Raw genomic sequence first — 54920 nt, 5'->3', positions numbered from 1 at the left:
AAGAAGGGCAAAGGTGCGCATGGATCAAATTCCTGGGTTTAACGATGCATTGATTTAGTGGTGTAAATAATACACCAATTTGCTTGCCGCGCAAGGACAAAGGTGTATAAACAACACTTATGCGGCCATCCCACTGAGGAATATGGCTTTATTCCGTGGATTGCTGCACGATCCCGGCCAAGGCAAGGTAGATCGAGGTCAGCGTCAGCCCCCAATTCGCCAGGCTTTGCGGATGAAAATCGACCCAAGCCGCCCAAGCGGCGAATCCCGTCCACGCGATGGCAATCGGCAATGACACGGCGCGCCAGCGTTCTGTGCGCACCGGGTGGATGAACTTGAGGTTGAAGAACATCGAGACCGACAGCACCGCCACAAGCCCGAGGATCACGTAAAAATTCGGCTCCAGCGCGAACATCACCAGCACCATCATGTTCCAGCAGCCCGGAAAGCCCGAGAACGAGTTGTCCTTGGTCTTCATTCGCGTGTCCGCGAAATAGACAACGCTGGCGAAGGTGATGACGATAATGGCCAGCCACCCTGTCCAGCCCGGCAACAGGTCGGATTTGAACAGCGCATAGGCCGGGATGAAAACATAAGTCAGGTAGTCGATGATCAGGTCCATCAGGACGCCATCGAACTCTGGCGCATTGTTCTTAACCTGGTAGCGGCGGGCCAGCGGGCCGTCGATGCCATCCACCACGAAGGCCACCACCAGCCACAGGAACATCAGCGACCATTTTTCATCTACCGCAGCCAGCATTGCCAGCATGGCAAAAACGGCGCCGGTGGCGGTGAAGAAATGGACCGAAAGGGCTTTCATACGCAAAGTCATCGGACTGACATGACTGATTTGCCCGGTGCTGACAACCCGAACCAAGCGGCCACCGGCCTGCCAGCCGCCGCGTCAGGCCTTGGGGTGGGTCTTGTTGTAGACCTCCAGCAGGCGGGCGGTATCGACTGCCGTATAGGCCTGCGTGGTGGACAGGGACTCATGTCCCAACAATTCCTGGATCGCGCGCAGGTCGCCGCCCGCATCCAGCAGGTGGGTGGCAAAGCTGTGGCGCATGGCGTGCGGCGTGGCCGTGGCGGGCAGGCCCAGTTGCAGCCGTGCGGCCTCGACCACCTTGGCCACCTGGCGTGGGTTCAGCGCGCCGCCCCGGATGCCCCGGAACAGCGGCCCCGCGCGCGTCAGCTCATGCGGGCACAGCGCGGCATAGCGTGCAACCGCGTTGCGCGCGGCGGGAATGACCGGCACGTCACGGTCCTTGTTGCCCTTGCCGGTGATCCGCAGCCCCTCGCCAAGCGGCAGCACCGCCCCGGTCAGGCCAAGGGCTTCGGAAATCCGCAGGCCGCAGCCATATAGCAATGTCACCACGGCAACGTCCCGCGCCGCGACCCAATCGCGGGCGTCCTGCATCTCGATCCGGTCGAGCATGTCCCGCGCGGCCGGAACCGACAGGGGGCGTGGCAGCTTGCGCTCGAACTTGGGCGAGCGAATCGACAGAACCGGCGTGGCGTCGAACCCGTCGCGCTCGGCCCACCAGCGGTAGAAGCTTTTGACAGCCGACAGTTTGCGCGCCAGCGACCGTGGCCCGACGCCGGAATTGCGTTCCGCCGCCATCCACGCCCGCATGTCGCGGGGGGTCACGTCCTGCAACGGGCCGGGGCCCATCGGCCCGCCCATGTGACCGGCCTGAAAGCCCAGAAACCCGGCCAGGTCGGCGCCATAGGCTGTCACCGTAGCCTCGGACCGCGCCTTGAGGCTGCGAATGTCAGCCAGCCACGCGGCCATCAGGTCGCGCGCGGCGGGGCTGAGGGCGAGGTTCATCGCCTTACCCCAGATACCGGGTCATGGAGCGTTCGAACACGCCGGTGAAGAAGGTCAGCAGGTCGGTGCCCTGACTGGGGCGGAACTGGTGCGGATCCTCCGACCCCATGACCAGAAGCGCGGGCAAGCGGCCGTCGCCAAGGTCAAGCTTCAACAACGCCTCGGACGCGATCCACGCGGCCGCCTCGCCATAAATCCGCTCTGCCCCCTGACCCACTTGCCGAAGAGTCACGGTGCGGTGCGGCATGTTTCGCCCTGCCGTGAGGTAATGGTCGACGAAGCCCGGTGCGACCACGGTCAGCACGTCTTCCAGCTTTTGCACCTTGGGCGCACTGGTCTCGGTCGCCTCGGGGCTTTCCAGAACCAGCCGGATGCGATCCACCCGCAAGATCGCGGCCACATCGGTGCCAAGGATCTTCAGGAAATCCTCGAAATCGCTCTGGTCCAGCAGTTTCAGGATCGCGCGGTGAATCTGGTTGGTGCCGGCCAGATTTTCATAGGCCGCCGCAATCACCGAACGATGCGTGTCTTCCAGCCGCTCCAGCCGGTTTTCCAGCCGTTCCATCGCTATGCCGCGCATATCCACGATATTTCCGCCCATCTGGCGGTCATTCGCGGTTATCAGCGCGCGCATCACGTCACGGTCGTCGAGAATAAGATCGGGGTCCTGCAACACCCGTTCGCGCCAGTCTTGCAACGCGTCTGCCCTTTCGCCCATCAGCGGTCTGCCCCATGTTCTTTTTTGTTGGGGCAGACCTTACACGATGTTTACAGGATTTTCTGCCCTGTTTTTGCCCAGTCCTTCATGAAGCCATCAAGGCCCTTGTCCGTCAGCACATGGTTGGCCATCGCCTTGATGACGGCGGGCGGCGCGGTGGCCACGTCGGCACCGATCAGGGCGGCCTCTTTCATGTGGTTTGCCGACCGGATCGAGGCAGCAAGAATCTGCGTCTCGAAATCGTAGTTGTCGTAAATCGTGCGGATGTCGGCGATCAGCTCCATCCCGTCGATGTTCTGATCGTCGAGGCGACCGATGAAGGGCGAGATATAGGTTGCCCCCGCTTTCGCCGCCAAAAGTGCCTGGTTGGCGGAAAAGCACAGCGTGACGTTCAGCTTGTGCCCCTCGCCCGACAGCACCCGGCAGGCCTTGAGCCCATCGAGGGTCAGCGGCACTTTGATGCAGATGTTTTCGGCGATGTCGGCCAGCTTGCGGCCCTCGGCGATCATCGCGTCGGCCTCCAGCGCCACGACCTCTGCCGAGACCGGGCCATCGACCATGTCGCAGATTTCCTTGGTCACTTCGAGGATATCGCGGCCTGATTTCAGGATCAGAGACGGGTTTGTCGTGACGCCATCGACCAGCCCCAGATCGTTGAGTTCGGCAATGGCATCCACTTCGGCGGAGTCGACAAAGAATTTCATTGGTTTATCCCTTGGGTTCGTGAGACGGCTCGCGCGTCTCTTACCTCAGGACCAGCATGCCGGAAACCCCGTAGTTGTTACCGCTAACATCAGATGACTGAATCGACACAGGAATTTTTCGAGGAAGATACGCTCGTGGGCGTGCTGACGGCGGAACCGCTGGACCGGGTGCTGGATTACAAGGCGCCCGAGGGCGGCTGCTGGTTGGGCGCCTATGTGCAGGTGCCGCTGGGGCCGCGCAAGGTTCTGGGTGTCGTCTGGGCGCCGGGGCGGGGCGATTGGAACCCGGCGAAAATCCGGCAGGTGCTGAAGGTGCTGGATGTCGCGCCGATGCGCGCCGAGATGCGAGAGTTCCTTGGCCGGGTCGGGTCTTACACGCTGACGCCGATGTCGCAGATGCTGCGGCTGGCCACCCGCGCGCCGGGGCTGGCCGATCCGCCCTCGATGCGCAAACTCTATCGCATCGGGTATGACACGCCCGATCGCATGACCGATGCCCGCACCCGCGTGATCGCGGTGCTGGAGGAATATGGCGGGCAGAGCTTTACCCTTGGAGAGCTGTCGGACATGGCGGGGGTCAGTTCCTCGGTCATCAAGGGGCTGGTCAAGCAGGGTGCGGTGGACGAGATCGACACGCCGCGCGATGCGCCTTACCTGACGCTCGACCCGCAGCGACCGGGAAAAGAGCTGACCGCGGCGCAGGCGGCGGCCTCTGCCCGCATCTGCGAGGGGATTTCGGAGCGGGTCTATGGCACCACGCTGCTGAAAGGCGTGACCGGATCGGGCAAGACCGAGGTCTATCTGGAGGCCGTCGCGGAAACCCTGCGCAAGGGGCGGCAGGCCCTGGTGCTGCTGCCCGAGATCGCGCTGACGTCAGAGTTCCTGACCCGTGTGAAACAGCGCTTCGGCGCGGAGCCGGCGGAATGGCATTCCGGCGTCACCATGACCGAACGCCGCCGCTGCTGGCGCATGGTCGGGCAGGGGGGCGCGCAGTTGGTGGTGGGCGCGCGCTCGGCGCTCTACCTGCCCTTCCGCGACCTTGGGCTGATCGTGGTCGATGAAGAGCATGACACGTCATACAAGCAAGAGGATGGCGCGCTTTACAACGCGCGGGACATGTCGGTTCTGCGGGCGTCGCTGACTGACGCGCAGGTGGTTCTGGCCTCGGCCACGCCCTCGCTTGAAAGCTGGTGGAACGCCGAGTCGGGGAAATATACCCGGATCGACCTGACCGATCGGTTCGGCCCAGCCGTCATGCCCGATATGCGTGCCATCGACATGCGGGCCGAAGACCTGCCGGGCAGCCGCTGGATATCGCCGTCGCTGCACCGCGCGGTCGAGTCGCGGATGGAGAAAGGCGAACAGGCGCTCTTGTTCCTCAACCGGCGCGGCTATGCGCCGGTGACGATCTGCCGGGCCTGCGGCGAACAGGTGGGCTGCGATTTCTGCGACGCGCGGATGGTGGAACACCGGTTCCTGAAACGGTTGATGTGCCACCAATGCGGCGAAACCAAGCCGATGCCCGAGGCCTGCCCGAGCTGCGGTGTCGAGGGCAAGATGGCCCCGGTGGGGCCGGGGGTGGAACGGCTGGCGGAAGAGGCGGCGGCGCTGTTTCCGAACGCGACACAGGCGGTGCTGTCGTCGGACCTGTTCGGGTCAGCCCGCGCCCTAAAGGCACGGATCGCCGAGATCGCCGAGGGCGAGACCGACATCATCATCGGCACGCAGCTGGTGGCCAAGGGGCACAACTTCCCCCGGTTGACGCTGGTCGGTGTGATCGACGCGGATCTGGGCCTGCAAGGGTCTGACCTGCGCGCGGCGGAGCGGACCTTTCAACTGATGCGGCAGGTGGCGGGGCGCGCGGGTCGGGCGGAAAGGCCGGGAACCGCGCTGTTGCAGACCTTTCAGCCCGAACACCCGGTGATCCGCGCGATCCTGTCGGGGGACGAGGAAGGGTTCTGGAAGGCCGAGGCCGAGGAACGCAGGGCGACGGGAATGCCCCCCTTTGGGCGGCTGGCCGGAATCGTGATTTCCGCGCCCGAGGCGGCGGCGGCCTTTGACCTTGGCACGCATCTGGCGCGCGCCGACGCGCCGATCCGGGCGATTGACGGACAGGTCTTTGGCCCGGCCCCGGCCCCGATCGCGCGCATTCGGGGGCGCCACCGGGTGCGGCTGTTGGTGAAAGCGCCAAAGGGGGCGCCCATCCAAGGCGCGTTGCGGCAGTGGCTGGGCGGGGTGAAACTGCCGGGCAATCTGCGGCTGAGCGTCGATATCGACCCGCAGAGCTTTTATTGAAAGTGGGATCGTCGCCTGACGGCGCCGACCAAGGCGAGGGGGCCTCGGGCCCCCTCGCGCTCCCCCGAGAGTATTTTTGCCAAGAAGAAGGCCGACGAGGGGTTGCGGACAGGTCAAGCCCGACCCGGACATCGGGCAAGGGCGTCGGGCGGTGGCGGGGGTCTCGCAGCCGGGGGGACGGGGCACGCATTTGGCTGGGTGGACCCGCATCGGCGAAAAGGGGCGGCGCCGCCCGGACGTGGGCGTGGCCATGTGGTCATTTGCAAGCGCTGTCGGAGCCATGTCGTCCTGCACCCTCATCGGGTGGTCTTTGGGGACAGGGCAGACCGGAGCCACGTTGGAGAGTCGGTATACCTGCGGCCAAGCATGGCAGGGAGGGGTTAAGACGGGGTTAAGCCTGGCGGCCCGCCAGGCAGCTTTTCCGGTGGGCAGGCGGCAGACAGCCGCCGGAAAGCGTGCCATCCCGGCCGGGCGCGGCAATGCGGTGGTTCCCAAGGGCGGGCCGGGCGGCTACAAGGCGCGGGTAATTTTCCAGAAGGTCGAGGACCATGACCCAGATCCGCCCGCAACCCGGCATCATGGAGATCGCGCTCTATCAGGGGGGCAGCGCCTCTATCGCGGGGCAGGACACACCGCTGAAGCTTTCGTCGAACGAGAACCCGTTTGGGCCCAGTCCCAAGGCGGTCGAAGCTGTTCAGGCGGCGGCGGGCGACATGCATAAATACCCCTCGACCGACCACGCCGCCCTGCGCGCGGCGATCGCCGACGTGCACGGGCTGGACGCGGATCGGATCATTTGTGGCGTGGGATCGGATGAGATCATCACGTTCCTGTGCCAGGCCTATGCCGGGCCGGGGGACGAGGTGCTGTATACCGAACACGGCTTCCTGATGTACAAGATTTCGGCCCTGGCGGCCGGGGCGACGCCCGTCGTCGCGCCGGAGCGGGAACGGTGCGTGGACGTGGATGCGATCCTGGACAAGGTCACGAGCCGCACGCGGCTTGTTTTTATCGCCAATCCCAACAACCCTACCGGCACCATGATCGGCGGCAACGAGGTGGCACGGCTGGCCGATGGGCTGCCGGAAAACTGCTTGCTGATCCTCGACGGGGCCTACGCGGAATATGTGGATAGGTTCGATGGCGGCGCGGCCTTGGTCGATGCGCGGGATACCGTGGTGATGACCCGGACCTTTTCCAAGATCTACGGGCTTGGCGGGCTGCGGGTCGGGTGGGGCTATGCACCGCGCGAGGTCATCGACGTGCTTAACCGCGTGCGCGGGCCGTTCAACCTGTCGACGTTGGCGCTGGCGGGGGCCGAGGCGGCGATCCGCGACACCGATTACGTGGACCATTGCCGCGCGGTGAACACGACGCAGCGCAAGCGACTGGCCGAGGGACTGGCGGCGCTTGGGTTCCCGTCCGATCCGTCCGAGGGGAATTTCATCCTGTGCCGGATGGGCGATGTCGAAACGGCCAAGGCCGCCGATGCGCATCTGAAGGCCAAGGGGATCATCGTGCGGCTGGTGGCGGGCTATGGTCTGCCCGACTGTATCCGCATCACCGTCGGGTCCGAGGGTGACGTGACCCGCGTGCTGGATGCAATGGCCGATTTCGGAGGCGTGGCATGAGCGTGATCTACCAACGTGTGGCCCTGATCGGGCTTGGGCTGATTGCCGGGTCGATGGCCCATGCCATGCGTCGTGGCGGGCTGGCCGGAGAGATCGTTGGCACCGCCCGCTCGTCCGGGACGCGGGCCGTGGCGGAAGAGATCGGGCTGTGCGACCGGGTGGTTGCCACGGCGGCCGAGGCGGTCGAGGGTGCCGATCTGGTCGTGTTGGCCGTTCCCGTTGGGGCCATGGGGCGCGTGGCCGAAGAGATCGGCCCGCACCTGGCCCCCGGCGCAACGGTCACGGATGTGGGCTCGGTCAAGAAGGACGTGGTCGATCAGGTCGGCCCGCATCTGCCCGAGGGCGTGCATTTCATCCCCGGCCACCCGCTGGCGGGAACGGAACATTCCGGGCCGCGCTCGGGTTTCGCCGCGTTGTTCGAGAACCGCTACACCCTGCTGACCCCGGTCGAGGGCAGCACGCCCGAGGCGGTGGCGCGGTTGCGCGCGCTGTGGGAAGGCATGGGCGCCCTGGTCGAAGAGATGGAGGCCGAGCATCATGATCTGGTGCTGGCCGTGACGTCGCACACGCCGCACCTGATTGCCTACACGATGGTGGGCGTGGCCGATCACCTGCGCCGCGTGACCGAAAGCGAGGTCATCAAGTATTCCGCCGCCGGGTTCCGCGATTTCACCCGGATTGCCGCCAGCGACCCGACCATGTGGCGCGACGTGTTCCTGACCAACAAGGAGGCGACGCTGGATATCCTCGGGCGTTTCACCGAAGAGCTGTTCGTGCTGCAACGGGCGATCCGCATGGGCGATGGCGATGCACTGTTCGACTATTTCACACGGACGCGGGCGATCCGGCGCGGGATTATCGAGGCGGGGCAGGATACCGACGCGCCGGACTTTGGCCGCGTGAAGACGCGCAAGGAGGAGGGCGAGGGATGAGGCGGGCGCGGGCGGCGCTGCTGGTCTGTCTGCTTGCGACCTGCCCGGCCCTGGCCGACGCGCCGGCCACGTCCGTGCGGCCCGATCCGCGCCCCGGTGTCGGGACAGAGCCGGACGCGCCCGAAGACGGTGTGACCACGCCCTCTGGCCCTGTCGTGATCACGGTGCGCGCAACCCGTCTGGCACCGGCGCAATCGCAACGGCCCGTCTTGCGCCCCGGCATCGGTGCGCAGGTGACGCCGCTGCGGTCGGGGGGGGAACCCTTGCCGCCGGACTTGCCTGCAACCGCCCCATCCCGCCCGCCTCAGGGGCTGCTGGCGTTGCTTGGCGGGCCACCCGGGCGCAATTATTCGTCGGGGGCGGCGGTCGCGGTTTCCCCGCGGCCCCTGCCTCGGCCCGATGCGATCATCCAAGCGGCACGGGTCAGCGCCACGCGGGCCACACCGGGGCGGGTGACGCAGCCGGGGCAGCGCGGGGCGCTTTGCGGACAACGCGGCATGGTGGGCGATGTGCTGGAGCCGATCCCCGGCCGCATCAACGGCTGCGGGATTTCCGCGCCGGTGCGGGTGCGCGAGATCGACGGCATCCCCCTGACGCAGCCTGCGACGATCAATTGCGATGCGGCGCTTGCGCTACGGGACTGGCTGAACGACACGGTTATTCCGACGGTCGGACGGCACGGGGGTGGCGTCGCCTCGTTGCGGGTGATCGCCTCCTATTCCTGCCGGACGCGGAACAACCAGCCCGGTGCGCGGCTGTCGGAACATGCGACCGGAAACGCCGTGGATATCGCGGCGGTCGGGTTGGTCAATGGCAGCGAGATTTCGGTTCTGGACGACTGGGGGTCCGGGACGGAAGGGCGTATTCTGCGGCAATTGCATTCGGGGGCCTGCGGCACGTTCGGCACGGTTCTGGGGCCCAATTCAGACCGCTATCACCGCAACCACTTTCACCTCGACGCGGCGTCATATCGTGGCGGCGCGTATTGCAGGTAAAGCGAAGCCCCCGGCGCCAAGGGCACCGGGAGCGCGAGGGCAAGGGAGCGGGATGCCCCGTCTTGTGGTCAGGATTTGTGATGGCGGCCGAGAAGCTGGAAGGCCACGTCGCGTGCATGGGCGCTTGACTGTGCCGAGACCGGTTCGTGGATCTCGTTGCGCAGGTACGAGACCTCGGCCCTGTTGCCATTTTCCGCCGCGTTCCGCAGTTCGATCAGTTGCGACAGGCTGTAATCGGCGGGGCTGACACCAAGCGAGGCGGCGAGGTCGTCCACCGTGGTCGTCGTCGCGGTGTTTGCGTGGCCGTGTTCGATGAAGGCGATGCGCTGCTGGTCGCCGTTCTGGACAGCTTCGCGCAACTGGATCAGTTGGGCGTTGGTGTAGGCGCCGGGCGCGACGTCCAGCCCTTGGGACAGCGTGTTGGACGCGAACACCGGGGCCGCGAGGGTCATGACGAGGGTGGTTGCGAGGATGACGGTTTTCATTTGGGATCTCCTTGGGATCATGTGGATCTGCGAAAGACGCTGCGGTGCGTCTTGTGAGACAGGAGATAAGGCCCTGCAGAAATCGCTAAAAGGCAGAAGAGAACCCTGACATCTGTGCGTCAGGGCGCAAGTTTGTAAGGTTTTGAGCGACGGTTTGTAAGAACTGGACACGGGGCGGCGCAGAGAGACGAAAAATACCCCGGTGCGCAGGCACCGGGGTATCTTGTCGGTCGGGTTTCGACACTCGACACTCGGCCCGAAGGCCGATGATCAGACGATCACAGGTCGCCGTCGGCCAGAATGGCACGGGCAGTCTCGTAGGTGCTGGACCGGCCTTGGGTCGAGATCACTTCGCTGCCGCCATTGAGCAGGAAGTTCACGCGGTTGGTGTCGTTGGCCTCAAGCGCCGTGCGCAGCTCGATCAGTTGCGGCAGCGAGTAGTTGGAGGCGTTCACGCCAAGCGATGCGGCCAAAGCCTGCCCGGCCCCCGGCGTCACCGGGTTGGCACCTTGCTGGAGGAAGGCGATACGCTGTTGATCGCCGTTCTGGACGGCCTCGCGCAGTTGGATCAGCTCGGCGGTGGTGTAGGCGTTGGAAGTGACATCCAGACCTTGGGCCAGCGTGTCTTGGGCAAAGGCCGGTGCGGTCAGTGCCAGAGCGAAAGCGGTGGTGAGTGCGATGGTTTTCATAACCAGTCTCCTTTTAACTTCAAAGTGTTATGCCTGAGACGCTGTGCGGTGCGCCTTCTGATACAGGAGATAGGTCTCTGCGGTTGTGCATGAAACTGGCATGTTTGACCGAAGATTTGTGCGTATGTGCACAGTTTTGAAATTTTCTGGCCCTTGATCCGGTGGCGCGGAAGATTATCGCAGCACGAGCCGCGGCACCGGGCCGAGCGGGATCGGTCCGAAATAGACTTGCCCCTCGGCAAATCGCAGGGTCGCGTCGAGGTCTTCGGGCCGGCCTGACAGCCCCGCCATCAGGGACAGGCCGGTTTCCAGCGTGCCGCGAAAACCATCGGGGATCGCGCCGGCATTGGCGCCAAGCGTCACCATTTCGCGCCAGTTCTGCGCGCGGACCGACAGGTTGCCGGTCGGCAGGCCCTGGGGGTCGACATCCAGCGTGCCCGAGACGCGCAAAGCCAGATCACCCCATTCGGCGCGCATTTCTTCCAGCTCCAGCCGGGTGACGTTCGGACGCGACACCTCTAGCGCGGTCAAATCCCATGGTCGGTCAAAGGCGGTCACGGCAGACAGGCGAAAGCGATCGACCTGCTGCGGCAGCAGCCCCGCGGGGTCGAGCAGGGCCAAAAGCTGCCCGGTCGGCACAAATCCCTCGGCGTCGAAGCGCAGGTCGTAGCGGTGGCCCGGCTCATCGCGCAGGGAAAAGCGCAGGGTGGCGCTGTCAATGGCGCTGGACCAGCCGAGATCGGAGCGCATGGCGACACGGTTGAAGATCGTCTCGGACCTGTTGAGCGCCAGATCGGAGCGCGCTTGCACATGCAACAGGGATTCCATCCGGTCGGCGGTGATCGTGATCGTCTCGAACGGCGTGGCGAAGCTCTGCGCCGAGGGCCAGATCGCCCGGATGGCAAGAGGGCGGGCGCTGAATTGGTCGAGGTGCAATTCGGGCGCGGTCCACGCCCATCCGGTTGCGGGGTCGGCCAGACGCAGGTCTGTCAGGCGGGTGTCAAAACGCAGGGGATAGCCCGAGGTGCCAAGCGTTTCGTACCCCACGACCCACCCGGCACGGCCCTGCTGGTCAAGCCAGCCCGCCACCAGCCGTTCAACGGTGACAGAACCCGCAATCCAGAGCAGGGACCAGAGCAGCGCAAGCGCGGCCATCAGGCGAACGAGGTGTTTCACGCGCGGGTCTCCTGCTTTCCCTTGGCCCTTTCCCTGCATATACGGGGGGCGACAACGCTGACCAGAGGACATGAAGGCAGGCACATGGCGCAAGACGAATTGTGGGTATTCGGCTACGGATCGCTGATCTGGAATCCCGGCTTCGACGTGGCCGAGACGCGCATTGCGCGGTTGCCGGGCTGGCACAGGTCGTTCTGCATGAGGTCGATCCACCATCGCGGCACCGAGGACCAGCCGGGGCTGGTGTTGGCGCTGGACGCGGCTGACGGCGCCCACTGCGACGGCGTGGCCTTTCGCGTCACGCCGGGACTGGAAGAGCCGACCATCGCCTACCTGCGCGAGCGGGAACTGATCTCTTCGGCCTATCTGGAACGCAACGTGCCGATCACCTTTCACGCGGGCGGCGAGGCGACGGCCCTGACCTATGTGATCGACCCGCATCATGTGCAGTATGTTGCCGGAATGGCGCTTGAGGATCAGGCACAGATCATTGCCCATGCGGTTGGCGGGCGTGGACCCAATGACGAGTATCTGCACAACACCGCCAGCCATCTGGCCGAGCTGAACCTTGCCGATGACGACCTGAACTGGCTGGTGGAGCGGGTGCGGGCGATCAAATCCGCGTGACGGGCCGGTTCGTCATGCTGCGCGGCGGCACAACGCTTGGCAGAGCAGGGTTTGCCGGGTAGGGTGCCGACATAGAAACGGCAATGGCCAGAGACCGTGACGAGCAGACCAGACGCGCCGCGCTTTACCCAACCGATCCGACAGATCCTCATCATGCTGATGGTCTGCGGACTTGTAGGTGTGGGCACCTTTTTCGTCTTCCCCAGCGTTGCGCCTGTGTTCCTGGCCAACAAGTTCCTTAACGGCATCATCGGGGTGGTCTTCGTCTTCGGCGTGCTGGCCTGTTTCTGGCAGGTGATCCAGCTTTTCTCGTCGATCTCGTGGATCGAGGGGATCGCCTCGGGCACCGGGACCGAAGATCGCAAGCCGCCGCGCCTTTTGGCAGCGTTGAGCGGAATTTTTCAGCAACGCGGATCACGCCTGCAACTGACCTCCAGTTCGGCGCGCTCGTCGCTCGACTCGGTCGGTGCGCGGATGGAAGAGGCGCGCGATATCACGCGCTACCTGACCAGCCTGCTGATCTTTCTGGGCCTGCTTGGCACATTCTACGGGCTGGCCACCACGGTGCCGGCCGTCGTGGATACGATCCGCTCGTTGCAACCTAGCGCCGACGATTCCGGGGTCGAGGTGTTTTCGCGCCTGATGGGCGGGCTGGAAAACCAGTTGGGCGGCATGGGCACGGCCTTTGCCTCGTCGCTTCTTGGTCTTGCTGGGTCGTTGGTTGTTGGCCTGCTGGAGCTGTTTGCCGGACATGGGCAGAACCGGTTTTACCGCGAGATGGAAGAGTGGTTGTCGACGATCACGCGGGTCAGTTTTTCCTCGGGCGACGGCGAAGGCGGCGGGCTGGACCGCGCCGCGATTGCCACGGTGCTGGACCACATGGTCGACCAGATCGACACGTTACAGGGGCTGTTCACGCAATCCGAGGCGCGCCATGCGGATACCGAAGCCCGGCTTGGCGAATTGACCGGGGTGCTTGGCTCGCTGGCCGAACGGCTGGGGCCGGGGCAGGTTGCCGCGACAGAGCGGTTGTCGGCGTCGCAGGAACGGTTGGCGGAAGTGATTTCCGAAAGCTCGGGCGAACAGGGGCTGGATGCCGAAAGCCGGATGCGGCTGCGCTCTATCGACGTGCAACTGCTGAAGATATTCGAGGAAATGGGCAGCGCCCGGCAAGCGGAAATCGGCGCGCTGCGCGAAGACCTCGGGTCGCTGACAGAGGCGTTGCGCGAGTTGACGCGCTCGGCCTCGCAACCGCGCCGGGCCCAACGTGCCCAACAGCAACCCGCCGCCCGTCCAGCTTCGACCCCGCCGCAAGAGGGCTGATCCATGGCCTTCCACCGCCGCAGCGGGAGCCGATTTGCCGCCTCGATCTGGCCGGGCTTCGTGGATGCCATCACCGCGCTTCTGATGGTGATGATCTTCGTGCTGACGATCTTCATGATCGTGCAGTTCGTGCTGTCGGAAACCATCAATAACCAAGATGACGAGTTGAACGCGCTCAACGCGCAACTCAACCAGTTGGCGGATTCCCTGGGCCTGGAACAACAGCGCACGGCGCAGTTGGAGCAGCGGGTGGCGACGCTTGGCTCTAGCCTGTCAGAGTCGCAGGACGAGGTGGAACGGCAGGCTTCCTTGATCCTGTCGCTCAACACGCAGAATGATGCGCAGGCCACCCAGATCGCCAATTTCGAGGATCGGGTGGCTGCGCTGTTGTCGGCCAATGCCGACCTGACCGATCAGCGAGACTCGTTGCGGGCCGACCTGACCGACAGCCTGTCGGAAGCGGACGCGCTGAACCTTGCGTTGGCCACGGCGCGGGATGAGATTGATGCCGCCGCCGAGCAGGCCCGGCTGGCGGCTGCGGAACGCGAGGCGCTGGACGCACTGGTCGAGGATTTGCGCGCCCGCAACGCCGAGCAGCAGGCCAGCCTTGCCGATACGCTGGCCGCGCTGGACGATCAGCGGACGACCGCGGGCACCTTGCAGGACAACCTGACGGCGGCGCTGGCGGCGCTGTCGGACGAAGAGGATCGAAGCGCCGCGCTGCAGGGGCAGATTGCGGGCCTTGAGCAATCTCTGAGCGACGAAGAAGCCGCGCGGCTGGCCCGCGAGGCCACCATTGCCGCGCTGCGCGAACGGATCTCGGTTCTGGAAACCAATCTCGACAGCGAAGAGGCCACGCGGTTGGCCGAAGCGGCCGCCGCTGCCGCCCTGCGCGACCGGCTGGCCGATACGCAAGACCAGTTGTCGGACGAAGAGGCCGCGCGTCTGGCCGAAGCCGCCGCGGCCGAGGCGCTGCGGGCGCGGTTGCAGGAATCGGATGCGGAACTGAGCGCGATGGCGCTGGCGCTGGAACAGCGTCGCCGCGAGGCCGAAGAGACGCTGACATTGCTGGCCGCCGCCGATCAGGCGCGCGAGGATTTCGCCGCGCGGCTGGCCTCGGCCCTGGCCGAAACAACGGCGCAGTCAGAGCAACTGGCCACGCAGGGCGAGCAGATGGCCGCGCAGCAGGACCGGATCGCCACGCTGGAAACACAGGTGCAGGCGGCCTCGGAACAGGCCGGGCGATTGTCGGACCTCGAGGGGCAATTGGCCCTCGCCCTTGCGGCGCGCGCGCGTGACGCGACCCTGATCGACCAGACGCAAGAGGATCTGGCCGCGACGCAGGCCGCATTGGACGAGGCGCGGGCGACGGCCGAGGACCGGGCCTCGGACATGTCATCGCTGGAACAGGAACTGGCGCGTGCGCTGGCCCGCCTGACCGCGCAGGAGCAGCGGAGCCAGACCCGGATTGCCGCACTGGAAGAAGACTTGGCCACCGCACAGGCGCAATCCAGCGCCCGCACGGCCGAGCTTGAGGCCGCGCAGAACAGCCTGTCGGAATTGGAGATCCAGCTTGCCGCCGCCCTGGCCGACACAGCGGATCGAGATCAGGCGGTGGCCGACCTTCAGCAACAGTTGGCGGCCATTCGGGCCGACCGGGACGACACGGCGGCGGAGTTGCGCGACAGCCGAACGGCGCTGTCGGATCTGGAGGCGCAACTTGCCGCCGCGCTTGCCGCGACACAGGACACCGATCAAGCGGTGACCGACTTGCAGGCCCAACTGACCGCCGTGCAGGCCGCCCGCGATGCCACGGCAGAGGAATTGGACAGCGTCCAGACCAGCCTGTCGGAGACGGAATTGCGGTTGGCGGCGGCGGTGGCGCAGGCGGCGGACCGGGATCAGATCGTCGTGGACTTGCGCCAGCAACTGGCGGCGGCCCGGGCCGAGGCGGCGGCGCGGCAGGAAGATCTGGTGGCCAGCCAGAGCAGCCTGAGTTCGCTGGAACAGGACTTGGCGCAGGCCCTGCTGGAACGTGATCGTGCCGCGCAAGAGGCCGAGGACCGGATCGCGGCCCTGCAACAGCAATTGGACGCGTCCGAGGCAGCCCGCGCGGCCAATGACGACGTGGCCAGCCAGCTATCGGACCTGGAACAGCAATTGGCCGCCGCGCTGAGCGCACAGATGCTGGCCGAACAGCAGGCCGAGGACCGGTTGAGCGAGGCCGACCAGCGGGCCGCGCTGTTGGCGCAAGCCAATATAGAGCTTCAGCAGGCCGAGGCGGCCTCGGCGGAAAGCCAAAGGCGGATAACCGCGCTGAACGAGCAGGTGACAGCCCTGCGCACCCAATTGCGGCAATTGCAGGGGATGCTCGATGCCTCGCAGGCCAGCGATGCCGAGGCGCAGGTTCAGGTCGAGGCGCTTGGTGCCAACCTGAATTCGGCACTGGCCCGGTTGGCATCGGAACGGGATGCCCGCGCTGCAGCGGAAACCGCACGGGCCGAAGCCGAGGCGGAAGCCCGCCGTCTGGCCGAGGCGGAAGCGGAACGTCTGGCGCAGGAAGCGCAGGAATTGTCACGCTACCGGTCGGAATTCTTCGGACGTCTGCGCGATCTGCTGGAAGGCCGCGACGGGGTGCGGATCGACGGTGACCGCTTTGTCTTTGCCTCGGAAGTGCTGTTCGATCTGGGGTCGGCTGAACTGTCGCCGGCGGGTGAGGAACAGATCGCCAACGTGGCCGATCTGTTGTTCGAGGTGGCCGATGAAATCCCGTTGTCCATCGACTGGATCGTGCGGGTCGATGGCCATACCGACAACCAGCAACTGCGCCCGACGGCGGATTACGCCAATAACTGGGAATTGAGCCAGGCCCGCGCGCTGTCGGTGGTGCTGTATATGAGCGAAGAGCTTGGCTTTCCGCCCGCTCGGCTGGCGGCAACCGGGTTCGGAGAGTTTCGCCCCATCGCCTCGAATGACACCGAAGAGGGCCGCGCGCAGAACCGGCGGATCGAGTTGAAACTGACGGAACGCTGATGGCTGAAGAGGCGTTGCCAGGCCAAATCCTGACCTGCGAGCGGCGCGTATGGGACGCGCTGGTCGCGGGCGATGCCGAGGCCGATGCGGTGACCTTGGCCGAGGAGTTTCTGGGCGTCTATCCCGACGGTTTTGCGGGCAAGAACAGCCATACCGGCCAGCTTGACGGCGGCCCGACTGTTGCGCGCTATGTGCTTTCCGAGACGCGGTTGATGCGGCTGGGGCCGGACCATGTGCTGCTGGCCTATCTGGCGGCCTACCTGCGCACCGGGCAAAACGTGCCGGAAGAGATGTATGTCAGTTCGATCTGGCGGCGTGCCGGGGCGGGGTGGATCAACGTCTTTAGCCAAGACACGCCAGCAACCGGCGATCCGGTGCCCTGACAGGAAAAAGGCGCCCCGCAAGGCGCCTTTCCTGTTGATCAGTCCGCCGTCAGGAGTGGCGGTTTTTTCGAGGTGAGCCGACGCGCGCCGGGCTCTTCGATGCGCAGCTCGATCTCGCCATCCTTGACGCCGACCTGAACGTTGCCGCCCTTGGACAGTTTGCCGAAGAGCAGTTCTTCTGCCAGCGGCTTCTTGATATGCTCCTGGATCACGCGGCCAAGCGGACGGGCGCCCATCTTGTCGTCGTAGCCCTTGTCGGCCAGCCATTCGGCGGCGGGCTTGGTCAACTCGATGGTCACGTTGCGATCCATCAACTGCGCTTCCAGTTGCAGCACGAATTTCTCGACCACTTGCAGGATCACCTCTTTCGGCAGCGGGCCGAAGGAAATGACCGCGTCCAGACGGTTGCGGAATTCGGGCGTGAAGGTGCGTTCGATCGCGGCGGTATCTTCGCCCTCGCGCCGGTCGCGGCCAAAGCCGATGGCCGCCTTGGCCTGTTCGGTGGCGCCCGCGTTCGACGTCATGATCAGCACCACGTTGCGGAAATCGACCGAGCGACCGTTATGGTCGGTCAGGGTGCCGTGGTCCATCACCTGAAGCAGGATGTTGAACACGTCCGGGTGCGCCTTTTCGATCTCGTCCAGCAGCAGCACGCAATGCGGATGCTGGTCGACGCCATCGGTCAAGAGGCCGCCCTGATCAAAGCCGACATAGCCCGGAGGCGCGCCGATCAGACGGCTGACCGCGTGCTTTTCCATGTATTCCGACATGTCGAAGCGCATCAGTTCCACCCCGAGCGTATCGGCCAGTTGCTTGGCCACCTCGGTCTTGCCGACACCGGTCGGACCCGCGAACAGGTAGTTGCCGATGGGCTTTTCCGGTTCGCGCAGGCCAGCGCGGGCCAGTTTGATGGCCGAGGACAGCGCGGTGATGGCGGCATCTTGTCCGAAGACCACGCGCTTGAGGCTGGCCTCCAGATCCTTGAGCACCTCGGCATCGTCCTTGGACACGTTCTTGGGCGGGATGCGGGCGATCTTGGCCACAACGGCCTCGATCTCTTTCGGACTGATGGTCTTGCGGCGCTTGGATTCCGCGACCAGATGCTGCGCCGCTCCGGCCTCGTCGATCACGTCGATGGCCTTGTCGGGCAGTTTGCGGTCGTTGATGTAGCGCGCCGACAGTTCCACCGCCGTCTTGATCGCGTCGTTGGTATACTTGATGTCGTGATGCTCTTCGAAATAGGGCTTCAGGCCCTTGAGGATCTTGATCGTGTCCTCGACAGAAGGCTCGTTCACGTCGATCTTCTGGAACCGGCGGCTCAGCGCGCGGTCCTTTTCGAAATGCTGGCGGAATTCCTTGTAGGTGGTGGAGCCCATGCAGCGCAGCTTGCCGCCCTGAAGCGCGGGCTTGAGCAGGTTGGAGGCATCCATCGCCCCACCAGAGGTGGCGCCCGCGCCGATCACGGTGTGAATTTCGTCGATGAAGAGGATCGCGTCGGGGTGATCCTCCAACTCGGTCACGACCGCCTTGAGCCGTTCCTCGAAGTCGCCGCGATAACGGGTGCCAGCCAGCAGCGCGCCCATGTCGAGCGAATAGATCGTCGCCTCGCTCAGCACCTCGGGGGTCTGGCCCTCGACGATCTTCTTGGCCAACCCCTCGGCGATGGCGGTCTTGCCAACTCCGGGGTCGCCCACCAGCAGCGGGTTGTTCTTGCGGCGGCGGCAGAGCACCTGAACGCAACGCTCAACCTCGGATTCGCGGCCAATCAGCGGGTCCACGTCGCCCTTGCGGGATTTCGCGTTCAGATCGACGCAGTATTTGGCCAGCGCCGAATCCTTGGCGTCGCCATCGACGGTCGCCTCGGACGTGGCTTCGGACAGGTCGTCTTCATCCTCGGCCCCTGTGATCGGGCGGGCTTCGCCATACGAGGGGTCTTTGGCCACGCCATGGGCGATGAAATTCACCGCGTCATACCGGGTCATGTCCTGTTCTTGCAGGAAATAGGCGGCGTTGGATTCACGCTCGGCGAAGATGGCGACCAGCACGTTGGCACCGGTCACTTCGGTGCGGCCCGAGCTTTGGACATGGATTGCGGCGCGCTGGATCACGCGCTGGAAGGCGGCGGTCGGCACCGCCTCGGAACCTTCGATATCGGTCACCAGCGTCGAGAGTTCCTCGTCGATGAAGGTGACAAGAGTTTGGCGCAACTCCTCGATATCGACGCTACAGGCCTTCATGACCTTTATGGCATCGGGTTCCTCGGTCAGGGACAGAAGGAGATGTTCGAGAGTTGCGAGTTCATGGCGCCGGGTGTTGGCATTCGCCAGCGCGGCGTGAATGGCCTGCTCAAGAGTGTTCGAAAAAGACGGCACTGCCTGTGCTCCTTTCGTTGCGCCGGAGGGGGCGAGGGGGCGCGCGCCGCTCCGACTGTGGCCTCATACTGTTAAGGTTCGGTTTTTGTCCGCACAGTTCAAGGCATTTCTCTTCAAATTTTCTTCGCACTCCCGACAGAACGCGTGATGCGCAGGATTTGGGCGGCTTCGTGCGTCCATGGGTGCTCACCTTATCAGAAGCTGTCCTTGCGGGCGCGGATTTCTGCGAAAACGGCCACGTCATCGGCCGTTTCCATGCCAAGCTGCGCGCGGATCTTCGCATCATGGGCGCGCAGGAATGGGTTTGTGTCGAGTTCTTCGCGAAGGGTCGATGGCACGGTCGGGCGGCCTTCTGCACGGGCCGCGTCGATCGCCTCGGAACGAGAGATAAGTGCGGGATTGTCCGGATCAATGGTGCGCGCGAATTTTGCGTTGGCAGCGGTGTATTCGTGGCCTGAGCAGACCAAGGTTTCGGGCGGCAGGGCGGCAAGGCGCGACAGGCTGGCATGCATCATCTCTGGCGTGCCCTCGAACAGGCGCCCACAGCCAAGCGCCATCAGGCTGTCGGCGGTGAAGACAGCGTGGCTGTCGGGGAAGTGAAAGGCGATGTGGCCGACGGTGTGGCCCGAAACCTCGATCACGGTGCCGGACTCGCTGCCGATGGTCACGGCCTCGCCCGGATGGACAGCGTGATCGAGCGGCGGCAGGCGGCCCGCGTCGGCGGCATTGCCCCACGTCCTGGCCCCGGTGGCCGCGACCAGCGGCGCCACCCCATCGATATGGTCCCAGTGGTGATGGGTGATCAGGATATCGCTGAGCCGCCATCCCCGGCGCGCCAGTTCCTCCTGAATCGGTGCAGGATCGGGCACATCGACCACCGCCGTGGCCCCGGTGGCGGCGTCATGCAGCAAAAAAGCGTAGTTGTCGGACAAACAAGGGAGGGTCACGATCTCAAGGGGCATGGCAAATTCCTTCTTCGCGGTTAAGCTGCGCCCGAACCGTCGCCCAAACCCGAGGGGGTTGCAATGCATCTCGACGTGCTGGACCTGCGCCAATTCTATTACCGCACCCGGCTGGGGCGGATCGCGCAGAAATCGGTGCGGGACCAAGTGGTCAGTTTCTGGCCAGAGATGACCGGCAAGACGATTGTGGGGTTTGGCTTTGCCGTGCCCCTGCTGCGGCCTTATCTGGGCAAGGCCGAGCGGGTAATCGGCCTGATGCCGGGCGCACAAGGGGTGATGCCGTGGCCTGCCGGGATGAACAACGTGTCGGTGCTGTGCCACGAAACCCGTTGGCCGCTGTCGGCGGGTATGGTCGATCGGCTGGTGGTGATGCATGGGCTGGAAACCTCGGAACAGCCGTCGGCGGTGCTGGAAGAATGCTACCGGGTGCTGGCGCCCGAGGGACGGGCGCTGTTCATCGTGCCCAACCGGGGCGGGTTGTGGGCCCGGCGGGATGGCACGCCCTTCGGCTTTGGGCGGCCCTATTCGTTGACCCAGCTTGAGCAGCAATTGCGCACGCACGGGTTCGAGGCAGAGCGCCACCGCGCCGCGCTGTTCGCGCCACCGAGCCACGCGCGGTTCTGGCTGAAAAGCTCTGACCTGATCGAGAAAATGGGCCGCAAGCTGTCCAGCTATTATGCGGGCGGGGTGATCATGGTCGAGGCCAGCAAACACACCTATGCGCCGACCCGGCCGGGGCTGGCCGAACGGGTGAAACGACCGCTGCGAATCCTCGATGCACCGCCGCAACCGGCGCGTGCCCGGCATCGGCCTTGACCGGTTTTTCCGTCGCCCGGCGGCGCCCGAGCAACGGGCGTCAAAAGGCCCGAACGGCATGCAATGGTGTGCAGTTGTATGCGGTTGGGGCGTCGACTCGGGGCTTATCCACAGAAAAAGGGGGTAAAAAAGCTAGCTTCAAAGCGTCGCAGTCAGGCTAAATGCGTGAAAACCCGTGATAAAACAGCGTTATCGGCCATTTCTCGCCGATGGCCGTGACTGTTGCAGCGTGCATGTACCTCTGCTACATCCGGCGCGATTTCAAGTGGGCGGGGACAGTCAACCGCTCTAACACAGAACCGCCGGGCACGCCGCAGCGCGTGATCCCGGCCACTGTATCGGAAGGGTGGACGTGTCGGAAACAGCTTCGATCTCGACCGGCATTGCCTCGCGCTACGCGACGGCCGTGTTTGAACTTGCCACGGAAGATAATGCGATCGGCGCCCTCGAAGGCGATATCGATGCGCTGGACGCGGCGCTGGCAGACAGCGCCGACCTGCGCGACCTGATCGCGTCTCCGATCTATTCGCGCGATGACATGCAGGCCGGCATCGCCGCCGTGGCCAAAGCCATGGAGCTGGGCAGCATCCTGTCCAACACCTTGGCCCTCATGGCTGCCAAGCGCCGCCTCTTTGTCGTGCCCCAGATGGTACGCGCGCTGCGCGAGATGATCGCCGAGCAAAAGGGCGAAGTCACCGCCGACGTGGTTTCCGCCAAGGCGATGACCAAGACTCAATCCGACAAGCTGGCCAAGGCACTTGCCGCTGTGTTCGGAAAAGACGTGAAATTGAATGCGACCGTCGATGACTCCCTCATTGGCGGTCTTGTTGTTAAGGTGGGCTCGAAGATGGTCGATACCTCGATCCGCTCCAAGCTCAACACCCTCCAGAACACCATGAAAGAGGTCGGATAAATGACTATCCAAGCAGCCGAGATCTCTGCGATCCTGAAGGACCAGATCAAGAGCTTTGGCCAGGAAGCCGAAGTTGCCGAAGTGGGCCGAGTGCTCTCTGTCGGCGACGGTATTGCCCGCGTGTACGGGCTGGACAACGTTCAGGCCGGTGAGATGGTCGAATTCCCCGGTGGCATCATGGGGATGGCACTGAACCTCGAAGCCGACAACGTCGGTGTCGTGATCTTCGGGTCCGACCGTGACATCAAGGAAGGCGACACCGTCAAGCGCACCAACTCGATCGTTGACGTGCCCGCCGGTGAAGCCCTGCTCGGCCGCGTGGTCGACGGTCTGGGCAACCCGATCGACGGCAAGGGCCCGATCGAAGGGTCTGAGCGTCGCGTTGCCGACGTCAAGGCGCCGGGCATCATCCCGCGTAAATCGGTGCACGAGCCGATGGCGACCGGCCTGAAATCCGTGGACGCCATGATCCCGATCGGCCGTGGCCAGCGGGAACTGATCATCGGCGACCGTCAGACCGGCAAGACCGCCGTGGCGCTCGACGCGATCCTGAACCAGAAAGTCTATAACGAGGCCGCCGGCGACGACGAGAGCAAGAAGCTCTACTGCGTCTACGTTGCCATCGGCCAGAAGCGGTCGACCGTGGCACAGCTGGTGAAGAAGCTGGAAGAAACCGGTGCCATCGACTACTCGATCGTCGTTGCGGCCACCGCATCCGACCCGGCCCCGATGCAGTTCCTCGCGCCCTACGCCGCGACCGCAATGGCAGAATACTTCCGTGACAACGGCAAACACGCGCTGATCATCTATGATGACCTGTCCAAGCAGGCCGTGTCCTATCGTCAGATGTCGCTGCTGCTGCGCCGTCCGCCGGGGCGTGAAGCTTATCCGGGTGACGTTTTCTACCTCCACTCTCGCCTGCTGGAACGCTCGGCCAAGCTGAACGAAGATCACGGCGCTGGCTCGCTGACCGCTCTGCCGATCATCGAAACCCAGGGCGGTGACGTTTCGGCCTTTATTCCGACCAACGTGATCTCGATCACCGACGGCCAGATCTTCCTTGAAACCGAGCTGTTCTATCAGGGCATCCGCCCCGCCGTGAACACCGGTCTGTCGGTGTCTCGTGTGGGTTCGTCCGCTCAGACCGACGCGATGAAGTCGGTCGCAGGCCCGGTGAAGCTGGAACTCGCGCAGTATCGTGAAATGGCCGCCTTCGCCCAGTTCGGCTCCGACCTCGACGCCGCAACTCAGCGCCTGCTGAACCGTGGTGCCCGTTTGACCGAGCTGATGAAGCAGCCCCAGTATTCGCCGCTGACCAACGCCGAGATCGTCTGCGTGATCTACGCGGGCACCCACGGTTACCTCGACAGCATCTCGGTCGGCAATGTGGGCCGGTTCGAGGCTGGAATGCTGGCGCATCTGCGTGGCAAGCACCAGGACCTGCTGGACGACATCACCAACAACGACCGCAAGGTCAAAGGTGAGCTCGAGGACAAGATCAAGGCTGCTCTCGACGAATTCGCCGCCGATTTCGCATAAGGAGGTCAGGCAATGCCAAACCTCAAGGACCTGAAAAACCGGATCGAGTCGGTCAAATCGACCCGCAAGATCACCAAGGCGATGCAGATGGTCGCTGCCGCAAAACTGCGCCGGGCGCAGGATGCGGCAGAGGCCGGTCGTCCCTATGCCGAACGGATGCAGGCCGTCATGGGCGGCCTTGCCACCTCGGTTGGCGGGTCGGACAGCGCGCCGCGCCTGTTGGCTGGCACCGGTTCCGACCAGACCCACCTGCTGGTGGTGCTGACGGCGGAACGGGGGCTGTGCGGGGGCTTCAACTCGACGATCGTCCGTCTCGTGCGGACCCGCATCCAGGAGCTGATCGGCCAAGGCAAGACCGTCAAACTGCTGACGGTGGGCAAGAAGGGCCGCGAACAGCTGCGCCGGGACTATGCCGATCTGATGGTGGGTCACGTTGACCTGTCAGAGGTGAAGCGTGTCGGCTATGCCAACGCGGCCGAGATCGCGGGCGATATCCTCAAGCGTTTCGACGCCGGGGAATTCGACGTCGCCTCGATTTACTTCAACACCTTCCAATCGGTGATCAGCCAGATTCCGACGGAAACCCAGATCATCCCGGCCAAGTTCGACGCCCCCGAGGCTGACGACGCTTCGACGCTCTATGACTACGAGCCGTCGGAAGAGGCCATCCTTGCGGATCTGCTGCCGCGCGGTGTCGCCACGCAGATCTTCTCGGCGCTTCTGGAAAACGGCGCGTCCGAACAGGGCGCCCGGATGTCGGCGATGGACAACGCTACGCGCAACGCGGGCGACATGATCGACAAGCTGACCATCGAATACAACCGTTCGCGTCAGGCCGTCATCACCAACGAGCTGATCGAAATCATTTCGGGCGCCGAGGCGCTCTGACGAACTCTGGAGACACGACATGGCACAAGCAGTCGGCAAAATCACGCAGGTCATCGGCGCTGTCGTTGACGTGCAGTTCGAGGGCGCTCTGCCCGAGATCCTCAACGCGCTGAACACCGAGAACAACGGCAAGAAGCTGGTTCTCGAAGTGGCGCAGCACCTTGGCGAAAACACCGTCCGGACCATCGCGATGGACGCCACCGAAGGCTTGGTGCGCGGTCAGACCGTGACCGACACCGGCGCACCGATCTCGGTTCCGGTTGGCAACGCCACCCTCGGTCGCATCCTGAACGTCATCGGCGAGCCGGTGGACGAACAGGGTCCGGTGGACGCAGAAGAAACCCGCGCCATCCACCAACCCGCACCGACCTTCGACGAACAGTCGACCTCGTCCGACATCCTCGTCACCGGCATCAAGGTGATCGACCTTCTCGCGCCCTACTCGAAGGGTGGTAAGATTGGCCTCTTCGGTGGTGCCGGCGTGGGCAAGACGGTTCTCATCATGGAACTGATCAACAACATCGCAAAGGTGCACTCGGGCTACTCCGTGTTCGCCGGTGTTGGCGAGCGGACCCGTGAAGGCAACGACCTCTACCACGAGATGATCGAATCCAACGTCATCAAGCCCGACAACCTGTCGGAAAGCCAAGTGGCGCTTGTTTACGGTCAGATGAACGAGCCTCCGGGGGCGCGTGCCCGTGTGGCGCTGACCGGCCTGACCCTGGCCGAGCAGTTCCGCGACCAGTCCGGGACCGACGTTCTGTTCTTCGTCGACAACATCTTCCGCTTCACGCAGGCAGGGTCCGAGGTGTCGGCACTTCTGGGTCGTATCCCGTCCGCTGTGGGTTACCAGCCGACGCTGGCCACCGACATGGGCGCGATGCAGGAACGCATTACCTCGACCAAGGCAGGCTCGATTACGTCGATCCAGGCCGTCTACGTTCCCGCGGACGACCTGACCGACCCGGCCCCGGCCACGACCTTTGCCCACCTCGACGCAACGACCGTTCTGTCGCGCGCCATCTCGGAACTCGGCATCTATCCCGCCGTGGACCCGCTCGACAGCTCCAGCCGGATCCTCGATCCGCAGGTTGTGGGCGAAGAGCACTACCAGGTTGCCCGTGACGTGCAGGGTATTCTTCAGCGCTACAAGTCGCTGCAGGACATCATCGCCATTCTCGGGATGGACGAACTGTCGGAAGAGGACAAGCTGACCGTGGCCCGTGCCCGGAAGATCCAGCGTTTCCTCAGCCAGCCCTTCGACGTGGCGAAAGTGTTCACCGGCTCTGACGGTGTGCAGGTTCCGCTGGAAGACACCATCGCGTCCTTCAAGGCTGTGGTTGCTGGCGAATACGACCACCTTCCCGAAGCGGCCTTCTACATGGTTGGCGGCATCGACGAAGTGAAAGCCAAAGCCGAACGCCTGGCCGCAGAAGCCGCCTAAGGAGGAGCCGTAATGGCCGATATGATGCAATTCGACCTCGTGTCGCCGGAGAAGAGGCTGGCCTCTTTCGAGGCGTCCGCGGTCCAGATTCCGGGCGCTGATGGCGACCTGACGGCCATGGCGGGGCACGCCCCCGTCATCACCACGCTCCGACCGGGCGTGGTGCGGGTGCAGTCGGCCGAAGGCGACAAGGACTATGTCGTGACCTCGGGCTTCGTCGAAGTCACCGCAAGTTCTGTCTCGGTGATTGCCGAGCGCGCCCATGCCGGCGACCAGATCTCCAAGGACGATCTGACCGACGTGTTGGCGGACGCGCGTGCGCATGCTGCCAAGGCCGAGGGCGAAAGCAAGGACGGTGCCGAAAAATTCGTCGCCGACCTCGTCCAGCTTCTGGAAGACATGGAATAATCTGCACCGCGCAGATGATCTGACAAACGCCCCGCAGCCTGCTGCGGGGCGTTTTGTATTCTGGAAACCGGCTGTATTTCTGCGTAATCCTGCCCCAATGCCAATTCAGACTAGGCCGGGGCGGAACGGGAAGACCAGATGAAGACGATCAGAAACGGACTGGTGGGCGTCGATCAGGGCAGTGTGCTGATGTTTGACGACTACGACACGGGCGGAGAGATGTGGACAGGAGAGGGCAACCGGCAGGTCTGGCACCCGATCCGGTTCGGCCAGCGGTTTCGCGTGCCGCCGGCGGTCCATGTTTCGGTCACCATGTGGGACATGTCGTCCGGGTCGAACCAGCGGGCCGATATCACGGCGACCAACGTCCGCAAGGATGGGTTCGAACTGGTCTTCAAGACGTGGGAAGACACCCAGATCGCCCGGCTGCGCGCCGATTGGATGGCGATTGGTGAACTCTTTTTCGAAGATGACTGGGACGTGCCCTGAAGCGCCCAACCCACAGCTTGTTCTGGTTTCGACGGCAAAGGCCCGGACATGGGGGCCCGTCTTGGCAGCTTCCGGGATGCGCAAACATTCGTGGCGGCGCAACCAAGGATATCCAGGAGAAAACCGCCACCAGCCTTGAGCCGGGGCCTTTTGCACGGCACGGTCGCCCCGGCTCAAGACCGGGGCGATTGTCTTTGTGGTAACGTGCGATACAGGCTGTCGATGGACCCGGACAGTGCCCTCAGCCGCGCGAATACATGCCTTCGTAGATCGGCGCGAGCGTTTCGTCCTGGAACAGGGACGAGACCGAGGTGCCGCTCCATGTATTCAGGATAGCTTGCGCGAACATCGGCGCGGTCGGCACGATGCGGATATTCTCGGCAGCCTTGGTGGCCTCGGTCGCCTGGATCGAGTCGGTGATGACCAGCGATTTCAGAACCGATTTGGTCACCCGCTCGATGGCCGGACCAGACAGGACGCCATGCGAGATATAGGCGTGCACCTCGGTCGCCCCATGCTCCATCAGCACTTCGGCCGCCTTGCACAGCGTTCCGGCCGTGTCGCACATGTCATCGACGATGATGCATTTCTTGCCCTCGACACTGCCGATCACCGTCATCTCGGCCACTTCTCCGGGGCGTTCGCGGCGCTTGTCCACGATCGAAAGCGGGGCGTTGATGCGCTTGGCCAGTTCGCGGGCGCGGGCCACGCCGCCGACGTCGGGCGAAATCACCATGATGTCGTCCATCTGGTCGCGGAAATGGTGCATGATGTCCAACGCAAAGATCGGTGCGGCGTAGAGGTTGTCGACGGGAATGTCGAAAAAGCCCTGGATCTGGGTGGCGTGCAGGTCAAGCGTCAGGACGCGCTCGATGCCTGCGCCGACCAGCATGTTGGCCACCAGCTTGGCGGTGATCGGTGTGCGCGCCTTGGTGCGTCGGTCCTGCCGTGCATATCCGAAATACGGGATCACGGCGGTGATGCGCGCAGCGGAAGAGCGGCGCAGCGCGTCGGCCATGATCAAAAGCTCCATCAGGTTGTCATTGGCCGGGTTCGATGTCGACTGGATGATGAACATGTCTTCGCCGCGCACGTTCTCGTAGACCTCGACGAAAATCTCGGCATCGTTGAACCGCTCGACACGGGCATCGACCAACCCCATGGACAGGCCGCGATGCAGGGTCATGCGGCGGGCAATCGCCTGCGCAAGCGGTTGGTTGGAATTGCCGGAAATCAGCTTGGGATCAGTGGCGGCCATGGCAGCTTTCTTTCGAGTCTTCTGGTTATGGGGGCGTTGACACCCCCTAGCATCCGGCTACGGTCCGGAAAAGTCCAAAGGAATGCGCGATAATGGCCCAGATCGACTACTATTTCTCCACGCTGTCCCCGTTCACCTACTTGGCAGGCACCCGGTTGGAAGAGATCGCGGCGCGCCGCGGCGCGGATGTGACCTATAAACCGATGGACATCATGACGTTGTTCACCCGCACCGGTGGCGTCGCCCCCAAGGACCGCCACCCCGCCCGCATGGCCTATCGCGCGCAGGAATTGCGCCGGGGGCAGTTGAAATCCGGTCTGCCGCTGAACATCAAGCCGATGTTCTGGCCCACCAACCCCGCGCCGTCGTCTTACGCGATCATCACCGCGCAACAATCCGGCGACGGCGATCTGGGAGGGCTGGTGCATGGTATCCTGCGCGCGGTGTGGTCCGAGGAGAAGGACATTGCCGAAAGCGATGTGATCCGCACGGAGCTGGAGGATAACGGGTTCGACCCGGATCTGGCCGACAAGGGGATGCTGTCGGCAGCCGAAGAATATGCCCGCAACCTCGAAGAGGCCGTGGCGGCCAATGTGTTTGGCGCGCCCTTTTATGTGGTGGACGGGGCCGAGACCTTTTGGGGCCATGACCGGCTCGACGATCTCGACCTGTTTCTGTCCGGCAAGCTGTGAGCGGATTCGCCCGTCACTGGGGGCAGGACGGCGACCGTCCTGTCCTGATGCTGCACTGCTCGCTTGCCCATTCCGGCGCGTGGGAGGGCATGGTTCGGGCGCTTGGCCCCGGCTTGCGGATTACGGCCCCCGACATTCTCGGCCACGGGCGCGCGCCCGATATCGACCTGACGAAAGACCTGCATGACCAGTGCTATGAGGCGATCCTGCCGCATCTGCCCGAGGGACGGTTTGATGCGGTTGGCCACAGTTTCGGCGCGACGCTGGCGCTGCGATTGGCCGTGGACATGCCGGAGCGCATCCGCAGCCTGATACTGATCGAACCGGTGCTGTTTGCCGCGGCGAAGGGCAGCGGCGCCCTGTCGGCCTATCGCGACCAGATGGCGACCTTCGATCGGCTGTTTTCCGAGGGGCGAATCGAGGATGCCACGCGGGAATTCCTGCGGTTGTGGGGGGCAGGTGGCGGGCTGGATGCCATGCCTGAGGGGCAACAGCGCTACATGATCGACCGCATCCGCTTTGTCGCGGCCTCGAACGCCGCGCTGTTTGAGGACAGCGCCGGGCTGGTGCCTCGTCTTGCAGAGGTGCGGGGGCCTGTGCTGTTGGTAGACGGGGCCGAACGGCTGCCGATCACCGCCGCGGTGCTGGATCGGATGGCGGCAAAGATGCCGGACACGGTGCGGCTTACAGTCGAAGGCGCCGGGCACATGGTGCCGATCACCCATCCCCGCCCGGTGGCAGAGGCGTTGATCCGGCTGCTTGCGCAAGCCGCGTAGGGCGCGCGCGCTCCGTCTGCGTCTTCTGGCGCTACCCCCGGAATAGCGCCAGAAGCCGCTGCACTGTCGCGCTTTCGCAAGACCAATCGCAGACGAAACGGCAGCGGATGGTTTCATCCTCTGGCCCGTCCAGCGAGGCATTGAAGGGGAACAGGTAGTATTTCGCCCCGGCCTCCATCGCGCGCTTGTGTGCGCCACGCGGGATATGGGCGAAGATCATGTTGCCTGCCGGTTCGGCCTCGAGCCGCGCGCCGGGCAGCGCCTTGATGCCCGCCGCCAGTTCCGCCGCCGCCGCGTTGGCCTGTTCGGCCAGCCGCAGCCACAACCCGTCGGTTACATAGGCCTCCATCTGGGCAGAAAGGAACCGGTGCTTGGAAAACAGATGCGCGCCCCGTTTGCGGCGCAGTTCCAGTTCCCACGCTTGGGCGGGGTCGAAAAACACCACCGCCTCGACGCCGAGGCAGCCGTTCTTGGTGCCGCCGAAGCTGACGGCATCAATGCCCGCTTTCCACGTCATCTCGGCCGGGGTGCAGCCAAGCGATGCGCAGGCATTGGCGAAGCGAGCCCCGTCGAGATGGGTCTTGAGCCCGTAGGACTTGGCCACATCGGTGACAGCGCGGATTTCGTCCAGCGTGTAGGCCGTGCCGATTTCCGTGATGTTGGTGATCGAGACCGGGCCGCGCTGGACACCGTGCACGCCCTTGTCGCCAGTGGCGAGGATCGCAGCGTCCAGAGTGGCCGGGTCCATCTTGCCGTCAGGCCCGTCCACCAGCACCAGCTTGGCCCCGCCGGTGTAGAACTCGGGCGCGCCGCATTCGTCCTCTTCCGCGTGGGCGATGCGATGAACGAAGACCCCGTCCCACGGGTTGGCCAGTGTCGCCAGCGCGAGGGAATTGGCCGCGGTGCCGGTCGCCACCAGATGCACGCTGGCCTCGGGCGCGTCGAACAGGTCGCGGATCTTCTGGGTCACGCCCGGCATGATCGCGTCATTGCCATACGGCATTTCGTAGCCCGTATTGGCCCGCAGGATGGCGTCCATAACCTCGGGCGCGGCCGGCCCGGTGTTGTCAGAGGCAAAGATCATGTTCCCGGCTCCTCGATGATGTAATCTTCCCAGTCTTCCTCGGGCACTTCGAATTCGGGCACTGTTATGCCCCGCATCGAAATGCCTGCCTTGTGCACGCTGTCGGGATCGCCCGAGATTAGCGGATGCCAGTGATACAGCGGCTTGCCTTCGTGGCGCAGGCGATAGGCGCAGGTTTCCGGCATGAAATAGGCCACGTCGCCCATGGTCTCGGGCGTCAGCTGGATGCATTCGGGAACCAGCGTCTTGCGGATGTCATACTGCCCGCAGCGGCAGGTTTCATCGTCCAGCAGGCGGCAGGCGACGCGGGTCAGGGCGACCTCGCCGGTCTCGTCGTCTTCCAGTTTGTTCAGGCAGCATTTGCCGCAGCCGTCGCAGAGCGCTTCCCATTCCTCGGGCGTCAGGCGGGTCAGCGGCAGGGTCCAGAACTCTCGGCGCAGCTTGGTCACGACAGAGCCTTCAAGAGGGTGCGGGCCACGTCGCTGTCGGCATCCATCTGGGTGATCAGCGCGTCAAGCCCGTCGAAATTCATCTCGGGGCGCAGGTAGTCGACCAAGGCCACGGACAGGTCGCAGCCATAGAGATCGCCCGCGAAATCGAACAGGAAGGTTTCAAGATTCGGGACATGGCCGTCGAACATCGGTCGAACCCCGAGCGAGGCGACCCCATGATAGCGCCCCACATGGGCGCCATCGCGGACCTCGATCAGCACCGCGTAGACGCCGAGCTTGGGCAGGTGCAGCCCGTCCAGGTTCATGTTGGCCGTGGGATAGCCCAGTTGCCGACCCCGCTTTTCGCCATGCACGACGGGGCCTTCGATCCGGTGCCAATGGCCCAGCATCTGTGCCGCATCACGCGGGCGGCCTTCGGACAGGGCGTTGCGGATATTGGTCGAGGAAATCGCGCCAAGGTCGCCATGCAGGATCGGCACCACATCGACCGCGAAGCCAAAGCGCTGGCCGAAATCCACCAGCATTTCCGTCGTGCCGGCACGGCCCTTGCCGAAGCAGAAATCCGCGCCCACGATCACCCGGTTCAGGCCAAGCCCGTCGGCCAGCACATCGCGCGCGAATTCTTCGGCGGTCAGCCCGGCGAGCGCGGCGTTGAAAGGCAATTCATAGAGGATATCGACCCCCAGCTTTTCCAGCCGATGGGCCCGTGCCTCGGCATTCATCAGTCGGAAGGGGGCCGTATCGCGGGCGAAAAACTCGCGCGGATGCGGCTCGAACGTCAGGATACCAAGGGGCAGACCATCGACGCGGGCGCGGTCGATCACATGCTGATGGCCCAGATGCACGCCGTCGAAATTGCCGATGGCGGCCGAGGCACCCCGGTCGTCGGGCAAGGCATATTGATAGTCGCGCAGAATTCTCATTCGGCAGGCTTAGCCGTCCCTCAAGGGGAGGGCAAGCGGCCCTCTGTTCCGGCGGTCGGTGGGGTCAGTCGAATTTCCGCGACGGGGCGAGAACGGTGGCCTCGCCTTTCAGCACCGGCTTGCCGTCGATCGTGCACCGGGTGTCCAACGTGACGCGGCGCTTGGCGATGTCCATATCCGTCACCTCGACCTCGGCGCGGACCATGTCGCCGGGCCGCACGGGCGCGAGGAATTTCAGGCTCTGGCCCAGATAGACGGTGCCGTGGCCGGGCAATTGTTCGCCGATCACGGCCGAGATCAGGCCGGCCGTCAGCATGCCGTGGGCGATCCGGCCCTCGAAAATCGTGTCCTGCGCGTAGGTGTCGTCCAGATGCACCGGGTTGCGGTCGGTCGAGACCTCGGCAAACAGCTCGATATCCCGGTCGGTGACCTGCTTCATCAGGTGTCGGGTCATGCCGATCTCGATATCTTCGATACAGATCGTCCCGCGGGGGAAATTGTCGAGCATATCCGGATCCTCATTGGTCATCTTGCCGGTTTCATAGCTGAAATCCAGCAATGCTGCAATGCAGAAGTAAGATAGTTCCGAAAATTACCCCGTTAATAGCAATTATGTTGCTTTGGCTATCGCAGGAAGCCAATGGAATAAGTGGCCTCAATTTGCGCGTCGGCGAGGGTTTGGGCCAGTTTTTCCGGGTCCGGCTGATCGGTGGTGCCGGTTTCAGCGCGGGACAGGCCGCCGGTGATGAAGAGCGAGTCGATGGCTTCGCCCTGCGCGCCGAGGATATCGGTCTTGAGGCCGTCGCCCACGGCGAGGATGCGTTCGGGCGGGCAATCGACCCCGATCTGGGCCAGTCGCATTCGGGCCAGCTCGTAGATCGGGGCGTGCGGTTTGCCGAAATAGAGGCTCTCGCCGCCCATCTCGGTATAGAGCTGCGCCAGCGCGCCCGCGCACCATTCACGGGTGTCGCCGCGATCGACGACGATGTCGGGGTTCGCGCAGAGGAGCTTGAGGTTTTTCTGCTTTGCATACAAGAACTTGCCGCGCATCTCGGAGGGGTCAGCGGTGGGGTCTTCGGGGCCGGTGCAGACGATGCCTTCGGCGTCTTCCAACGGCACTTGCGTGATCTCGACCTGCTCTTCGATCACGTCCATGGGGGCGAAGAAGCTTTGGTCATGGGGCTGGCCGATGAACCAGACCTTGTGGCCCACCATCCCGCGCAGCATGGCGGCGCGGGCGCTGTCGCCGGAACTGGCGATACTGTCCCAGCAATCACGCGGCACGCCGATTTTTTCCAATTGTTTCTCGACACTTGCGCGGGGGCGGGGGGAGTTCGTCAGGAGCAGGACCATGCCGCCCTTGGCCTTGAATTCCCGCAGCGCCTCGACCGCATCGGCAAAGGGCGAATAGCCGTCATGCAGGCAGCCCCAGAGGTCGCAATAAAGCACGTCGTAGCGGTCGGAAATCTCGGACAATGCGCGGATGATCTGGGTCATTTGGGGCGGCTCCTTTGCTGTGCCGATGCCTTACGGGAGCGGGCGAGAGATGGGAAGAGGCGGGCCGCGTCCGGGCCGAAATGGCCTGTCGCCGGGCGTGCACCCCCCGTACACCCCCTGTACACCCCCCGTACATATGAAAGACGGCTTTGCCCTGGCCCGAGGAGGGGCGGTCGCACAGGTGGGAATGGTCCGGCGCCGGGTCGGGCTGAGGCGCCGACCGAGAGGGTGGGATGCCTCCGGCGGGAGTATTTTTGCCAAGAAGAAGGACGGGCGCGCGCGGGATGGGGAGGCGCTGCGGCGCCTCCCCCTTGTCCGGGTCACAGCGTGATGCGGAACCGGGCGAAGCCGTCGGGGCCGTCGCCCGCCGGTTCGATCGCCACGCCCTCGACACTGTCAGCATAGGCTGCGGCGCCGGGGCCGGTGTCGAACAGCACCGTGGTGCCGGGCAGGGGGGCGAAGGTCCAGTTGGCATCGGCCTGCGGGTCGATGGTGCCTTGTTCGACGATATAGCGCACGATCACGTCGCGGTTGGTGTCGGGGCCTTCGAAGATCACCGTATCGCCCATGGCGCCGGGGAAGCTGCCGCCGCCGCCCGCGCGATAGTTGTTGGTGGCGATCACGAATTGCATTTCGGGCGTCACCGGCTGGCCCTGATAGCTGAGGTTCACGATGCGGCTTGCCTCGGGGTTCATCAACTCCCCCGAAGACGAGAAGCGCGAGGGCTGGGAAAGGTCGATCTGGTAGGTCACGCCGTCGATCACGTCGAAATTGTAGGACGGGAAATCGGGGTTGAGCAGAACCTGATCCTGTTCACCGGGCGCGACCTGATTGAACATGCCCGCCGAGCGTTCGAGCCAGCCTTGCAGTTGCGCACCATTCACCAGAACGGCGCGCACGGTGTTGGGGTAGAGGTAGAGGTCGGCCACGTTCTTGATGGCGACGGGGCCTACCGGCACCTCGGTGTAGTATTCCGGGCCACCCCGGCCCCCGGCCTTGAACGGCGCGGCGGCAGAGAGGATCGGCAGACTCTCATATTCGGTGCCCGCCATCATCTGCTCGATATACCAAGTCTGGGCGTTGGAAACGATCTGCACCGAAGGGTCGTCGGCCACCAGCGCGAAATAGCTGTGCAGCGGCGCGGCGGTCTGTCCCACGGCGCGGCGGACATAGGCCAGTGTCGCGTCATGCTCGGTCTGGACCGAGGCCTCGACCGCCGGGACGCTGTCCACCAGCGGGGTGATGGAGCGGTCTTCTTCGCGGCGGTAGATCGGGCGCGCCTCGGTCGAATGGGCGGCGATGCGCCATTCATTGCCATCGCGTTCCAGCATCAGGTCGATCAGGCCCATATGGCTGCCCCAGAAGCCGCCCATGGTGGCGGGCTTGCCCATGATGGTGCCGGCGGCGGCATCGACGCCGGGGGTGTCGGCATAGTCGGGGCCGGGGAAGACGCGGTGATGGTGGCCGGTCAGGATCGCGTCGATGCCTTCGACGGCGGCGAGCGGGATCGAGGCGTTTTCCTGCCCGTCGATATGATCGGCGGCGCCGATGCCGGAGTGGCTGAGCGCGATGATCAGGTCGGCGCCCTCTTCCTTCATCTGCGGCACATAGGCCTGTGCGGTCGAGACGATGTCACGCGCCATGACGTTGCCATCGAGGTGTTGGCGGTCCCAGTTCATGATCTGGGGCGGCACGAAGCCAATGAGGCCGATGCGGATCGGGTGGGTCTGACCGGCGCCGTCCGTTACCTCGTGGTCGAGGATCACGTAGGGGCGCAGCAGGGTTTGATCTTCGCGCGGGGAGGCGCCCATTTCCGTGACGACATTGGCGCAGACCACGGGGAAATTCGACCCCGCGATCGAGTTGAGCAGGAAGGTGAGGCCGTAGTTGAATTCGTGATTGCCGAGGGTCGATGCGGCATAGCCAAGTGTGTTCATGGCGGTGATGACGGGGTGCGCGTCGCCTTCGGCCATGCCGCGTTCATAGGCGATGTAGTCGCCCATCGGGTTGCCTTGCAGGAAGTCGCCGTTGTCCAGCAGCATCGAGTTGGTCGATTCCGCGCGGATGCCGTCGATCAGCGATGCGGTGCGGGCAAGGCCGACCGTGTCGACCGGGCGGTCGCTGTAGTAATCATAGGGAAAGACATGCACATGCAGGTCGGTGGTTTCCATGATGCGCAGATGCGCCTGACCGGCCTGGGCGTTGGCCGAAAACGGGTGCAGCGCGATGAAACTGGCGGTGCCGGCGAGGAAGGCGCGGCGGTCGAGAATGAGGGACATGGGTGCGGTCTCCGGAGCTGTTATTCGGGGTGAATAACCGGGGAGTGTGACACCGATTTGATCTTTCGGTTAAATATTTTGCATCGGCGTTGGGGTATCGGCAGGAAACAGCGGGGGCGGCCCGATAGGCCGCCCCACGACGCGTTACGTTGTGCCACGCCGGGCGACCCGTGGAGGGCGCGACGACGGGAGGCGGTGGCAGGTTTGCGTTGCCACCGGTCCGATCAGAACTGCATCCGAACGCCGACGCGAAGGGCGTGCTGAGTCACGTCAACCGGCATGGTGACAGCGGGGAAGGTGGGCGCGAGGGTGCCGCTGGCGGTGCCGAAATCGGTGTAGCGGTATTCGACACGCATGGTGGTGCTGTCGGACAACCGGACATCGACGCCGACACCGGCGGTCCAGCCGTTCATCTGCTCGGAATAGCCGCCGCCCGGTGGCACCGGGACAGAGGGGCCGCCGAGGAAATCGAACTCGCCCACGGCCCAACCGGCCGTGGCATAGTAGAGAGCAGGGCGAGAGCCGAGGTCGCCGGCATAGCCGACGACGGCGCGCACGGACCCTTGCCAGTTGCCGTCAATCACGCCCTGCGAAGTGGCGCCGGTGTTGTTGACGAAGCTGCCGGAGTAATCGGAGAAGTCCATATCGACCTCGCCACCCCAGACGACATTGCCCGACTGCACCGCATAGCCGAGGAAGCCGCCCAACAGCAAACCGGTGGGGTCGGAATCGTCCGTCGGTGCGGCGTTGCTGAAACTGTGGGACGCAGAGCCCATGGCGTAGCCGACGGTCAGACCGCCGTACAAACCGCTCCAGTCAGTCACCGGTGCCGGAGCCGGTGCCACAACGACGGGATCGGGGCTGGGTTGGGCCATGCCGTCCGCGTGGGCCATGGTGGCCGAGGCGGCAATGGCGATCAGGCTGGTGGTGAGTTTCCACTGCATAGAAATATCCCCCTATTTGTCGCGGGTGGCAGCCCGCTGAGTGGCCATCTTAACGATGGTTAACGCATCCTAAAGATGGTTAACGCATCGGCACATTACGAGGGGGCGCAGGGGGCTGCGTTGATGAAGATCAAGGAATGTTGTTTGGAAAGCACAGTCCTTGGTCCGGTGTCGGGTCCGCCAATAGGGCCAAAGCAAACAGGGCGGCCCCGAGAGGCCGCCCTTCAGACTGTCCGATCCCTGTTGCGTCCGGGAGCGCGTTGCGGTCTTTCGCAATCACGCCCCCGGCTCTAACCTGTTGACGTCGCATGTCCGAAGAGCGCAAAACCGGGTCCCACTTTTGCGCGACATGCTCTAGACGGCGAGGTTCGGGATGATCTGTTTCTTGCGCGATACGACGCCGGGCAGGACCACCGAGTCGGCGTCACCGACCACGGTCGAAAAGCTTTTCTCGGCCACGGATTTCACCAGCGCGTTGGGCACCAGCAGGGTCGATTCCTCGTTCAGGATGTCGACGACGAAGAGCAGCACCTGATCGACGCCGTCTTCCTCGGCCACTTTCGGCATGGTGGCGACAAGGCTGTCCTTGCGCGACAGCACGGTCGCGGGCGAGGTGGTTTCCAGAACCGAGACGCGGAACTTGGTGCCGCCGACCTCGTAGGCCTTGGAGTCCATGCGCAGCAGCTCGGCATCCGAGAAGGAGGATACGTCGGATTTGGCAGCGAACATTTCGGCGGCATAGTCGCTGACGTTCACACCCAGGTCGGCGGCCAGCGCCTCGACCACTTCCCGGTCGCGCGGCGTGGTGGTCGGCGAGCGGAATTCCAGCGTGTCGGAGATGATGCAGGAGAGCGCCGCGCCCTTGATGGCGGTGGGCATTCCGGCCACGTCGTCGCCGATCAGGTCATACATGATGGTGGCGGTGCAGGCGACGGGGCGGATGGTGATGTCGATCGGGCCCTTGGTTTCCAGCCCGCCGACCAGTTTGTGATGGTCGATGATGGCCTGAATGTCGGCGTCGTTGATCGCGTCCGGCAGTTCGGCAGGGTTGTTGGTGTCGACGATGACCACCGGCGCGCCGGCCTCGACCCCGTCGATGATGCGGGGCTTGGGCAGATCCCATTTTTCCAACATGTAGGCGGCTTCGGTGTTGGGCTCGCCCAGCAGGGCGGCCTCGGCCGGGGTGCCTTTCACCTCGTTCAGATACCATGCCCAGATGAGGGGTGAGCCGGTGGAGTCGGTGTCGGGGGATTTGTGGCCGAATACAAGCGTGGTCATGTCGGGCATCCATTCATCGGAGACGGGAAATCGCGGCCCTTTTAGCGGGGGGATCGGCGCTTGTCACGGGGCAGCGAGTCGCGGCGCGCGGGGCGTGTAAATTTCTTTCGGGGCAGTTGTTGACAGGGTTTGGACGCCTCCTTATCTACAGCTCGTTATCACTCACTACCAGCGAGTGCTAACGTGGGAGAAACAAACGAACCGAAGGAGTGTTCGCAAGATGGCATTCACACCGCTGCATGACCGTGTGCTCGTCGAGCGCGTCGAAAGCGACGAGAAAACCGCAGGCGGGTTGATCATCCCCGACAGCGCGAAAGAAAAGCCGGCCGAGGGCATGGTTGTCTCCGTTGGCGCAGGCGCCAAGGACGACTCTGGCAACCGTATCGCCATTGACGTCAAAGCTGGCGACAAGGTGCTGTTCGGCAAGTGGTCCGGCACAGAAGTGACCGTCGACGGCAAAGAACTGCTGATCATGAAGGAAAGCGACATTCTCGGCATTATCGCCTGAGATCGCGCGCCACCTCACGATTAAGAACACTGGATAGGAGCAAGCTCAATGGCTGCTAAGGACGTCAAGTTCAACACCGATGCCCGCAACCGTATGCTGAAGGGTGTCAACATCCTCGCCGACGCGGTGAAGGTGACCCTCGGCCCCAAGGGCCGCAACGTCGTGATCGACAAATCCTTCGGTGCCCCGCGCATCACCAAAGACGGTGTGACCGTGGCGAAGGAAATCGAACTGGAAGACAAGTTCGAGAACATGGGCGCGCAGATGGTGAAGGAAGTCGCTTCCCGCACCAACGATGAGGCCGGCGACGGCACCACCACCGCGACCGTTCTGGCACAAGCCATCGTCAAGGAAGGCATGAAGCAGGTTGCTGCTGGCCTGAACCCGATGGACCTCAAGCGCGGCATCGACCTGGCCGTGACCAACGTGATCGAATCGATCAAAGCCTCGGCTCGCCCGGTCAACGACTCGGCTGAAGTCGCACAGGTCGGCACCATCTCGGCCAACGGCGAAGCCGAGATCGGCCGCCAGATCGCCGACGCGATGCAGAAGGTCGGCAATGACGGCGTTATCACCGTCGAAGAGAACAAGGGCCTTGAGACCGAGACCGAAGTTGTCGAAGGCATGCAGTTCGACCGTGGCTACCTGTCGCCCTACTTCGTGACCAACCCCGACAAGATGATCGCAGAGCTGGACGACTGCCTGATCCTGCTGCACGAGAAGAAGCTCTCGTCGTTGCAGCCGATGGTGCCGCTGCTTGAGCAGGTCATCCAGTCGCAAAAACCGCTGCTGATCATTGCCGAGGACGTGGAAGGCGAAGCGCTGGCGACCCTCGTGGTCAACAAGTTGCGCGGTGGCCTGAAAATCGCGGCTGTCAAGGCACCGGGCTTCGGCGACCGCCGCAAGGCCATGCTTCAGGACATCGCGATCCTGACCGGCGGTCAGGTGATCTCGGAAGACCTGGGCATGAAGCTCGAGTCCGTGACCATGGACATGCTGGGCTCGGCCAAGAAGGTTCAGATCACCAAGGACGAAACCACCATCGTCGACGGCGCTGGCGAGAAGGCCGAGATCGAAGCCCGCGTGGCGCAGATCCGTGGCCAGATCGAGGAAACCAGCTCGGACTACGACAAAGAGAAGCTGCAAGAGCGTGTTGCCAAGCTGGCAGGCGGTGTTGCCGTGATCCGCGTCGGTGGCATGACCGAAGTGGAAGTGAAAGAGCGCAAGGACCGCGTTGATGACGCGCTGAACGCGACCCGCGCGGCCGTTCAGGAAGGCATCGTTGTCGGTGGCGGCGTTGCTCTGGTCCAGGGGGCCAAAGGTCTCGAAGGGCTGGAAGGCGCAAACTCCGACCAGAACGCCGGTATCGCTATAGTACGCCGCGCTCTGGAAGCCCCGCTGCGCCAGATCGCAGAAAACGCCGGCGTCGACGGCGCTGTTGTCGCGGGCAAGATCCGCGAATCGAGCGACCTGGCCTTTGGCTTCAACGCGCAGACCGAAGAATATGGCGACATGTTCAAGTTCGGCGTGATCGACCCGGCCAAAGTGGTTCGCACCGCTCTGGAAGATGCGGCCTCGGTTGCCTCGCTGCTGATCACCACCGAAGCCATGGTGGCCGACATTCCGCAGAAGGAAGGCGCTGGCGCCGGTGGCGGCATGCCTGACATGGGCGGCATGGGCGGCATGATGTAATCTGCCGGTCCACAGGACGTCTGGAAAGGGCTCGCCTTGCGCGGGCCCTTTTCTTTTGCGGCACCCTGATGTGGCCCGTCATTGCGCCGCAACGATGAGGCCCCATATTGGGGGCAGAGTTCAGACATGTATTTGGGGCGACATCCATGCGTATCTTTCGCGGTTTCCTGACCGGTTTCATGATGGCCCTGGCCGGGGCGACCCCGCTGGCGGCGCAGGGATCGGACGAGGACGAGGCCCGGACGCTGTTCGGTGGCGACCGGTTCATCGCCGGGTCCGATGTGGCGGCGGATCAAGAGACCGAGGGCGATCTGTTCATCGCGGGCGAACGGGTGGCCGTGGCCGCCTCGGTCGCGGGCTCGGCCCATATGGCGGGTCGGCGGCTGACGGTATCGGCGCCGGTGCAGGGCAACCTTTATGCGGCGGGCTATTCCCTGCGACTGGTGGCCCCGGTCGGCGGAGCCGTGACCGCGACGGGGGCAGAGTTGACCCTGAGCGCGCCCATCGGCGGCAACCTGCGGGCCAGCGGCTGGGATGTGCGGCTGGAGGGGCCTGTTTCGGGCGCGGCCCTGTTGGCGGGCGACACCGTCAGCCTGAATGCGGGGGTCGAAGGTGATGTCGCCATTTCGGCCAGCACGCTGGAATTCGGCCAAGAGGCGCGGGTCACGGGCCAGTTGACGATCTATAGCGATGATCCCGACAGCATCTCGGTGCCGGGCTTCGTCGCGCCCGAGGGACGGGTCGTGATCCGCGAGTCGCGTGATTTCGCCGCCCATGACGGGGCCGAGTGGGGCATGACGACCGAGCGAAGCCTGGGCGCGCAGATCGCCGGGTTCTTGTTGAAGGTGATCATCGTCGCGGCACTGGCCTTGGGCCTTGCCGCGCTGATGCCCGACCGAGTGTCGGAGTGGCGCGCGCGCTGTGCCGAGCATCCGGGCCAAAGCCTGTGGTCGGGGTTTCTGGGTATCTCGACACTGGTCGGGGCCGGGGTCGTGGCCTGCATCACGCTGATTGGCATTGTGCTGTTGCCAGCGGCGGTGCTGTTGGCGGGGATCGCCATGGCGCTGGGCTATGTCTTTTCGACTTTCGCGCTTGGGGCCGTGCTGTGGCGCAGCCTTGGGCAATCGGACCCGGCAACGCTGGCGGCCCGTGGCGGAGTGGCGCTGATCGGGGCGCTGGTGGCGGCCTTGGTCGGGCTGATCCCGTTCCTTGGCTGGCTTTTCGTGTTGGCGCTTGGCTTTGCCGGGTTTGGCGCGGCGTTGCGCACATGGCGGCACCGGCGGCAGGTGGCCTACTGAGCCAAGGCCCTTTTCTTTCGGGCCGGGATTGGGCACAGAGCGGCCATGACGCTGCCGCCCCTCACCCTTGCCAATGCCCGTGTTCTGCGCCCTGACGGCTTTTGCGCGGCACCTTTGCCCCTGGCGGAAGGCCGGGTGGCGGGGCAGGTGGCGGGGCGCGCGATCGACCTGACGGGCTATATGATCCTGCCGGGCCTGATTGACCTGCACGGCGACGGGTTTGAACGTCACGTCGCCCCGCGCCGGGGCGCGCAGAGCGATATCGGACCGGGGCTGGAGGCGCTGGATACGGACTTGGCTGCCAATGGCATTACCACCGCCGTGTTGGCGCAGTTTTTCAGCTGGGAAGGCGGGATGCGCGGCCCGGAGTTCGCCGAGGCCGTCGCGCGTGCGCTGTCCGAGGTGCCGACGATCACCGACATGCGGATTCAACTGCGGTTGGAGATCAACCTGATCGACCGCTACCCGCAAGCGCTGGACCTGATCCGACGGGCCGGGATCGGCTATGTCGTCTTCAACGATCATCTGCCGCACAAGCATCTGGCCGCGGGTAAACGCCCGCCGCGCCTGACCGGGCAGGCGCTGAAAAGCGGACGCTCGCCCGAGTCGCATTGGCAATTGCTGCGAGAGTTGCACGCGCGGTGCGGCGAGGTGCCCGAGCGGTTGGCAGAATTGGCCGCAACCTTGCAGTCGGACGGCGTGCGCCTTGGCAGCCATGACGATCAGACAGGCGAAGATCGCGCCCGGTTCCGCGCGCTTGGGGCGCGGATCGCGGAATTTCCCGAAACGCTGACAGCGGCGGCGGCAGCCCATGCCGGGGGCGACCCGGTGCTGATGGGTGCGCCCAATGTTGTGCGGGGCGGGTCGCATGACAAGAAGGTATCGGCGTGTGACGTGATCGCGGCGGGCCATTGCGATGCGCTGGTCTCGGACTATCACTACCCGACCCTGCGGCAGGCGGCCTTTGCGCTGGCCGATCGCGGGATCCTGCCCTTTGCCGAGGCGTGGGCGCTGGTGTCGTCGCGTCCCGCAGCGGTCATGGGATGGACCGACCGGGGCCATCTGGATACCGGGGCGCGGGCCGATCTGGTGATCGTGGAAGAGGCCACGCGGCGGGTCGCGGCGACCATCGCGGGCGGGCAGATCAGCCATCTGGCTGGGCCGATGGCAACACGATTTCTTTAGAGGACGTGTGTCTCGGGCGGCTTGCCTTCCGGGCGCGGCTGCGCTGTTGTGGCCGGGTTCTCGAAAGGAGACGCCATGCGCCTTGTCGCCCTGACTGCCCTGACCATGCTGGCCTTTGCCGCCAATTCCCTGCTGAACCGGATGGCGCTGGCGGGCGGCGACATTGACGCGACGGGCTTTGCCATCGTCCGCGTCGCCTCGGGCGCGGCGGTGCTGGTCGTGCTGAGCCTTGTCCAGCGCCGGGGCCTGCCGATCCTAGCGCCGGGGCGGATCGTGGGGGCGCTGTCGCTGGTGCTGTATCTGATGGGATTTTCCATCGCCTATATCCGGCTGGATGCCGGGTTGGGGGCGCTGATCCTGTTCGGGATGGTGCAGATCACCATGTTCGCCGGGGCCGTGATCGCGCGCGACACGGTGGCGCCTGCCCGTTGGATCGGGTCGGGCGTGGCGCTGGTGGGGCTTGGCTGGCTGGTCTCGCCCGCCGGTGCGCTGAGCGTGCCGCCGTTTGGCGCGGCGGTGATGGCGCTGGCCGGGATCGGTTGGGGGCTTTATTCGCTGGTCGGGCGCAAGGCGGGCGATCCGCTGGCGGCGACTGCGGCGAATTTCCTACTGGCCGCACCGGTCTGCCTGATCCTGCCGATGGTGCTGCCGACGCAGATGGGGGCGATGCCGATGACCGCCCGCGGGATCGGTCTGGCCTGTGTCTCGGGCGCTGTGACCTCGGGTCTGGGCTATGCGCTGTGGTATAGCCTGTTGCCGCGGCTGGAGACTGCCGTGGCCGGGCTGGTGCAACTATCGGTGCCGGTGATTGCCCTTGTGGGGGGCGTGCTGCTGTTGGGCGAAACCGCCACGCCGCGGCTGGTGCTGGCAGCGGCGATCGTGCTGGGGGGCATTGCCTTTGGGCTGCTCGCGCCTCAGCGCAGGATGGGTTCGAGCGGGTCGTAGAGAATCCCCTCGCCCCAAGCGGCATCTGCGAGGCTGTCGGGTTTGACCTTGAGCCCCGCCATGTCCGCGCGTGCGAAGAGGCGCCGGTAACTGACCACGCCGGCCGGATCGCGCCACGTGTCGTCGAGCGTGCCCGCGACGAGGGTGCACCGGAAATAGAGATCGACCTGATGAAAGCCGCTGTCGGGGTCATGGAATTCGTTGACCAGACAGGGGTCGCCCACGGCGACGGTCATGCCGGTTTCCTCGTGAAACTCGCGCTTGAGATTGTCGGGCAGCGAGGCCCCGCGTTCGACGCCACCGCCGGGCGCGCACCAAAGCCCGCCCCGGTGGTCGGGCCAAGCGTTGACCAGTAGCAGGCGATTGTCGATCAGCAGGAGGCCGCGGACGGCAAGACGGGGACGTTGCATGGCGCGACGTTGCCCGCGATGCCAAGGGGATGCAAGGTCAGGATTGGATTACCCGCGACCGTCCCTATGTGAGGGTTATGAAAACCGCTTTTGCCCTTTTGGCCGCCCTTGCGCTGGCCCCTTTGCCCGCCCGCGCCGATTGCGTGATCCTGTTGCATGGTCTGGCGCGCAGCGCGACTTCGCTTTGGGTGATGGAAGAGGTGCTGGAACGCGAAGGGTTCCAAGTGATCAATCAGGATTACCCCTCGACGACCGCCCCGATCGAAGACCTTGCCCCGGCCGCAATCGGCGCTGCCCTGTCGCAATGCGACGAGGGCACGGTGCATTTTGTCACCCATTCCATGGGAGGAATCCTGTTGCGGCAATGGCTGGCCGGACATGAGCTGGATCGCTTGGGCCGGGTGGTGATGCTGGCGCCGCCCAACCAAGGCTCGGAGCTGGTGGACCAGTTGGGCGATCTGGCGGCGTTCCAGTGGTGGAACGGCCCCGCCGGACAGGAGTTGGTCACCGGGGCAGAGGGCGTGCCCGCGCAATTGCCGCCGGTCGATTTCGACCTTGGCGTGATCGCGGGCTATGGTTCGGCCAACCCGATCACCTCGGCCATGATCGAGGGGCCGGATGATGGCAAGGTGTCGCTTGAAACCACGATGGTCGAGGGGATGCGCGATTTCATCGCCCTGCGGGCGACGCACACCTACATGATGAACAACCCGGTGGTCGTGGCTGAAACCTTGCGCTTTCTGCGCACGGGCGGGTTTGACCACGGGCTTGACCTGCGCGATGCGGTGGAGTCGCTGCTGCCCTAGGGGCGCGCCTGCCCCGACCGTGGCAATGCGCCATCCTTGGCGGGGCGCGCGCCCGCCGTCAGGCGGCGGGGCCGGTGACGCGGTTGATGTGGCCCATCTTGCGGCCCGCCCGTATCTGGGCCTTGCCGTAGAGATGGACTTGCACGCCCGGTTCTGCCGCGAGGGCCGGGGCGCGGGTCACATCGTCGCCAATCAGGTTTTCCATCACCACGTTGGCATGGCGGCTACCGTCGCCCAAAGGCCAGCCCGCGATGGCGCGGATATGTTGCTCGAACTGGTCGACGGCGCAGCCCGCCTGCGTCCAATGGCCGGAATTGTGCACGCGGGGGGCGATTTCATTGACCACGAGGCCCTGCGGGGTGACGAACAGTTCGACCCCCATGACTCCCACATAGTCGAGCGCGTTCAGGATACGCGCGGCCAGCAGCACGGCGTCGCTGCGCAACGACGCCGGGATCGCGGCGGGAACGGTGGTGGTGGCAAGGATGCCGTGGTCATGAACGTTTTCGCCGGGGTCGTAGCACGAGATGGAGCCATCGAGACCGCGCGCGGCGATGACCGAGATTTCGCGGCTGAACGCGATGAACCCTTCGAGGATCGCGGGGGCGCCTGTCATGTCGGCCAGCGCCTGTGTGGCATCGTCGGGTGCCATGATCCGCGCCTGTCCCTTGCCGTCATAGCCGAAGCGGCGGGTCTTAAGGATCGCGGGGGTGCCGATGGCCGCGATCGCCTGCGCGAGGTCTTGGGCATTGTCGACGGCTGCGAAGGGAGCGGTGGTCAGGCCGATCCCGCTGAGGAAGGTCTTTTCCGTCAGGCGGTCCTGGCTGACCTCCAACGCGCGGCGCGACGGGGAAAGCGGCTTCGACGCCGAAAGTACGTCCAGCGCGTCGGCGGGGATGTTCTCGAACTCGTAAGTGATGAGATCCACGGACGCCGCGAAACGCGCCAGTGCGTCAAGGTCGTCATAGCCCGCTTGGGTGACCTGTGCCGCCACATCGCCGGCCGGGGCGGCGCCGGGTTCATAGATATGGGTCTTGTAGCCGAGCCGCGAGGCGGCGGCGGACAACATGCGGCCAAGCTGGCCACCGCCGAGAATGCCGATGGTCGAGCCGGTGGGAAGAATGTCACTCATCGACGGGCACCTCGGGGATGGAGGTCGAGAGCGCCGCGCGCCATGCGTCGAGGCGTTCGGCCAACGTGGGATCGGTCAGGGCGAGGATGCCGGCGGCCATGAGCCCTGCGTTCTTCGCGCCCGCCGCGCCGATGGCCATGGTCGCCACGGGGTAGCCGCGCGGCATTTGCAAGATGGAATAGAGGCTGTCGACACCGGACAGCGCCTTGGTCTGGACCGGCACGCCGATCACCGGAAGGCGGGTCTTGGACGCCATCATGCCCGGCAGATGCGCCGCGCCGCCTGCGCCTGCGATGATGACCTTGAGGCCCCGGCCCACGGCCTCGCGCCCATAGCTCCACAGCCGGTCGGGGGTGCGGTGCGCCGAGACGATACGCGCCTCGTAGAGCACGCCCAATTCGTCCAGCACATCGGCTGCTTCCTTCATCGTCGGCCAGTCGGACTGGCTGCCCATGATGATCCCGACCTCGACCTCTGACATGGCGTTTCATCCTCGCTGCCCTTCAGGAAGCGCGCACTATAGTGATGACGGATGGTTACGCAATAATGTCAGGGTAGAGTTCGTCCTCGATCCGGGAAATCTGGTCCTTGAGCGCCAGTTTCCGCTTTTTCAGACGACGCAAGGTCAACTGGTCCGGCATGGTACGCTCTTCCATGGCGAGGATGGCCTCGTCGAGATCCCGATGCTCGCGCAGCAGAACCTCGAGTCTGATCCGCAGCACATCCTCGTGGGTCATTTCCGTGGGGGCGTTCATCTTTGGCGCACCTTCGCGTGAGTCGTCCGGCAACCGGAGTTGCAAGATACCCAATTCCGCCCGGTGCGCAAAGCGTTGCGCGTCTTGCAGCCCCGCCCCGAGGCCCCCATATTGTCGAAGAGGCCGCCGAACCGGGGCCACGCTAAGCAGATCGCTTGTTTGAAGGATGTGCCTGATGACCAAATTGACCCTTGCGTCGCACCCGTTCCTGTTGGGGTTCGACCAATTGGAGCGGCTGGTGGAACGCACCGCCAAATCCGGCAATGACGGATACCCGCCCTATAATATCGAACAGAGTGGCGAGAATGTTTTTCGCATCACGCTCGCCGTGGCTGGTTTTGCCGAGGGCGACCTGTCGATCACGCTGGAAGACCGCCAGTTGGTGATCCGGGGCCGTCAGTCCGATGACAGCGAGGGCCGCGTGTTTCTGCACCGTGGAATCGCCGCGCGTCAGTTTCAGCGCAGCTTTGTGCTGGCCGAGGGCGTGGAAGTGGCCGGGGCCGCGATGGAGCACGGGTTGCTGCATGTCGACCTGACACGCTCGATCCCCGAAAACGTGGTGCAAACGATCACCATCAAGTCAGGAGGCGCGCAGGATGTATGAACCCAGTGAAAAGGCCACCGGCGGCGAACGCCCCATCGTCTATGTCCGCAAGATCAGCATCGACGATCTGCCGGATGAGGTGAAGGAACAGGCCAGCGAAGCCGGGCTGACCGAACTGTATGCCATCGGTTCGGAGGACGGGCAGCAACTGGCCCTGGTCAAGGACCGCAAGCTTGCCTTCGTTGTGGCGCGGCAGAACGACATGCGGCCCGTGAGCGTGCATTAGAGTATGTCGGGGGGCGGCATCGCCAGCTGCACCCGGCGCGAGATTGAATATGATAAAAGGGCGCTCCCACCGGGGGCGCCCTTCTTCGTCCCGTCCCTCGTGTCTTGGGTTCAGAGCGGGATGGTAAAGCGGAGGAAGGCCATCAGGCTGTTGTCCTCGATGCCGTTGAAATCGAAGACGCGATAGGAAATCCCCGGCGACAGGAACATGCCGCCCGCCAGCGGGATCGCCATATAGGCATCGGCGCGGCCATAGAGGCCGCTGCCATCCGTCTGAAACGCGCCGCCGAACCCGTCAACCGCGGCCCAGCCATAGCCGAGGTTCAGGCCAAGGCCGAAGGTCGGCACGGCGATGGAGCTGCTGGAAAAGCCGCCGCCCAGAGGTGTTTCATAGGCGACGCCGACGAAGACGCCGGTGAAGGTGGAATCGCCCGATGTCGGAAACACCGCCCCGCCCGCCTGGCGGAAGGCGTTGACGCTGTTGGTGTCATGCTCGACCCCAAGAGAGTAGGCCAATGCCGGGGCCGACGACGAGGCAGATGCGCCGCCCGCGATCCAGGTCGCGGCCAGCAACAGGCCAAGCGAGTTGCCGATAATGATATCCTCGGGGCCACCGCCGCCGGGAACGGTGCGACAGTCGTCGCATAGCGCCGTGGCAAATCCGAAGGTCAAACGATCGGGGCCGCGAGCAAAGCTGCTGCCACCCCCGAAGCTGAAGGGCAGGCTTTGGGCCGCCGCGCCACTGATCATCAAGATCGAGGCCGCGATGCCGATTAAGGCAGTCTTCAAGGTTTTCATCTGTCCCGCTCCCTTGGTTGGGGGTGCAGGCAGCTTTCGCCCGAAAACCGATTCTTGCAAGTTAACCGGACTCCATTGGCGCGAGGTGTTGCGCATTAGTGACGCGGCGTCACTTTGCGGTTCCGATTGACCAAAAGACACCCCCGCGCCCACGGAAAGGACCGGGGCGCGGGGCAATGTCGGATCGGATTGGCAGGTCAGGGGGCCGGGTCAGGCGCCGATCAGGCCCATTGATTCCAGCTTCAGCAACACCTGTTGCGCGCAGTAATCCACGTCCATACCCTCGGTTTCCACCACCAGTTCGGCCGCGGTCGGTGCCTCGTAGGGGTCGGAAATGCCGGTGAATTCCTTGATCTTGCCGTCGCGGGCCAGCTTGTAGAGCCCCTTTCGGTCGCGGCGTTCGCATTCTTCCAGCGAGGTGGCGACGTGGACTTCGACAAAGGCGCCGAAGGCCTCGATCATTTCGCGCACCGAGCGGCGGGTTGCCGTGTAGGGCGCGATCGGGGCGCAGATGGCGATGCCGCCGTTCTTGGTGATCTCGGAGGCGACATAGCCGATGCGGCGAATGTTGATGTCGCGGTGCTCTTTCGAAAAGCCGAGTTCCGAGGACAGGTGTTTGCGCACCACGTCGCCGTCAAGCAGCGTTACCGGACGACCGCCCATTTCCATCAGCTTGACCATCATCGCGTTGGCGATGGTGGATTTGCCAGAGCCAGAAAGACCGGTGAAGAACACGGTGAACCCCTGCTTGGCGCGCGGCGGCGAGGTGCGGCGCAGTTCCTGAACCACTTCGGGGAAACTGAACCATTCGGGGATTTCCAGCCCCTCGCGCAGACGGCGGCGCAGTTCGGTGCCCGAGATGTTCAGGATGGTGACGTTGTCGCGGTCGGCGATCTCGTCATTCGGTTCGTACTGGGCGCGTTCCTGCACATAGACCATGTGCTTGAAGTCCACCATTTCGAGGCCGATTTCCGCCTCGTGCTGGCGCACCAGATCCTGCGCGTCGTAGGGACCGTAGAAGTCTTCGCCCTGGCTGTTCTTGCCGGGGCCCGCGTGGTCGCGTCCGACGATCATGTGGGTGCAGCCGTGGTTCTTGCGGATCAGGGCGTGCCAGACGGCCTCTCGCGGGCCGGCCATGCGCATGGCGAGGTTTAGCAGCGACATGGTGGTGGTCGCGGCCGGGTACTTGTCCAGAACCGCCTCGTAGCAGCGCACGCGGGTGAAGTGGTCGACATCGCCCGGCTTGGTCATGCCCACGACAGGGTGGATCAGCAGGTTGGCCTGCGCTTCCTTGGCGGCGCGGAAGGTCAGTTCCTGATGCGCGCGGTGCAGCGGGTTGCGGGTCTGGAAGGCGACGATCTTGCGCCAGCCGAGCTTGCGGAAATAGGCGCGCAACTCGTTGGGCGTGTCGCGGCGGGCGCGGAAATCGTAGTGGATCGGCTGCTGGATGCCGGTGATTGCCCCACCAAGGTATACCGGACCTGCGACGTGGTGCAGGTAGTTCACGGCGGGGTGCGCCACGTCATCGGCGCCAAAGACCATCTCGGCCTCGCGGGCCTTGTTGGGGGTGTATTTGTCGGACAGCGACAGGATGGCGAGGATCACGCCTTCCTGGTCACGCAGGGCGATGTCCTGACCGGGTTCGATCTTGGCGGCGAAGTCCTCGGACACGTCCAGCGTGATCGGCATCGGCCACAGCGTGCCGTCGGCAAGGCGCATGTTTTCGACGACGCCGTTGTAGTCTTCTTCCGTCAGGAAGCCCTTGAGCGGGTTGAAGCCGCCGTTCATCAACAGTTCGAGGTCGCAGATCTGACGCGGGGTCATGTCCCACGACACCAGATCGGCGGCTTCGCGCTTGAGCTTCTGCGCGCTGTCATTCGACACGTAAAGTTCTTGGATAGGGGCAAGGTGGTTCTGCATCACTTGTGTCCTATTCTTGAGGGAAAGAAGTCCGCTTGCCGTGCCGGTCAGTTCAGCGTGAAGGGCATCGTATTCGGCAAGCTTGTTGGCGAGAAATCGGTCGGTGAGACGCGCCTTTTCCGCGGCCCCGCGAGAGGTCAGGGCGTAAGCGAAGCGCTGGCGCTTGTCGGGACCGGGGCGGTTGGAAATCTTGACCAGACCCGCGTCACTCACCGCGCGCAATTGCGCGTTGAGCCGTCCGAGCGAGATGCCTAGCGCCTCGGCCGTCGCGCGCTGCGAGGCATCCGGCGCCGTATCGAGCTGGCGCAGGAGGCGGAAGAGATGATCTTCTTCCGGCAGGGCGGCTGGGGTCCGGGGCGTGGGCATCGGGTCGACTCAAAGTGTGTTCATGAATGAACACATGTCACATGATGCAGGTGCAGAAAAGAGTTTTTCCAAGGAACCGGGGGAAACCCGCCACCGTGGCGCATCTGCAACGGGGCGACAGCGGAACGTTGCAGCGTGTCGCGGTCATTCGATCCCCGGGAGCAAGGTCGTGGCTTGGTAGCTCCAACCAACTCGGCCGGGATCGAATGGACAACCTGTTGAAAGCGCGCACCTAGCGGGGCGGCAAGCTGCGGAAAGCGATCTTTTCAGGCGGGCCGTCCCATTCGGGATGGTCCTGTGCGGCAGCTTTCAGCGCAGCCCGAAACCGCCTCAGCGCGCCAAGACCGGGCAGGCGCGGGATATGGGCCAGTTCCCAGTGGATGCCGTTGATCGGATCGTCGAAGAACACAGCGTAATAGCCCGGCGCATAGACCGGGTATTCCTGCGGCGGATCGGTCACGGACAAATTTCGCGGGGTCAGGAAATCCCGGTGAAACGCGTCAATCTCGCGTCGGGACCGTGCCCAGAGGGCGATATGGTGGATGCCCACGGCCCGCGCCCGATGGTCCAGCTTGTCGCCCGAGCGTGCCGGTTGGATACCGATATAGCTGTGGGGCATGGGAAAGCGCGCCATGTAATAGGTCGAGCGATAGCCGATATCGAGGGTCCAGAAGCTCTTGTATCCCAGCCAGCCAAACAGCGCGTCGTAGAAGGCGACCGAGCTGTCGTAGTCCAGAACCGAGAACTCCACGTGATTGACACCGCGCCAGCGCATGAGGGCCTCTTTGATCGACTCGCGACCGCAGGCTATCGGGGCATATCTTGGGGCTCAATGAAAAAGGGCCGCACGGGGCGGCCCTGATCGGTCACTTCTGGTGAAACCTTAGTCGTCCTGTTCCGCCAGCCAGCGTTCTGCATCGAGCGCTGCCATGCAACCCATGCCAGCACTTGTCACTGCCTGACGGTAGACATGGTCTGTCAGGTCGCCTGCCGCGAAGACACCCGGAACCGAGGTGCGCGTGCTGCCTGCCTCGACCTTGACATAGCCGCCGTGGTGCAGGTCCAGCGTGTCCTTGACCAGTTCGTTCGCGGGTGCGTGGCCGATGGCGACGAAGACGCCCTTGCACGCAATTTCCGTGATCTCGCCAGTATCGACATGCTTGACGCGCACCGCCTCGACGCCCTTGGGGCTGTCGGTGCCCACGACTTCCTCCAGCACGTGATGCCAAAGCGGCTCGATCTTGGGGTTCTTCATCAGCCGGTCGATCAGGATCTTCTCGGCGCGCAGTTCATCGCGGCGGTGGATCAGCGTCACCTTGGAGGCGAAATTGGTCAGGAACAGCGCTTCTTCCACGGCGGTGTTGCCGCCGCCGATCACAACAATTTCCTGCCCGCGATAGAAGAACCCGTCACAGGTGGCGCAGGCGGAAACGCCAAATCCCTTGAACGCGTCTTCCGACGGCAGGCCAAGCCATTTCGCCCGCGCGCCGGTGCACAGGATCACTGCGTCGGCGGTGTAGGTGGTGCCACTGTCGCCCTTGGCCGTGAACGGGCGGGCGGAGGTATCCAGCGAGGTGATGATATCGCCGATGACCTCGCAGCCCATGGCTTTGGCGTGGGCCTCCATCCGCACCATCAGGTCGGGGCCTTGCACCTCGGTATCGCCTGGCCAGTTTTCCACTTCGGTCGTGGTGGTCAATTGCCCGCCCGGTTCGATCCCCTGCACAAGGATCGGTTCCAGCATGGCACGGCTGGCATAGACTGCGGCGGTGTAGCCAGCCGGGCCGGAGCCGATGATCAGAACGCGGGTGTGGCGGGTCTCAGACATGGAACATCCTCGGGAAAATCAAGAGTCGGCGGCAATGTAGTCGCCGCGCCCGCCCTGAGGAAGGGGGGGCGATGCCCGGTGCGTCGTTTGCGCCAATGCGGTCCGTGGCGTTTAGGGATCTTCGCTGGACGTGGCCCTGTTGATGACCGGCGCGCAGGCCTCGACCGTGGGCGCGTCGCATTCGAAGAACCGCCCATCGAGTTGCACGTAGTACCGTTGCGGAAAGCTGGCGGTCGCGGGGCGGGTGACCACCGCGTAGTTCTGGCCGGCAACTGTTATCACGGTCCGATCATAGAAGTCGGACTCGCGCACCGAGAGGGAATCGCTGTCGCCTTCGCACGCGACCAAGGTCAGGACCGGAATTGCGAGGAGAAGAGAGGATGCTTTCATGTTGGATCTCCTGGGATAAATTGGTTGACGAAATGCCAACAGGATAGCAGAACCGGCGCTTGCTGTCGTCGTCGGGGCCAGATCCCTTGCATTCTGCGCCCTCACGTTCCATATGTTGCGCGTGCTTGAAATAATCTTGCGCGAAGGGCATGTCCCATAACAGATTGAATAAATCGCACCGCCAGAGGGAGGCCGCAACCGCATGCCTGGAGCGAAATTAGATCAGACGGATCGCCGGATCCTGGCCGAACTTCAGGGCAATGGCCGCATGACCAATGTCGAGCTGGCCAGCCGCGTCGGAATCTCGGCCCCGCCATGCCTGCGCCGGGTGCGCACATTGGAAGAGACCGGGTTCATTCGCGGCTATCACGCCGATGTGGACCCGCGCTTGTTGGGGTTCGAGGTTCAGGTCTTTGCCATGGTTGGCCTGCACAGTCAGGCCGAAGCCGATCTGGTCGCCTTTGAAGAGCGTTGCCGCGGGTGGCCCTTGGTGCGCGAGTGTCACATGCTGAACGGCGAGATCGACTTCATTCTGAAATGCGTGGCCCCTGACCTGTCCAGCTTCCAGAGCTTCCTGACCGAGCAATTGACCGCTGCCGAGAACGTCGCCCATGTGCGCACCTCGCTGGTCATCCGTGGTGCAAAGGACGAACCGGGCGTTCCCTTCGAGGTGCTCGAAGATCGCATGGCCCGAGAGGGCTGAGCCATGCTTCCGGTCAATCCGGCGCGCCTCAAACAGCTGTATCAACAGGCGCTGAGTGCCCAAAATGCAGAGCGCCCGGATGAGGCGCTGGCGCTCTATGCGCAGATATTGCAGATGCGCCCCGATCTGGCCGAGGCGCATTTTCAGGTCGGGCGCATCCACGCCGCACTGGGAAATGCGGCCAAGGCAGAAACCGCTCTGCGCAAGGCGCTGGCTGCCAAACCGAGAGAGCCCGCGATTTGGCAGGGCCTCGCGGCGGTGCTGTCGGGCGGCAAGCTGAAAAAGCTGCAACGCGAGGCGGCGGCGGCCGGGATTTCCCTTGGTGGCGAGCCTGACGTCTCGGGCATCCTGCGCCAGATCGAGGCGGGCAAGGCGGAAGCGGCGGAAGCGGCGGCTTTCACTCTTGTCACCCAAGCCCTCAATGCCGCCAGTCCGGCATTGGCGCTTGGTCTGGCACGGGTCGCCCTGAAGAAATGGGGCGCGGCCCATGGACCGCTTGAAAAGGCAGTGGAACGTGATCCGCGGAACGCACGGGCGCTGGCGGCGCTCGGCGAGACACTGGTGGAATTGGGGCGGTGGTTGCCAGCCGGGGAAACGCTGGCCCGTGCTGCCAATCTGGGGGCCGACGTGACGCTTTTGCAGGCCCGCGTCCTGCGGGAAACCGCCCGCCCGGAAGAGGCCGAGGCGTTGTTGGCAGCGGCCATCGCAAGGCACAAGAAGGCCCCCCGTCTGCATATCGACCGGGGCGACACGCTGGCCATGTTGCGCCGCCCGAAGGAGGCGCGGGCCGCCTATGACGCCGCGCTGCGCCTTGGGGTGAAGCCCGTCGCCCTGATCGGGCTGGCAGACAAGCTGGCGCTGGAGGGCGAGGCCGGCGCCGCCCGCGGCCTGCTCGACGATGTGTTGCGCAAGGAGCCGGGGAACATTCAGGCGTTGACCCTGCGTGGGCAGCAGCGGCAGTCGGCGGGCGATCTTGAGGGCGCGCGAGAGGATTTGCTGCGCGCGATCCATGCCAGCCGCGACGCCGCCGAGGCGATCCGGTCCTACATCGGCGGCGGCAAGGTCAAGCCCGATGACCCTGTTTTGCCGGTGCTGGAGGCGCGGCTGGCCGACCTGTCGCTACCGCAAGCCTCGCGCCGGGTGCTGTCCTTTGCAATGGCCAAGGCGCAGGACGATCTGGGTGCCGACGCAGCGGTCTTTGCCCACCTCGACCGTGCCAACCGGCTGATGCGGGCAGACTATCCCTATCGGTTCGAAACCGACCTTGAGGCGGCCCGCGCGATGATCGCGGGATATGAGAAGATCCGTGACCGGGACTTGCCGGGGGAAGTGGCGCAGGACGCGCCGATCTTTGTCTCGGGCGTGCCCCGGTCCGGCACCACGCTGGTGGAAACCATTCTCGCCGCCCATTCCCGCGTCACGGCGGGCGGAGAGATGCCCTTCCTCGTGCGTTCCCTGCACCTTGCGGTGGAACAGACGGCGCGCGACCCCGAGGATGTGCGAGATGGCTATGCGCAGGCAG

55 protein-coding genes (2 of these 55 cut by a window edge) are annotated in these 54920 nt (G+C 64.4%); 27 read left to right on the top strand and 28 right to left on the bottom strand.

Annotated elements, in window-relative coordinates; genetic code table 11:
* The 5 genes from BKY27_RS02850 to fsa all read right to left on the bottom strand — a co-directional run.
* Window positions 1–21, bottom strand: partial view of a hypothetical protein gene (locus tag BKY27_RS02850; RefSeq protein ID WP_071672914.1) — the start only. 303 nt of this gene lie to the left of the window's left edge; only the first 21 of its 324 coding nucleotides appear in the window; it begins with the start codon at window positions 19–21; its stop codon lies off the left edge, out of view.
* A gap of 127 nt (window positions 22–148) precedes the next feature.
* A complete protein-coding gene (locus BKY27_RS02845) occupies window positions 149–832 on the bottom strand; it encodes a CDP-alcohol phosphatidyltransferase family protein (protein ID WP_071672913.1) in 684 nt (227 codons plus the stop codon).
* A 72-nt stretch (window positions 833–904) separates the two neighbouring features.
* On the bottom strand, window positions 905–1828 hold the full coding sequence (locus BKY27_RS02840; protein WP_071672912.1) for a tyrosine recombinase XerC: 924 nt from the start codon (window positions 1826–1828) through the stop codon (window positions 905–907).
* Between the two features lie 4 nt (window positions 1829–1832).
* Entirely contained in the window at window positions 1833–2546 is a 714-nt protein-coding gene (locus BKY27_RS02835) for a DUF484 family protein (protein ID WP_071672911.1), read from the bottom strand.
* A 50-nt stretch (window positions 2547–2596) separates the two neighbouring features.
* The gene (fsa, locus tag BKY27_RS02830; protein WP_071672910.1) at window positions 2597–3250 is read right to left on the bottom strand and encodes a fructose-6-phosphate aldolase; all 654 of its coding nucleotides are present in this window, start codon (window positions 3248–3250) and stop codon (window positions 2597–2599) included.
* 93 nt (window positions 3251–3343) lie between these two features.
* On the opposite strand from fsa, the gene BKY27_RS02825 reads away from it, so the two are divergent.
* The 4 genes from BKY27_RS02825 to BKY27_RS02810 all read left to right on the top strand — a co-directional run bounded on the left by BKY27_RS02825 (window position 3344) and on the right by BKY27_RS02810 (window position 9103).
* Complete coding sequence (locus BKY27_RS02825) at window positions 3344–5545, top strand: primosomal protein N' (RefSeq protein WP_071672909.1); 2202 nt, start codon at window positions 3344–3346, stop codon at window positions 5543–5545.
* Between the two features lie 548 nt (window positions 5546–6093).
* On the top strand, window positions 6094–7176 hold the full coding sequence (hisC, locus tag BKY27_RS02820) for a histidinol-phosphate transaminase (protein ID WP_071672908.1): 1083 nt from the start codon (window positions 6094–6096) through the stop codon (window positions 7174–7176).
* Window positions 7173–8108, top strand: coding sequence for a prephenate/arogenate dehydrogenase family protein (locus tag BKY27_RS02815; RefSeq protein ID WP_071672907.1), 936 nt, complete (start codon window positions 7173–7175; stop codon window positions 8106–8108). The genes hisC and BKY27_RS02815 overlap by 4 nt, the downstream gene beginning before the upstream one ends.
* Entirely contained in the window at window positions 8105–9103 is a 999-nt protein-coding gene (locus tag BKY27_RS02810; RefSeq protein ID WP_071672906.1) for an extensin-like domain-containing protein, read from the top strand. Before BKY27_RS02815 ends, BKY27_RS02810 begins: the two co-directional genes overlap by 4 nt.
* A 68-nt stretch (window positions 9104–9171) precedes the next feature.
* Here BKY27_RS02810 and BKY27_RS02805 read toward each other — a convergent pair whose 3' ends face one another.
* The 3 genes from BKY27_RS02805 to BKY27_RS02795 all read right to left on the bottom strand — a co-directional run bounded on the left by BKY27_RS02805 (window position 9172) and on the right by BKY27_RS02795 (window position 11453).
* Window positions 9172–9588: a hypothetical protein gene (locus BKY27_RS02805; RefSeq protein WP_071672905.1), complete on the bottom strand. Its 417-nt coding sequence runs from the start codon at window positions 9586–9588 to the stop codon at window positions 9172–9174.
* Between the two features lie 278 nt (window positions 9589–9866).
* On the bottom strand, window positions 9867–10277 hold the full coding sequence (locus tag BKY27_RS02800) for a hypothetical protein (protein ID WP_071672904.1): 411 nt from the start codon (window positions 10275–10277) through the stop codon (window positions 9867–9869).
* A 174-nt stretch (window positions 10278–10451) separates the two neighbouring features.
* Window positions 10452–11453, bottom strand: a complete 1002-nt coding sequence (locus tag BKY27_RS02795; RefSeq protein WP_158514954.1) for a DUF2125 domain-containing protein — start codon at window positions 11451–11453, stop codon at window positions 10452–10454.
* 84 nt (window positions 11454–11537) lie between these two features.
* Here BKY27_RS02795 and BKY27_RS02790 point away from each other — a divergent pair, with 84 nt between their 5' ends.
* From BKY27_RS02790 to BKY27_RS02775, 4 genes are all read left to right on the top strand, one after another.
* Window positions 11538–12080 carry a gamma-glutamylcyclotransferase gene (locus tag BKY27_RS02790; protein ID WP_071672902.1) on the top strand — a complete coding sequence of 181 codons (543 nt, stop codon included), beginning with the start codon at window positions 11538–11540 and terminating at the stop codon, window positions 12078–12080.
* 153 nt (window positions 12081–12233) lie between these two features.
* Complete coding sequence (locus BKY27_RS02785) at window positions 12234–13403, top strand: biopolymer transporter ExbB (protein WP_084667826.1); 1170 nt, start codon at window positions 12234–12236, stop codon at window positions 13401–13403.
* A 3-nt stretch (window positions 13404–13406) separates the two neighbouring features.
* Window positions 13407–16436, top strand: coding sequence for a peptidoglycan -binding protein (locus BKY27_RS02780; RefSeq protein WP_071672900.1), 3030 nt, complete (start codon window positions 13407–13409; stop codon window positions 16434–16436).
* Window positions 16436–16819, top strand: a complete 384-nt coding sequence (locus tag BKY27_RS02775) for a nuclear transport factor 2 family protein (RefSeq protein WP_071672899.1) — start codon at window positions 16436–16438, stop codon at window positions 16817–16819. The genes BKY27_RS02780 and BKY27_RS02775 overlap by 1 nt, the downstream gene beginning before the upstream one ends.
* Before the next feature lie 38 nt (window positions 16820–16857).
* Here BKY27_RS02775 and clpA read toward each other — a convergent pair whose 3' ends face one another.
* Both clpA and gloB read right to left on the bottom strand, forming a co-directional pair.
* Window positions 16858–19191, bottom strand: coding sequence for an ATP-dependent Clp protease ATP-binding subunit ClpA (clpA, locus tag BKY27_RS02770; protein ID WP_071672898.1), 2334 nt, complete (start codon window positions 19189–19191; stop codon window positions 16858–16860).
* Window positions 19192–19385: 194 nt separating this feature from the next.
* Window positions 19386–20153, bottom strand: coding sequence for a hydroxyacylglutathione hydrolase (gene gloB / locus BKY27_RS02765; protein ID WP_071672897.1), 768 nt, complete (start codon window positions 20151–20153; stop codon window positions 19386–19388).
* A gap of 63 nt (window positions 20154–20216) precedes the next feature.
* Between gloB and BKY27_RS02760 the strand changes: the two genes are divergently transcribed.
* The 7 genes from BKY27_RS02760 (at window position 20217) to BKY27_RS02730 (ending at window position 26650) form a co-directional block, all read left to right on the top strand.
* On the top strand, window positions 20217–20969 hold the full coding sequence (locus BKY27_RS02760; protein ID WP_071672896.1) for a class I SAM-dependent methyltransferase: 753 nt from the start codon (window positions 20217–20219) through the stop codon (window positions 20967–20969).
* Between the two features lie 346 nt (window positions 20970–21315).
* The gene (locus tag BKY27_RS02755) at window positions 21316–21882 is read left to right on the top strand and encodes a F0F1 ATP synthase subunit delta (RefSeq protein ID WP_071672895.1); all 567 of its coding nucleotides are present in this window, start codon (window positions 21316–21318) and stop codon (window positions 21880–21882) included.
* A complete protein-coding gene (gene atpA / locus BKY27_RS02750; protein ID WP_071672894.1) occupies window positions 21883–23421 on the top strand; it encodes a F0F1 ATP synthase subunit alpha in 1539 nt (512 codons plus the stop codon).
* A gap of 12 nt (window positions 23422–23433) precedes the next feature.
* On the top strand, window positions 23434–24309 hold the full coding sequence (locus BKY27_RS02745; protein ID WP_071672893.1) for a F0F1 ATP synthase subunit gamma: 876 nt from the start codon (window positions 23434–23436) through the stop codon (window positions 24307–24309).
* 19 nt (window positions 24310–24328) lie between these two features.
* Window positions 24329–25753, top strand: coding sequence for a F0F1 ATP synthase subunit beta (gene atpD, locus BKY27_RS02740; RefSeq protein ID WP_071672892.1), 1425 nt, complete (start codon window positions 24329–24331; stop codon window positions 25751–25753).
* Window positions 25754–25765: 12 nt separating this feature from the next.
* Window positions 25766–26161 (top strand): F0F1 ATP synthase subunit epsilon, encoded by a 396-nt coding sequence (locus tag BKY27_RS02735; RefSeq protein WP_071672891.1) that lies wholly within the window; start codon window positions 25766–25768, stop codon window positions 26159–26161.
* A gap of 138 nt (window positions 26162–26299) precedes the next feature.
* Entirely contained in the window at window positions 26300–26650 is a 351-nt protein-coding gene (locus BKY27_RS02730; RefSeq protein WP_071672890.1) for an H-type lectin domain-containing protein, read from the top strand.
* 241 nt (window positions 26651–26891) lie between these two features.
* On the opposite strand, the gene BKY27_RS02725 is transcribed toward BKY27_RS02730, so the two are convergent.
* Entirely contained in the window at window positions 26892–27908 is a 1017-nt protein-coding gene (locus tag BKY27_RS02725) for a ribose-phosphate pyrophosphokinase (RefSeq protein WP_071672889.1), read from the bottom strand.
* Window positions 27909–28000: 92 nt separating this feature from the next.
* On the opposite strand from BKY27_RS02725, the gene BKY27_RS02720 reads away from it, so the two are divergent.
* Entirely contained in the window at window positions 28001–28600 is a 600-nt protein-coding gene (locus BKY27_RS02720) for a 2-hydroxychromene-2-carboxylate isomerase (protein WP_071672888.1), read from the top strand.
* Entirely contained in the window at window positions 28597–29376 is a 780-nt protein-coding gene (locus tag BKY27_RS02715; RefSeq protein WP_071672887.1) for an alpha/beta fold hydrolase, read from the top strand. Before BKY27_RS02720 ends, BKY27_RS02715 begins: the two co-directional genes overlap by 4 nt.
* A 31-nt stretch (window positions 29377–29407) precedes the next feature.
* On the opposite strand, the gene BKY27_RS02710 is transcribed toward BKY27_RS02715, so the two are convergent.
* From BKY27_RS02710 to BKY27_RS02675, 8 genes are all read right to left on the bottom strand, one after another.
* Entirely contained in the window at window positions 29408–30460 is a 1053-nt protein-coding gene (locus BKY27_RS02710; protein ID WP_071672886.1) for a threonine aldolase family protein, read from the bottom strand.
* Window positions 30457–30909: a YcgN family cysteine cluster protein gene (locus tag BKY27_RS02705; protein ID WP_407668405.1), complete on the bottom strand. Its 453-nt coding sequence runs from the start codon at window positions 30907–30909 to the stop codon at window positions 30457–30459. The genes BKY27_RS02710 and BKY27_RS02705 overlap by 4 nt, the downstream gene beginning before the upstream one ends.
* Window positions 30906–31835 carry a bifunctional riboflavin kinase/FAD synthetase gene (locus BKY27_RS02700; protein ID WP_071672885.1) on the bottom strand — a complete coding sequence of 310 codons (930 nt, stop codon included), beginning with the start codon at window positions 31833–31835 and terminating at the stop codon, window positions 30906–30908. The genes BKY27_RS02705 and BKY27_RS02700 overlap by 4 nt, the downstream gene beginning before the upstream one ends.
* Window positions 31836–31899: 64 nt before the next feature.
* Window positions 31900–32343: a MaoC family dehydratase gene (locus BKY27_RS02695; protein WP_071672950.1), complete on the bottom strand. Its 444-nt coding sequence runs from the start codon at window positions 32341–32343 to the stop codon at window positions 31900–31902.
* Between the two features lie 116 nt (window positions 32344–32459).
* Window positions 32460–33332 (bottom strand): TIGR01459 family HAD-type hydrolase, encoded by an 873-nt coding sequence (locus BKY27_RS02690; protein WP_071672884.1) that lies wholly within the window; start codon window positions 33330–33332, stop codon window positions 32460–32462.
* A gap of 320 nt (window positions 33333–33652) precedes the next feature.
* Window positions 33653–35611: a bifunctional 2',3'-cyclic-nucleotide 2'-phosphodiesterase/3'-nucleotidase gene (locus BKY27_RS02685; RefSeq protein ID WP_071672883.1), complete on the bottom strand. Its 1959-nt coding sequence runs from the start codon at window positions 35609–35611 to the stop codon at window positions 33653–33655.
* Between the two features lie 224 nt (window positions 35612–35835).
* Window positions 35836–36555, bottom strand: coding sequence for an outer membrane protein (locus tag BKY27_RS02680; RefSeq protein WP_071672882.1), 720 nt, complete (start codon window positions 36553–36555; stop codon window positions 35836–35838).
* A 354-nt stretch (window positions 36556–36909) separates the two neighbouring features.
* On the bottom strand, window positions 36910–37833 hold the full coding sequence (locus BKY27_RS02675; RefSeq protein ID WP_071672949.1) for a manganese-dependent inorganic pyrophosphatase: 924 nt from the start codon (window positions 37831–37833) through the stop codon (window positions 36910–36912).
* A 220-nt stretch (window positions 37834–38053) separates the two neighbouring features.
* On the opposite strand from BKY27_RS02675, the gene BKY27_RS02670 reads away from it, so the two are divergent.
* From BKY27_RS02670 to BKY27_RS02650, 5 genes are all read left to right on the top strand, one after another.
* Entirely contained in the window at window positions 38054–38341 is a 288-nt protein-coding gene (locus BKY27_RS02670; RefSeq protein ID WP_071672881.1) for a co-chaperone GroES, read from the top strand.
* Window positions 38342–38389: 48 nt separating this feature from the next.
* Window positions 38390–40033 carry a chaperonin GroEL gene (gene groL / locus BKY27_RS02665; RefSeq protein WP_071672880.1) on the top strand — a complete coding sequence of 548 codons (1644 nt, stop codon included), beginning with the start codon at window positions 38390–38392 and terminating at the stop codon, window positions 40031–40033.
* A gap of 146 nt (window positions 40034–40179) precedes the next feature.
* On the top strand, window positions 40180–41331 hold the full coding sequence (locus BKY27_RS02660) for a hypothetical protein (RefSeq protein WP_084667824.1): 1152 nt from the start codon (window positions 40180–40182) through the stop codon (window positions 41329–41331).
* A gap of 45 nt (window positions 41332–41376) precedes the next feature.
* Window positions 41377–42516: an alpha-D-ribose 1-methylphosphonate 5-triphosphate diphosphatase gene (locus tag BKY27_RS02655; RefSeq protein ID WP_071672879.1), complete on the top strand. Its 1140-nt coding sequence runs from the start codon at window positions 41377–41379 to the stop codon at window positions 42514–42516.
* A 75-nt stretch (window positions 42517–42591) separates the two neighbouring features.
* Window positions 42592–43461, top strand: coding sequence for a DMT family transporter (locus tag BKY27_RS02650; protein WP_071672878.1), 870 nt, complete (start codon window positions 42592–42594; stop codon window positions 43459–43461).
* Here the strand turns inward: BKY27_RS02650 and BKY27_RS02645 are convergent.
* Window positions 43431–43871 (bottom strand): NUDIX domain-containing protein, encoded by a 441-nt coding sequence (locus BKY27_RS02645; protein WP_071672877.1) that lies wholly within the window; start codon window positions 43869–43871, stop codon window positions 43431–43433. The genes BKY27_RS02650 and BKY27_RS02645 overlap by 31 nt on opposite strands.
* Before the next feature lie 77 nt (window positions 43872–43948).
* Here BKY27_RS02645 and BKY27_RS02640 point away from each other — a divergent pair, with 77 nt between their 5' ends.
* Window positions 43949–44677: an esterase/lipase family protein gene (locus BKY27_RS02640; protein WP_071672876.1), complete on the top strand. Its 729-nt coding sequence runs from the start codon at window positions 43949–43951 to the stop codon at window positions 44675–44677.
* Between the two features lie 58 nt (window positions 44678–44735).
* Here BKY27_RS02640 and BKY27_RS02635 read toward each other — a convergent pair whose 3' ends face one another.
* From BKY27_RS02635 to BKY27_RS02625, 3 genes are read right to left on the bottom strand one after another with little or no spacing between them, the layout of a single operon-like run.
* Window positions 44736–45809 carry a 5-(carboxyamino)imidazole ribonucleotide synthase gene (locus BKY27_RS02635; RefSeq protein ID WP_071672875.1) on the bottom strand — a complete coding sequence of 358 codons (1074 nt, stop codon included), beginning with the start codon at window positions 45807–45809 and terminating at the stop codon, window positions 44736–44738.
* Window positions 45802–46290: a 5-(carboxyamino)imidazole ribonucleotide mutase gene (gene purE / locus BKY27_RS02630; RefSeq protein ID WP_071672874.1), complete on the bottom strand. Its 489-nt coding sequence runs from the start codon at window positions 46288–46290 to the stop codon at window positions 45802–45804. Before purE ends, BKY27_RS02635 begins: the two co-directional genes overlap by 8 nt.
* 55 nt (window positions 46291–46345) lie before the next feature.
* Window positions 46346–46564, bottom strand: a complete 219-nt coding sequence (locus BKY27_RS02625; protein WP_071672947.1) for a YdcH family protein — start codon at window positions 46562–46564, stop codon at window positions 46346–46348.
* A gap of 175 nt (window positions 46565–46739) precedes the next feature.
* Between BKY27_RS02625 and BKY27_RS02620 the strand changes: the two genes are divergently transcribed.
* Together BKY27_RS02620 and BKY27_RS02615 are read left to right on the top strand one after the other, a co-directional pair.
* Window positions 46740–47168 (top strand): Hsp20 family protein, encoded by a 429-nt coding sequence (locus BKY27_RS02620; protein ID WP_071672873.1) that lies wholly within the window; start codon window positions 46740–46742, stop codon window positions 47166–47168.
* On the top strand, window positions 47161–47394 hold the full coding sequence (locus BKY27_RS02615) for a DUF1150 family protein (protein WP_071672872.1): 234 nt from the start codon (window positions 47161–47163) through the stop codon (window positions 47392–47394). The genes BKY27_RS02620 and BKY27_RS02615 overlap by 8 nt, the downstream gene beginning before the upstream one ends.
* 110 nt (window positions 47395–47504) lie before the next feature.
* Here BKY27_RS02615 and BKY27_RS02610 read toward each other — a convergent pair whose 3' ends face one another.
* From BKY27_RS02610 to BKY27_RS02590, 5 genes are all read right to left on the bottom strand, one after another.
* Window positions 47505–48191 carry a hypothetical protein gene (locus tag BKY27_RS02610; protein WP_071672871.1) on the bottom strand — a complete coding sequence of 229 codons (687 nt, stop codon included), beginning with the start codon at window positions 48189–48191 and terminating at the stop codon, window positions 47505–47507.
* Between the two features lie 210 nt (window positions 48192–48401).
* A complete protein-coding gene (locus BKY27_RS02605; protein ID WP_071672870.1) occupies window positions 48402–50477 on the bottom strand; it encodes a bifunctional sulfate adenylyltransferase/adenylylsulfate kinase in 2076 nt (691 codons plus the stop codon).
* 232 nt (window positions 50478–50709) lie between these two features.
* Window positions 50710–51252, bottom strand: a complete 543-nt coding sequence (locus BKY27_RS02600; protein ID WP_071672869.1) for a VOC family protein — start codon at window positions 51250–51252, stop codon at window positions 50710–50712.
* Window positions 51253–51360: 108 nt separating this feature from the next.
* Window positions 51361–52305 (bottom strand): thioredoxin-disulfide reductase, encoded by a 945-nt coding sequence (gene trxB / locus BKY27_RS02595; RefSeq protein ID WP_071672868.1) that lies wholly within the window; start codon window positions 52303–52305, stop codon window positions 51361–51363.
* Window positions 52306–52416: 111 nt separating this feature from the next.
* Window positions 52417–52695: a hypothetical protein gene (locus BKY27_RS02590; protein ID WP_071672867.1), complete on the bottom strand. Its 279-nt coding sequence runs from the start codon at window positions 52693–52695 to the stop codon at window positions 52417–52419.
* A 202-nt stretch (window positions 52696–52897) separates the two neighbouring features.
* On the opposite strand from BKY27_RS02590, the gene BKY27_RS02585 reads away from it, so the two are divergent.
* Window positions 52898–53398 (top strand): Lrp/AsnC family transcriptional regulator, encoded by a 501-nt coding sequence (locus BKY27_RS02585; protein WP_071672866.1) that lies wholly within the window; start codon window positions 52898–52900, stop codon window positions 53396–53398.
* Between the two features lie 3 nt (window positions 53399–53401).
* On the top strand, window positions 53402–54920 hold the 5' portion of the coding sequence (locus tag BKY27_RS02580) for a tetratricopeptide repeat-containing sulfotransferase family protein (protein WP_071672865.1). 533 nt of this gene lie beyond the right edge of the window; only the first 1519 of its 2052 coding nucleotides appear in the window; its start codon is at window positions 53402–53404; its stop codon lies off the right edge, out of view.

The sequence above is a fragment of the Nioella nitratireducens genome, assembly GCF_001879715.1.
Taxonomy (GTDB): Bacteria; Pseudomonadota; Alphaproteobacteria; order Rhodobacterales; family Rhodobacteraceae; genus Nioella; species Nioella nitratireducens.
This window is presented reverse-complemented; position numbering and strand designations above follow the sequence as displayed.

Coding starts and splice junctions, on each gene's coding strand:
- BKY27_RS02845 (WP_071672913.1), bottom strand. CDS start 832: ATGACTTTGCGTATGAAAGCCCTTTCGGTCCATTTCTTCACCGCCACC.
- BKY27_RS02840 (WP_071672912.1), bottom strand. CDS start 1,828: ATGAACCTCGCCCTCAGCCCCGCCGCGCGCGACCTGATGGCCGCGTGG.
- BKY27_RS02835 (WP_071672911.1), bottom strand. CDS start 2,546: ATGGGCGAAAGGGCAGACGCGTTGCAAGACTGGCGCGAACGGGTGTTG.
- fsa (WP_071672910.1), bottom strand. CDS start 3,250: ATGAAATTCTTTGTCGACTCCGCCGAAGTGGATGCCATTGCCGAACTC.
- BKY27_RS02825 (WP_071672909.1), top strand. CDS start 3,344: ATGACTGAATCGACACAGGAATTTTTCGAGGAAGATACGCTCGTGGGC.
- hisC (WP_071672908.1), top strand. CDS start 6,094: ATGACCCAGATCCGCCCGCAACCCGGCATCATGGAGATCGCGCTCTAT.
- BKY27_RS02815 (WP_071672907.1), top strand. CDS start 7,173: ATGAGCGTGATCTACCAACGTGTGGCCCTGATCGGGCTTGGGCTGATT.
- BKY27_RS02810 (WP_071672906.1), top strand. CDS start 8,105: ATGAGGCGGGCGCGGGCGGCGCTGCTGGTCTGTCTGCTTGCGACCTGC.
- BKY27_RS02805 (WP_071672905.1), bottom strand. CDS start 9,588: ATGAAAACCGTCATCCTCGCAACCACCCTCGTCATGACCCTCGCGGCC.
- BKY27_RS02800 (WP_071672904.1), bottom strand. CDS start 10,277: ATGAAAACCATCGCACTCACCACCGCTTTCGCTCTGGCACTGACCGCA.
- BKY27_RS02790 (WP_071672902.1), top strand. CDS start 11,538: ATGGCGCAAGACGAATTGTGGGTATTCGGCTACGGATCGCTGATCTGG.
- BKY27_RS02785 (WP_084667826.1), top strand. CDS start 12,234: ATGCTGATGGTCTGCGGACTTGTAGGTGTGGGCACCTTTTTCGTCTTC.
- BKY27_RS02780 (WP_071672900.1), top strand. CDS start 13,407: ATGGCCTTCCACCGCCGCAGCGGGAGCCGATTTGCCGCCTCGATCTGG.
- BKY27_RS02775 (WP_071672899.1), top strand. CDS start 16,436: ATGGCTGAAGAGGCGTTGCCAGGCCAAATCCTGACCTGCGAGCGGCGC.
- gloB (WP_071672897.1), bottom strand. CDS start 20,153: ATGCCCCTTGAGATCGTGACCCTCCCTTGTTTGTCCGACAACTACGCT.
- BKY27_RS02760 (WP_071672896.1), top strand. CDS start 20,217: ATGCATCTCGACGTGCTGGACCTGCGCCAATTCTATTACCGCACCCGG.
- atpA (WP_071672894.1), top strand. CDS start 21,883: ATGACTATCCAAGCAGCCGAGATCTCTGCGATCCTGAAGGACCAGATC.
- BKY27_RS02745 (WP_071672893.1), top strand. CDS start 23,434: ATGCCAAACCTCAAGGACCTGAAAAACCGGATCGAGTCGGTCAAATCG.
- atpD (WP_071672892.1), top strand. CDS start 24,329: ATGGCACAAGCAGTCGGCAAAATCACGCAGGTCATCGGCGCTGTCGTT.
- BKY27_RS02735 (WP_071672891.1), top strand. CDS start 25,766: ATGGCCGATATGATGCAATTCGACCTCGTGTCGCCGGAGAAGAGGCTG.
- BKY27_RS02730 (WP_071672890.1), top strand. CDS start 26,300: ATGAAGACGATCAGAAACGGACTGGTGGGCGTCGATCAGGGCAGTGTG.
- BKY27_RS02725 (WP_071672889.1), bottom strand. CDS start 27,908: ATGGCCGCCACTGATCCCAAGCTGATTTCCGGCAATTCCAACCAACCG.
- BKY27_RS02720 (WP_071672888.1), top strand. CDS start 28,001: ATGGCCCAGATCGACTACTATTTCTCCACGCTGTCCCCGTTCACCTAC.
- BKY27_RS02710 (WP_071672886.1), bottom strand. CDS start 30,460: ATGATCTTTGCCTCTGACAACACCGGGCCGGCCGCGCCCGAGGTTATG.
- BKY27_RS02700 (WP_071672885.1), bottom strand. CDS start 31,835: ATGAGAATTCTGCGCGACTATCAATATGCCTTGCCCGACGACCGGGGT.
- BKY27_RS02695 (WP_071672950.1), bottom strand. CDS start 32,343: ATGCTCGACAATTTCCCCCGCGGGACGATCTGTATCGAAGATATCGAG.
- BKY27_RS02690 (WP_071672884.1), bottom strand. CDS start 33,332: ATGACCCAGATCATCCGCGCATTGTCCGAGATTTCCGACCGCTACGAC.
- BKY27_RS02685 (WP_071672883.1), bottom strand. CDS start 35,611: ATGTCCCTCATTCTCGACCGCCGCGCCTTCCTCGCCGGCACCGCCAGT.
- BKY27_RS02680 (WP_071672882.1), bottom strand. CDS start 36,555: ATGCAGTGGAAACTCACCACCAGCCTGATCGCCATTGCCGCCTCGGCC.
- BKY27_RS02675 (WP_071672949.1), bottom strand. CDS start 37,833: ATGACCACGCTTGTATTCGGCCACAAATCCCCCGACACCGACTCCACC.
- BKY27_RS02670 (WP_071672881.1), top strand. CDS start 38,054: ATGGCATTCACACCGCTGCATGACCGTGTGCTCGTCGAGCGCGTCGAA.
- groL (WP_071672880.1), top strand. CDS start 38,390: ATGGCTGCTAAGGACGTCAAGTTCAACACCGATGCCCGCAACCGTATG.
- BKY27_RS02660 (WP_084667824.1), top strand. CDS start 40,180: ATGCGTATCTTTCGCGGTTTCCTGACCGGTTTCATGATGGCCCTGGCC.
- BKY27_RS02655 (WP_071672879.1), top strand. CDS start 41,377: ATGACGCTGCCGCCCCTCACCCTTGCCAATGCCCGTGTTCTGCGCCCT.
- BKY27_RS02650 (WP_071672878.1), top strand. CDS start 42,592: ATGCGCCTTGTCGCCCTGACTGCCCTGACCATGCTGGCCTTTGCCGCC.
- BKY27_RS02645 (WP_071672877.1), bottom strand. CDS start 43,871: ATGCAACGTCCCCGTCTTGCCGTCCGCGGCCTCCTGCTGATCGACAAT.
- BKY27_RS02640 (WP_071672876.1), top strand. CDS start 43,949: ATGAAAACCGCTTTTGCCCTTTTGGCCGCCCTTGCGCTGGCCCCTTTG.
- BKY27_RS02635 (WP_071672875.1), bottom strand. CDS start 45,809: ATGAGTGACATTCTTCCCACCGGCTCGACCATCGGCATTCTCGGCGGT.
- purE (WP_071672874.1), bottom strand. CDS start 46,290: ATGTCAGAGGTCGAGGTCGGGATCATCATGGGCAGCCAGTCCGACTGG.
- BKY27_RS02625 (WP_071672947.1), bottom strand. CDS start 46,564: ATGAACGCCCCCACGGAAATGACCCACGAGGATGTGCTGCGGATCAGA.
- BKY27_RS02620 (WP_071672873.1), top strand. CDS start 46,740: ATGACCAAATTGACCCTTGCGTCGCACCCGTTCCTGTTGGGGTTCGAC.
- BKY27_RS02615 (WP_071672872.1), top strand. CDS start 47,161: ATGTATGAACCCAGTGAAAAGGCCACCGGCGGCGAACGCCCCATCGTC.
- BKY27_RS02610 (WP_071672871.1), bottom strand. CDS start 48,191: ATGAAAACCTTGAAGACTGCCTTAATCGGCATCGCGGCCTCGATCTTG.
- BKY27_RS02605 (WP_071672870.1), bottom strand. CDS start 50,477: ATGCCCACGCCCCGGACCCCAGCCGCCCTGCCGGAAGAAGATCATCTC.
- BKY27_RS02600 (WP_071672869.1), bottom strand. CDS start 51,252: ATGCGCTGGCGCGGTGTCAATCACGTGGAGTTCTCGGTTCTGGACTAC.
- trxB (WP_071672868.1), bottom strand. CDS start 52,305: ATGTCTGAGACCCGCCACACCCGCGTTCTGATCATCGGCTCCGGCCCG.
- BKY27_RS02590 (WP_071672867.1), bottom strand. CDS start 52,695: ATGAAAGCATCCTCTCTTCTCCTCGCAATTCCGGTCCTGACCTTGGTC.
- BKY27_RS02585 (WP_071672866.1), top strand. CDS start 52,898: ATGCCTGGAGCGAAATTAGATCAGACGGATCGCCGGATCCTGGCCGAA.